The 57671-nt window shown below is 33.0% G+C and carries 47 protein-coding genes and 1 other RNA gene; 27 read left to right on the plus strand and 21 right to left on the minus strand.

Going from position 1 to position 57671, the window contains the following annotated elements; translation table 11 throughout:
• The first annotated feature begins 137 nt into the window (after positions 1 to 137).
• Positions 138 to 1241 (plus strand): fatty acid desaturase family protein, encoded by a 1104-nt coding sequence (locus NU08_RS02475; protein WP_129745703.1) that lies wholly within the window; start codon positions 138 to 140, stop codon positions 1239 to 1241.
• A 57-nt stretch (positions 1242 to 1298) separates the two neighbouring features.
• Here the strand turns inward: NU08_RS02475 and NU08_RS02480 are convergent, their stop codons facing one another.
• Entirely contained in the window at positions 1299 to 1820 is a 522-nt protein-coding gene (locus NU08_RS02480; protein ID WP_129745704.1) for a hypothetical protein, read from the minus strand.
• A gap of 204 nt (positions 1821 to 2024) precedes the next feature.
• On the opposite strand from NU08_RS02480, the gene NU08_RS02485 reads away from it, so the two are divergent.
• Positions 2025 to 2672: a M15 family metallopeptidase gene (locus NU08_RS02485; RefSeq protein WP_129745705.1), complete on the plus strand. Its 648-nt coding sequence runs from the start codon at positions 2025 to 2027 to the stop codon at positions 2670 to 2672.
• Here the strand turns inward: NU08_RS02485 and NU08_RS02490 are convergent, their stop codons facing one another.
• From NU08_RS02490 to tsaD, 9 genes are all read right to left on the minus strand, one after another.
• A complete protein-coding gene (locus NU08_RS02490) occupies positions 2673 to 3239 on the minus strand; it encodes a hypothetical protein (protein ID WP_129745706.1) in 567 nt (188 codons plus the stop codon). It abuts the gene before it with no gap.
• A 4-nt stretch (positions 3240 to 3243) separates the two neighbouring features.
• Complete coding sequence (locus NU08_RS02495) at positions 3244 to 4425, minus strand: THUMP-like domain-containing protein (protein WP_129745707.1); 1182 nt, start codon at positions 4423 to 4425, stop codon at positions 3244 to 3246.
• 2 nt (positions 4426 to 4427) lie between these two features.
• Entirely contained in the window at positions 4428 to 5519 is a 1092-nt protein-coding gene (locus NU08_RS02500) for an AI-2E family transporter (protein WP_129745708.1), read from the minus strand.
• A gap of 105 nt (positions 5520 to 5624) precedes the next feature.
• On the minus strand, positions 5625 to 6587 hold the full coding sequence (locus NU08_RS02505; RefSeq protein ID WP_129745709.1) for a zinc metalloprotease: 963 nt from the start codon (positions 6585 to 6587) through the stop codon (positions 5625 to 5627).
• Positions 6588 to 6899: 312 nt separating this feature from the next.
• Positions 6900 to 7793 (minus strand): hypothetical protein, encoded by an 894-nt coding sequence (locus NU08_RS02510; RefSeq protein WP_129745710.1) that lies wholly within the window; start codon positions 7791 to 7793, stop codon positions 6900 to 6902.
• An 88-nt stretch (positions 7794 to 7881) separates the two neighbouring features.
• Positions 7882 to 8379: a TrmH family RNA methyltransferase gene (locus tag NU08_RS02515; RefSeq protein ID WP_129745711.1), complete on the minus strand. Its 498-nt coding sequence runs from the start codon at positions 8377 to 8379 to the stop codon at positions 7882 to 7884.
• Positions 8380 to 8389: 10 nt separating this feature from the next.
• On the minus strand, positions 8390 to 9028 hold the full coding sequence (locus NU08_RS02520) for a DUF4159 domain-containing protein (protein WP_129745712.1): 639 nt from the start codon (positions 9026 to 9028) through the stop codon (positions 8390 to 8392).
• 114 nt (positions 9029 to 9142) lie between these two features.
• Positions 9143 to 9847 carry a 16S rRNA (uracil(1498)-N(3))-methyltransferase gene (locus tag NU08_RS02525; protein ID WP_129745713.1) on the minus strand — a complete coding sequence of 235 codons (705 nt, stop codon included), beginning with the start codon at positions 9845 to 9847 and terminating at the stop codon, positions 9143 to 9145.
• Positions 9848 to 9850: 3 nt separating this feature from the next.
• Complete coding sequence (gene tsaD, locus NU08_RS02530; RefSeq protein ID WP_129745714.1) at positions 9851 to 10873, minus strand: tRNA (adenosine(37)-N6)-threonylcarbamoyltransferase complex transferase subunit TsaD; 1023 nt, start codon at positions 10871 to 10873, stop codon at positions 9851 to 9853.
• 206 nt (positions 10874 to 11079) lie between these two features.
• On the opposite strand from tsaD, the gene NU08_RS02535 reads away from it, so the two are divergent.
• The 5 genes from NU08_RS02535 (at position 11080) to NU08_RS02555 (ending at position 19367) form a co-directional block, all read left to right on the plus strand.
• Entirely contained in the window at positions 11080 to 15603 is a 4524-nt protein-coding gene (locus tag NU08_RS02535) for a translocation/assembly module TamB domain-containing protein (protein WP_242502473.1), read from the plus strand.
• 309 nt (positions 15604 to 15912) lie between these two features.
• Positions 15913 to 16899 carry a 6-phosphofructokinase gene (gene pfkA, locus NU08_RS02540; RefSeq protein WP_008468812.1) on the plus strand — a complete coding sequence of 329 codons (987 nt, stop codon included), beginning with the start codon at positions 15913 to 15915 and terminating at the stop codon, positions 16897 to 16899.
• Between the two features lie 95 nt (positions 16900 to 16994).
• Positions 16995 to 17999 carry a type I glyceraldehyde-3-phosphate dehydrogenase gene (gap, locus tag NU08_RS02545; protein ID WP_008468814.1) on the plus strand — a complete coding sequence of 335 codons (1005 nt, stop codon included), beginning with the start codon at positions 16995 to 16997 and terminating at the stop codon, positions 17997 to 17999.
• 131 nt (positions 18000 to 18130) lie between these two features.
• On the plus strand, positions 18131 to 18982 hold the full coding sequence (locus NU08_RS02550) for an N-acetylglucosamine kinase-like protein (protein ID WP_008468817.1): 852 nt from the start codon (positions 18131 to 18133) through the stop codon (positions 18980 to 18982).
• Positions 18983 to 18992: 10 nt separating this feature from the next.
• Entirely contained in the window at positions 18993 to 19367 is a 375-nt protein-coding gene (locus NU08_RS02555; RefSeq protein WP_053470300.1) for a methylglyoxal synthase, read from the plus strand.
• On the opposite strand, the gene NU08_RS02560 is transcribed toward NU08_RS02555, so the two are convergent.
• Both NU08_RS02560 and NU08_RS02565 read right to left on the minus strand, forming a co-directional pair.
• The gene (locus NU08_RS02560; protein WP_129745716.1) at positions 19348 to 19728 is read right to left on the minus strand and encodes a RidA family protein; all 381 of its coding nucleotides are present in this window, start codon (positions 19726 to 19728) and stop codon (positions 19348 to 19350) included. The two genes, NU08_RS02555 and NU08_RS02560, sit on opposite strands and share 20 nt — an antisense overlap.
• Before the next feature lie 28 nt (positions 19729 to 19756).
• Positions 19757 to 22459, minus strand: coding sequence for a putative LPS assembly protein LptD (locus NU08_RS02565; RefSeq protein WP_165352392.1), 2703 nt, complete (start codon positions 22457 to 22459; stop codon positions 19757 to 19759).
• A gap of 82 nt (positions 22460 to 22541) precedes the next feature.
• Here NU08_RS02565 and NU08_RS02570 point away from each other — a divergent pair, with 82 nt between their 5' ends.
• The 7 genes from NU08_RS02570 to NU08_RS02600 all read left to right on the plus strand — a co-directional run bounded on the left by NU08_RS02570 (position 22542) and on the right by NU08_RS02600 (position 29362).
• Positions 22542 to 23666, plus strand: coding sequence for an N-acetylmuramoyl-L-alanine amidase (locus tag NU08_RS02570; protein ID WP_129745718.1), 1125 nt, complete (start codon positions 22542 to 22544; stop codon positions 23664 to 23666).
• 50 nt (positions 23667 to 23716) lie between these two features.
• Positions 23717 to 24682 carry an MlaD family protein gene (locus NU08_RS02575; protein ID WP_129745719.1) on the plus strand — a complete coding sequence of 322 codons (966 nt, stop codon included), beginning with the start codon at positions 23717 to 23719 and terminating at the stop codon, positions 24680 to 24682.
• A 6-nt stretch (positions 24683 to 24688) separates the two neighbouring features.
• On the plus strand, positions 24689 to 26026 hold the full coding sequence (locus NU08_RS02580) for a (Fe-S)-binding protein (protein WP_129745720.1): 1338 nt from the start codon (positions 24689 to 24691) through the stop codon (positions 26024 to 26026).
• A 143-nt stretch (positions 26027 to 26169) separates the two neighbouring features.
• Positions 26170 to 26961 carry a (Fe-S)-binding protein gene (locus NU08_RS02585; protein WP_129745721.1) on the plus strand — a complete coding sequence of 264 codons (792 nt, stop codon included), beginning with the start codon at positions 26170 to 26172 and terminating at the stop codon, positions 26959 to 26961.
• Positions 26962 to 27047: 86 nt separating this feature from the next.
• A complete protein-coding gene (locus NU08_RS02590; protein ID WP_111365999.1) occupies positions 27048 to 27530 on the plus strand; it encodes an ABC transporter ATPase in 483 nt (160 codons plus the stop codon).
• 245 nt (positions 27531 to 27775) lie between these two features.
• Positions 27776 to 28921, plus strand: coding sequence for an N-acetyl-alpha-D-glucosaminyl L-malate synthase BshA (gene bshA, locus NU08_RS02595; RefSeq protein ID WP_129745722.1), 1146 nt, complete (start codon positions 27776 to 27778; stop codon positions 28919 to 28921).
• A 15-nt stretch (positions 28922 to 28936) separates the two neighbouring features.
• Positions 28937 to 29362 (plus strand): protease complex subunit PrcB family protein, encoded by a 426-nt coding sequence (locus NU08_RS02600; protein WP_129745723.1) that lies wholly within the window; start codon positions 28937 to 28939, stop codon positions 29360 to 29362.
• A gap of 183 nt (positions 29363 to 29545) precedes the next feature.
• Here the strand turns inward: NU08_RS02600 and NU08_RS02605 are convergent, their stop codons facing one another.
• A complete protein-coding gene (locus NU08_RS02605; RefSeq protein WP_129745724.1) occupies positions 29546 to 30043 on the minus strand; it encodes a hypothetical protein in 498 nt (165 codons plus the stop codon).
• Between the two features lie 139 nt (positions 30044 to 30182).
• On the minus strand, positions 30183 to 31004 hold the full coding sequence (locus NU08_RS02610; RefSeq protein ID WP_129745725.1) for a UDP-2,3-diacylglucosamine diphosphatase: 822 nt from the start codon (positions 31002 to 31004) through the stop codon (positions 30183 to 30185).
• Between the two features lie 189 nt (positions 31005 to 31193).
• Between NU08_RS02610 and aroC the strand changes: the two genes are divergently transcribed.
• The 3 genes from aroC to NU08_RS02625 all read left to right on the plus strand — a co-directional run bounded on the left by aroC (position 31194) and on the right by NU08_RS02625 (position 35875).
• Positions 31194 to 32252, plus strand: a complete 1059-nt coding sequence (aroC, locus tag NU08_RS02615) for a chorismate synthase (protein WP_129745726.1) — start codon at positions 31194 to 31196, stop codon at positions 32250 to 32252.
• Positions 32253 to 32304: 52 nt separating this feature from the next.
• Entirely contained in the window at positions 32305 to 33567 is a 1263-nt protein-coding gene (locus NU08_RS02620) for a dicarboxylate/amino acid:cation symporter (RefSeq protein ID WP_129745727.1), read from the plus strand.
• Positions 33568 to 33691: 124 nt separating this feature from the next.
• Entirely contained in the window at positions 33692 to 35875 is a 2184-nt protein-coding gene (locus NU08_RS02625) for a response regulator (RefSeq protein WP_129745728.1), read from the plus strand.
• On the opposite strand, the gene NU08_RS02630 is transcribed toward NU08_RS02625, so the two are convergent.
• A complete protein-coding gene (locus NU08_RS02630; RefSeq protein WP_129745729.1) occupies positions 35872 to 37119 on the minus strand; it encodes a DEAD/DEAH box helicase in 1248 nt (415 codons plus the stop codon). The two genes, NU08_RS02625 and NU08_RS02630, sit on opposite strands and share 4 nt — an antisense overlap.
• 134 nt (positions 37120 to 37253) lie before the next feature.
• Positions 37254 to 38291 carry a formimidoylglutamase gene (locus NU08_RS02635; RefSeq protein WP_129745730.1) on the minus strand — a complete coding sequence of 346 codons (1038 nt, stop codon included), beginning with the start codon at positions 38289 to 38291 and terminating at the stop codon, positions 37254 to 37256.
• Between the two features lie 98 nt (positions 38292 to 38389).
• On the opposite strand from NU08_RS02635, the gene NU08_RS02640 reads away from it, so the two are divergent.
• Entirely contained in the window at positions 38390 to 39268 is an 879-nt protein-coding gene (locus NU08_RS02640; protein ID WP_111365982.1) for a hypothetical protein, read from the plus strand.
• Between the two features lie 156 nt (positions 39269 to 39424).
• On the opposite strand, the gene hutI is transcribed toward NU08_RS02640, so the two are convergent.
• Positions 39425 to 40663, minus strand: a complete 1239-nt coding sequence (gene hutI, locus NU08_RS02645; protein ID WP_129745731.1) for an imidazolonepropionase — start codon at positions 40661 to 40663, stop codon at positions 39425 to 39427.
• 93 nt (positions 40664 to 40756) lie between these two features.
• The gene (locus NU08_RS02650) at positions 40757 to 41809 is read right to left on the minus strand and encodes a glutaminyl-peptide cyclotransferase (protein WP_129745732.1); all 1053 of its coding nucleotides are present in this window, start codon (positions 41807 to 41809) and stop codon (positions 40757 to 40759) included.
• A gap of 88 nt (positions 41810 to 41897) precedes the next feature.
• Between NU08_RS02650 and ffs the strand changes: the two genes are divergently transcribed.
• The 5 genes from ffs to NU08_RS02675 all read left to right on the plus strand — a co-directional run bounded on the left by ffs (position 41898) and on the right by NU08_RS02675 (position 44668).
• Positions 41898 to 41995: signal recognition particle sRNA small type (gene ffs / locus NU08_RS02655), an RNA gene on the plus strand.
• A gap of 178 nt (positions 41996 to 42173) precedes the next feature.
• Positions 42174 to 42977, plus strand: a complete 804-nt coding sequence (locus tag NU08_RS02660; protein ID WP_129745733.1) for an SDR family oxidoreductase — start codon at positions 42174 to 42176, stop codon at positions 42975 to 42977.
• A gap of 4 nt (positions 42978 to 42981) precedes the next feature.
• Positions 42982 to 43173 (plus strand): hypothetical protein, encoded by a 192-nt coding sequence (locus tag NU08_RS02665; RefSeq protein ID WP_129745734.1) that lies wholly within the window; start codon positions 42982 to 42984, stop codon positions 43171 to 43173.
• Between the two features lie 249 nt (positions 43174 to 43422).
• The gene (gene fsa, locus NU08_RS02670) at positions 43423 to 44079 is read left to right on the plus strand and encodes a fructose-6-phosphate aldolase (RefSeq protein WP_012026532.1); all 657 of its coding nucleotides are present in this window, start codon (positions 43423 to 43425) and stop codon (positions 44077 to 44079) included.
• Positions 44080 to 44170: 91 nt separating this feature from the next.
• Positions 44171 to 44668, plus strand: coding sequence for a hypothetical protein (locus NU08_RS02675; RefSeq protein ID WP_129745735.1), 498 nt, complete (start codon positions 44171 to 44173; stop codon positions 44666 to 44668).
• A 120-nt stretch (positions 44669 to 44788) separates the two neighbouring features.
• Here the strand turns inward: NU08_RS02675 and NU08_RS02680 are convergent, their stop codons facing one another.
• The 3 genes from NU08_RS02680 to NU08_RS02690 form a co-directional block, all read right to left on the minus strand.
• Positions 44789 to 46258 (minus strand): MFS transporter, encoded by a 1470-nt coding sequence (locus NU08_RS02680; protein WP_129745736.1) that lies wholly within the window; start codon positions 46256 to 46258, stop codon positions 44789 to 44791.
• 175 nt (positions 46259 to 46433) lie between these two features.
• Positions 46434 to 47135 carry a LytR/AlgR family response regulator transcription factor gene (locus tag NU08_RS02685; RefSeq protein ID WP_129745737.1) on the minus strand — a complete coding sequence of 234 codons (702 nt, stop codon included), beginning with the start codon at positions 47133 to 47135 and terminating at the stop codon, positions 46434 to 46436.
• The gene (locus NU08_RS02690; protein ID WP_129745738.1) at positions 47125 to 48177 is read right to left on the minus strand and encodes a sensor histidine kinase; all 1053 of its coding nucleotides are present in this window, start codon (positions 48175 to 48177) and stop codon (positions 47125 to 47127) included. The genes NU08_RS02685 and NU08_RS02690 overlap by 11 nt, the downstream gene beginning before the upstream one ends.
• A 278-nt stretch (positions 48178 to 48455) precedes the next feature.
• Here NU08_RS02690 and NU08_RS02695 point away from each other — a divergent pair, with 278 nt between their 5' ends.
• The 4 genes from NU08_RS02695 (at position 48456) to NU08_RS02710 (ending at position 57354) form a co-directional block, all read left to right on the plus strand.
• A complete protein-coding gene (locus NU08_RS02695) occupies positions 48456 to 51503 on the plus strand; it encodes a SusC/RagA family TonB-linked outer membrane protein (RefSeq protein WP_129745739.1) in 3048 nt (1015 codons plus the stop codon).
• Between the two features lie 10 nt (positions 51504 to 51513).
• The gene (locus NU08_RS02700) at positions 51514 to 53091 is read left to right on the plus strand and encodes a RagB/SusD family nutrient uptake outer membrane protein (protein WP_129745740.1); all 1578 of its coding nucleotides are present in this window, start codon (positions 51514 to 51516) and stop codon (positions 53089 to 53091) included.
• A 102-nt stretch (positions 53092 to 53193) separates the two neighbouring features.
• Positions 53194 to 55131, plus strand: a complete 1938-nt coding sequence (gene nagB / locus NU08_RS02705; protein ID WP_129745741.1) for a glucosamine-6-phosphate deaminase — start codon at positions 53194 to 53196, stop codon at positions 55129 to 55131.
• 156 nt (positions 55132 to 55287) lie between these two features.
• On the plus strand, positions 55288 to 57354 hold the full coding sequence (locus NU08_RS02710) for a beta-N-acetylhexosaminidase (protein WP_129745742.1): 2067 nt from the start codon (positions 55288 to 55290) through the stop codon (positions 57352 to 57354).
• The last annotated feature ends 317 nt before the right edge of the window (positions 57355 to 57671 follow it).

The following is a 57671-nucleotide window of genomic DNA, read 5'->3' on the forward strand; positions in this document are numbered from 1 at the left end:
AATGTCACAGCATTAATTTAAACCACTCTTTTTGAGTGGTTTTTTTGTTTAAAATACTCCTTTTTTATTTGAATCTACGCTTACAGTTTAAGTTTTTTTTTACTAAATTTGATTAACAATTTCTAGCAGTAACCAATATGGAAAAATTAAAACGACCGGTTTATGTTAAACCAGGAGCAGATGATTTTTTTAAAAAGATGCGTTTAGAAGTGAATGAAACGGTCTTAAAAAACTCGTCTTTGTATGTATTAAATGTTGTGAAGTCTTTAGGGCTTCTGGCAGTATTTTTTTTGTTCTACGCCTGTATTTTAATTTTTGGCAACCAGACGCCTTTATTATTTCTTTTTTATATTCTGTGTGGTGTTACAATGATCGTTTTATTTATAAATGCATTTCATGATGCTGCACATGGAGCTCTGTTCAAAAAGCCAAAGCATAATGAATGGTTTTTGTATGTTTTAGAACTTTTTGGAAGCAATCATTGGCTTTGGATGCGGCGTCATATAAGTCTGCATCATGCTTATCCAAACGTGCCAGATTGGGATGTAGATATCAAGCAGAGTGATATTATCAGAATATTTCCAAATAGCCCGCTCTTTAATTATCATAAATATCAGCACATTTACATGTGGTTTATTTATCCTCTTTATAGCCTAAACTGGCTTTATATTAGAGATTTTAAAGATTTCTTTGGCACAAAAGATAATTACGTAAAGAAAGTTGTAGATAAAATACCAAGACAGGAAGTTTACAGACTGTTTGCCGCTAAGATTATCAATCTTATTTATTTGCTTTTTATCCCGATGATGTTGTTAAGTCAGCCTTGGTATATGGTTCTTTTTGCGTGGCTGTCAATGCATTTATGCGGTAGTGCACTTGGGGTAGTGGCATTGGTTTCTACGCACGTTGATGAAGATGCTCATTTTCCGCATACCGATGAAGATGGAAATCTTTCAGATACTTGGGTAATGCACCAAATGATTGTGACTAAAGATTTCAGTACAGAAAGCAAACTGGCCAATTTTCTTTACGGAGGATTTACACACCACGTAGCGCACCATCTTTTTCCTGCCGTCGGACATACTTACTATCCTTATATTACGCCAATTATAAGACGATATGCAGAAGAATATAATCTTCCATATACTTCATATCCGTTTTATCATGCTGTTCGGTCTCATTTTAGAATGCTAAAAGACAAAGGTGTAAAAGAGAATATTTTAGTTACAGGAGAAATATAACTCTCAGAATATTTAATAAAAAAGCGGTTCTTAAAACCGCTTTTTTTTATGCTTGCATTATTTTTTATTTTGGATATTCTCCTTTTTAATATTTAAATCTTTTAAGAAGTTGCCTTTTATTTCAATGTCAAAATTGTCTTCTTTAAAAACCGTCAGTTTTGACTCAGAGAATTTGTAAACATTGATTTTATTGTTTTTAACGTCAATGTACAAATCATAAGAATAAGTGCTGCAGTCATGCTGTTTACAGCCCCAAGCGTGCAGAATATTATCTTGTTTTTCAAAAGGGGTTTCGGTATTCCAGTTTTTCACCATCAGGTCATAATCAGTTCCTAATAATTTTTTTAATCTCGGAGCTAAACTGCTTTTCGTTAAAAACTGTATTCCAACAACACTTTTATCTACTAAATTATATAAAGAATCGTTCGGGTTTAAAGTAGTGCTGTCTGTCTTTAAAGCCTCAGTTTTTATAGAGGTGGAATCTGTCGTAGGAATTTCTTTTATGATTTCTTTTTTGCATGAAAACAAGATTAAACTGCTTACAATAGTTGTTGAAATGTATTTGGTTCTATAATTCATAATGACTGATTTTAGAATTAATAATTTAATTTGCAAGGTTGTAATGATCTAATTTTCATAAAGATATTAAAAATAATGTTTGTTTTGAAAGTAATTTATGACGGATTTTGAATTGAAAAAATAAACTTCAAAATTTAAGATATTATCATAAGAACCCATTTTTAAGATTTTTTGTTTAACTTCAATTTTTAAAATTGTCTTACAATGAATCATACTTTCAAAATTTTAGTCTTTTTTCTTTTAGGAATTAGCTTTTTACAAGCCCAGAATGAAACTTACACTTCTCCAGCAGAAGTTAAAATTTCTGATACTACATTTGTAAATCTGAGGGACTACAGCAACGATTTTGTTTATGATATGAAATATGCAACCGAAGACAATTTCTTGAAAACAAAAGTGTACGACTGTGCTGAATGTATGCTTCGTTTAAAAACAGTAAAAGCGTTAATTGCCGCTAATAATGATTTTATGAAGAAAGGTTATAAAATCAAATTATATGATTGTTACAGACCTTTAGATATACAAAAAAAAATGTGGGAGATTGTATCCAATCCAATTTATGTTGCGGATCCAAAAAAAGGCTCCATCCATAATAGAGGAGGAGCCGTAGATATTTCTTTGGTTGATATAACTGGAAAAGAAGTGGATATGGGAACTTCTTTTGATTTTTTTGGAATTATGGCGAGTCACAATTTTAAACAGCTTTCAAAAGAAATTCTTTCTAATAGAGCTTATTTAAAAAAGACCATGATTAAAAATGGTTTTAACTCTTTTGATTCTGAGTGGTGGCATTATAATTTAAAAACAGGTTTAAAAGATAATGTTTCCAACCAGAAATGGAAATGCGATTAATTATTCAACGCACCTAATATTTTCCATAAAATAGACATTCGGATTTGTTACCTTTCCAGTTAATTCAGATTTAAGTTCGCGTTTTACAATATAATCTTCAGTATTGGTAAGGTATTTAATTCGCATTATAGAAATTGGAGATTTTTTCAGTTCCTCATAATTATCTTTCATAAACATAAAAATCCCAGTATTGATACGGTTATCAAACCCTTTTTCATCACGAACAAGTGTACCACAATTTTCTTGATCGATATGCATTAAGGTGACAATCTTTCCATTCTCCAATTGTAAAAATATTTTTGAGTTTTTGTCAAAACAGTTTGCTTTAATGAAATCTTTGCTTTTTTGGATGGATTGAAGGTTTAGAGTTGGTAAACCATCAGTTTGAGCCAAAGAGAAGAAGATATAATTGAAGCTTCCGCCAAAATATTTCTCACTCATCAAATATTCATTTGTTATTTTATAAGATCCGATAGAATCATTTACATTTACACTATATTCACAAGGTTTTTGGGCAAATGCGGTAATCGTTAATAAGAAAAGAGTTAATGTAATTAATTGTTTCATTGCGTTAGATTATTTTGGTGCAAATTAAAACTATTTTGTTATCTTTTACATCTGTCGTAAAAAAACAATACAAATTTCCTCCATTTTTTATTTTCCATTTCTTTCGGATGTTTTCTACGGTCTCAGGAAAATTGCGTGTGGTAATATTAGCTTGCTTATTGGCTAATTCATTTTTCATCTCATTTTTATTGTATGAAATGACTTTTTGAACCTCAAATTTTCTTCCCGGAAAATCAATTAAATTTTCTGAAGTATATAAATGCGAATGCTTATGCAGTTTATTAATCTGAAAAGTCGCGCTAACTTCGTCAAAACCTCCAGATTTCATGATGGAGGCATTGGGTTCGTAAAGATATTGCTGAGGTAAACCGTAAGAAAACGATATTGTTTCGCGGCCTAAAACAAATTCAAAAGTTTCTATTTTTTCTTTTAAAATGTTAGCGGTTTTTAAAGTTATTTCACCAGAATAACCTTTGTGAATTTCAAAAAGCAGTTCTTTAACTTCGTTTTCTAGAGCGATAATGTGAATGTTCTTTACATTTTTTAATTCTGATAATCCTGCTGAAATATCTAATAAAGGAGCAGTTTTAATTAAAATGGAATCTGATTTTTCAAAATAGAAATCAAGCAATTCAGGAACATTTGGAAGACAGTCTTTTAGCATAAAAACTTTGCCTTTGCTGTCATTTCTTCGCGAAGGATCAATATAAATCCAATCGTATTTTAGTTTAGATTCATGTAAAATATTGATTGAATCGGTTGGGTAACAAAAGCAATTTTTTATTTCTAATTGTTGAAAATTATGTTTGACAATCGAAGATAATTCTTCATTAATTTCACAATGCGCAACAACTTTAAATTTCTTTGAAAAATAATAATCATCAACACCAAAACCTCCTGTAAGATCAATTAAAGTTTTGCCAGAAATTAAAGAAGCTTTGTAAGCAGCAGTTTTTTCTGAAGAGGTTTGTTCTACAGAAATTTTACTTGGATAAATGATATTCTCGGCACCAAACCAAGTCGGAAGTTTTTCCTTTGCTTTTGTTCGCGCTTCAATTTGATTTAAAATTAAAATCCAGTCCACTTCTGGAAATGGATTTTTCTGCAGCGCCAATTTTGTTATATCTGCACCAGTATTTTGAATTATATATTCTTGAATTTCTGGATGCAAAATAGGATTGTTCAAAACTAAATTCTTTCTGTTAATACGGAGACGATTTTATTGTCAGGGAAAAATTCTTTTAATATTACTTTAATCATTGTAAATGCTGGAATTGCGATTATCATTCCGACAATTCCAAACGTAATACCACTGATTAATATAACTAAGAATATTTCTAACGGATGCGAATTTACGCTTTTTGACGAAATTATTGGCTGGCTAATATTGTTGTCAATTGCCTGTACCAATAAAAAGCCTATAACAACATAAATAGTTTTTGGTAAAATTTCAGATTGAAAATCTTGTCCAATCATACTGATCATAGTTAAAATTGCAGCCAAAGTTGTTCCGATAATTGGTCCTAAGTAAGGAATTATGTTTAGAATGGCACATAAAAAGGCAATTACAAAAGCATTTTTATTTCCGAAGATTAGCAATACGACAAGATAAAGAATAAATACGACAATTAATTGTAGCAAGAGACCAATAAAATATCGGGTTAATAAGTGATTAATTTTTGTGATTGAATTCAAAATTTTATCTTCATTCGAATCAGGAAGGATTCTTCTTGCCTGATCTTTAAAAATTTCCTGATCTTTTATGAAAAAGAAAGTGATGAAAAAAACCGATACCAATCCCATTCCCATATCAGCCATAAAATTGATAATCGAATTTATAAAACCAGTGAAGTAGCTGAAATCTAAGAATGATGTAAGCTTAGAATCTTTTATAATTTTATTTAAGTCAATATGCTGAATATTAAAGTATTCTTCAAGATGGGTTTCTGTTTCCATAAATTTAGTTTGGAGATGTGCCGTGTCAAGAAGTGCCAAATTATTTGCTTGAGAAATAATTAAAGGGACAAACAATAATATGAAGCCCACAATTAAAAAAATGAAAAAGATAATTGTAGTTGTGGCCGCCAAAGAATTGCTGAATTTTAATTTGTTTTTTAAAAACAAGACCATCGGATTTGCAATTAAACACAATATTAGCGAAATGCACAAGTAGACAATTACTGTTTGGATTTCATATAAAAAATATAAAACGATGCCAATTATTAATATGGTTGCTAAAGCTCTTAATATTCCGTTTGAAATAGTTTTTGATGTGATCATGCTTAAAATTTAGACTATAAATATAGGAAAAAGCATTCTAAAATTTAGTGATAAACAAAAAAAGGCGAGATGATTTCATCTCGCCTTTAATTATTTTTTTTTTTATTATGGTTGTGCAAAAGAAGCTCTAGCGCCTCCAGTTGTAAAAATAGCAGCAATTCTATTTTTCTGACCTGTTGAGAACATGTACATAGCAGCATCATCCACATAATCCATGTAGTTCATTGTCATTTCTACAGGTGTTCCAGAGCAAGTGCTATAGTGTGGGTAAGCAGGAACACCGTAGTTTGCTGTGTTATGAGTTGGAGTATCAGCAACAAGGTCGCTTCCGCAAGTTGCATCTCCCCAAATGTGGCGTAAGTTCATCCAGTGGCCTACTTCATGTGTAGCTGTTCTTCCTAAGTTAAATGGCGCATTTGCAGAACCAGATAAACCAAAGTATTTAGGATCGATCACTACTCCGTCAGTAGCAGAAGCGCCACCAGGGAATTGTGCATAACCTAAAATTCCGCCACCAATTACGCATGACCACATGTTTAGTTTTGTAGTTGGAGAAGTAGGTGCAATTCCGCCTTGAGCTGTTTTTTTCATAGCGTCATTTGTTCCCCAAGAAGTTTTTGTCGTAGATTTTCTAATAACTTGATCTAAAACAAAAGAGATTCCGATGTTTGCTTTAACTCCTGCGAATAATGCTGGCACATTATTGTAATCTGAGTTTAACGCGTTAAAATCTTTGTTTAGCACATCAATCTGTGATTGAATTTGTGCATTTGAAATATTTTCAGCTGTAGTTCTATAAAGAACATTCACTACAACTGGAATTTCGATTTTACCATTTACCAAACGGCCAGTAAAATTTGAACCTGCGTGTTGTGCAGTAAAAGTTTCGATTTCATTCATTCTAATTGCCAATGTTGGATCGGCTTTCAATTGAGCTTCTAAAACTTCTTGTGTTGCACAACCTCTTCTTGAAGCAACGCTCGCATCTGCATTAGCAGAATCAGATTGTTCATTTTGACAAGCAAACAGCATTAATGCTGCAAATGTGGTAATAATAACTTTTTTCATAATAAATTGGGTTTTTTGTTATAAAAATGTTGATTAGTTGAATAATGCGGCAATTTTATAACAAAAAAATGTTATGTAAAAATATTACAAAGAAAATTTTGTCAGAAATTTTACAAACCCTTACAAATACTGATTCTTACAAAAAATGAATAAAAAATATTAATAAGTTTTTTCTTTCTTTGTTATTTTTTTAATGTAGTTTGTCGTGATTATCTGTAGTTTAACGATAAATTCAGACAATTAAATTGGTGGGAAAATCGAAATAAATCTTTAGAAGAGAATTTTTAGAATGACTTTTCGATTTACAGATATTTAAAATCTACTCTGCCAAAGCAACCATTCCTCTTCTTTCCAAAACATTTGAGGTTTAGAAAATTGGACTAAAATCGGTTCTAAAAATTTATTTAGATTTTTATATTTTTCAATTAATTCTCCGTTAAACTCAATATTATAAATTTGTTTATCATCATAGGCTTCTTGTAAATCAAATGTTTCAGGAAGATTTATTATGATGTAATCTTCCCCAACTTGATAATTCAGGATATTTTGTTTGTTAGCATCATTTATTGTATTAAATCCGAGTTTATGATATAACTCTTTGCAGAGCGCTTGAATAATGTTAGGACCATCTATCCCATTTTTTAGATTAACTAAAAAAGAACTGTTTCGCCAAGTTAAATGTAAACTATTCAGGATTTTAGAACGTTGTAATTCTTTTACACTTAAAGATGTACTTTTAGGATATAAATAATCATTTACTGCCAAAGAGTATCCAGCACTTACATAGTAATAAGTTAGTGAATAGAAAGAATGGCTTATAAAATGATAAATTTCTTCCCATGAGATGTTTTCTTCAAACTCAAAGTAAATTATATTAGGAGTTTTATTTGGGAATTCTTTCTTAATATTTCGAATTAAAAAATTTACAGAATTTTTTTGTAATTGATTTTTGTTAGAATCGGTAAAAGATAACGTACAAACGTTATCAAAATCATGTTTATCTATTATGCTGTTAAAAAGTTCGTGCCACTTACCATTAATATTTTTTAAATCGTGAGTTAAATATCTATAAGAGGAATAACTAGGATTAACAAAATCTACAAAATCATTTATTAGTTCTTTGATAATATCTTTCTTGGGATCCTGATAAAAATAAAAAACAATGCTTTTTCTTAGACCGTAAAATTTATTATCAATCAACTTCATTTTAAAATGATTAAAAATTAAACAACAAAATTACATAACGTATTTTTGGAGTAAAATATTTATAGTTAAAAATTAAAAAAAAGATTTTTTATAACGAAGTAATCTCATAAAGCGCTATGCTTGCAGCTTGCACAACATTCATACTGCTATTTTTACCAAACATATTGATATGCACAATTTGGTGAGAAATTTTTAGAAGTTCGTCTGATATTCCGTTAATTTCGCTCCCAATTAAAAGTGCAATTTTTTTGTCGAAAGGAATTGTAACTTCTTTTAAAGGTTTGCTGTTTGAAGTAATTTCTAAGGCAATAATTTCAAAATTATTTTCAGTCAAATAGGAGTGAAGATCTGTATAGTCTTCAATGATAGAATGAGGCACATGTAGATGTGTGCTGCGAGAAGTTTTATTGATTTTACGAGGTGTCAGCGGAATATCTTTTCCGAAAAAGATAATATTTTCAACTCCGAAAGCTTCAGAAATTCGGAACAAAGAACCAATATTCTGCTGAAAGTAAATATGATCGCATACCAAAGTAATGGGAAATGTTTTTCTTTCAAATTGATTTTCTTCGTGAGTTAGCTGCACTTTCTAAAATTTAATTGGTAAAAATATAATTGATAATGTTCGCACCCATTTTAAGCGCTTTGTCTCTTACGTTTGCAGGATCGTTGTGCACTTCTGGATCTTCCCAGCCGTCACCCAAATCACATTCGTAAGTGTAAAGTAATACTAGTTTATTTTCTATAAAAATTCCAAAAGCCTGCGGACGCGTTCCGTCATGCTCGTGAATTTTTGGCAATCCGTTTGGAAAAGTAAACGGTTTCTGAAAAATTGGATGATTTGCCGGAATTTCGACTAAATTATTATTTGGAAATATCTTTTTGATTTCTTTTCGAATAAACTGATCCATTCCGTAATTATCATCGATATGCAGAAAACCTCCAGCCGTTAGATAATTTCTCAAATTGGTTACATCACTATCGCTAAAAACAACATTTCCGTGCCCCGTCATGTGCACAAACGGATACGAAAACAAATCTGGATTGCTTGGTTCTACAGTCGAAGGTTTGCTTTTGATACGTGTATTAATATTAGCATTGCAAAAACTGATCAAATTAGGCAAAGAAGTTGGGTTAGCATACCAATCGCCGCCGCCACTGTATTTAAGCAAAGCAATTTCTTGTGAAAAAGAAGAGATTGAAAAAAGTAATAATAAAAAGAATATTTTTTTCATTTGATTTTTTAATTATAAGGCTTTACCGTACTATTTGTCATTTCGACGAAGGAGAAATCTTCACAAGTAGCTCGACAATGATTAGTAGGTTTCAATGATAAAGTTGTCTAGTAACTATTCATTAAAAAAAACAACACTATGACAAGCCACAACAGCAGCTGTTTCTGTTCTCAAGCGCGTGTTTCCTAAAGTTACAGGTTTGTAATTGTTTTCTAATGCCAAAGCAATTTCCTTTTCGGAGAAATCACCTTCGGGACCAATTAAAATGGTAACATCTTCATTTGGCTTTAAAACCTCTTTTAATGATTTTTTATCGGTTTCTTCGCAATGCGCTATCAATTGCAAGCCTTTTTGCTGCTGTTTGATAAAATCTTTAAACGAAATGGCTTCATTCAATTTTGGAAGAAACGTTTCGTTGCATTGTTTCATTGCCGAAAGAATGATTTTTTCAAAACGATCTCGATTAATGACTTTTCGCTCAGAACGATCGCAGAAAATAGGCGTAATTTCTTGAATGCCAATTTCGGTAGCTTTTTCCAAAAACCATTCAAAGCGATCATTCATTTTAGTTGGAGCCACGGCCAAATGCAAGTGAAATTTTGGTTTCTCGGCATTTTTTATCGAAAGAACTTCAACGGTGCATTTATTGTCTGAAGCCAATGTAATTTGCGTTTCAAACAATAATCCCGAGCCATTTGTAACGTGCAGAATATCTCCGTCTTTTTTTCTAAGAACTTTTATAATATGACGGCTTTCTTCTTTATCAAAAGAAAAGCTTTCTGTTGTTTCGTTTATATTCGGATTAAAAAATAACTGCATGATTTAAAATTCGATTCTTGCTTTAGAAACCACAGCAGAAGTTTCAAAACGATTAGATAAGTATTTTTGATAACCTACAATTCCAATCATTGCAGCATTGTCTGTTGTGTATTCAAATTTCGGAATAAAAGTTTTCCAGCCGTATTTGCTTTCGGTTTCTTTTAAAGTATTTCTAATTCCTGAATTTGCTGAAACTCCACCGCCAATGGCAATTTGCGTAATTCCGGTTTCTTTTACAGCCAGTTTAATTTTATCCATCAGAATCTCGATAATGGTATGCTGAATAGAAGCGCAAATGTCATTCAAGTTTTCTTCAATAAAATTCGGATTCTGCTGTTTGTTTTTTTGAATGAAATATAAAATAGCGGTTTTTAATCCAGAGAAACTAAAATCTAATCCCGGAACTTTCGGTTTTGTAAAAGGAAATGCTTTTGGATTTCCTTCCTTCGCATATTTATCAATCAAAGGTCCGCCAGGGTAAGGAAGTCCAAGAATTTTGGCGCTTTTATCAAATGCTTCTCCCACAGCATCGTCTGTAGTTTCTCCGATAATTTCCATATCAAAAAAACTATTCACTTTTACAATCTGAGTATGTCCTCCGCTAATCGTTAAAGCTAAAAAAGGAAATTCAGGTTTGTCGTAGCCTTCTTCATCAATAAAATGAGCCAATATATGAGCATGCATGTGATTTACAGCAATTAATGGAACATTTAAGGCCAATGATAATGATTTGCTGAAAGAAGTTCCCACCAATAAAGAGCCCATTAATCCTGGACCTTGTGTAAATGCGATTGCGCTTAACTGTTCTTTTTGTACATTTGCTTTACGAAGTGCAGCATCTATCACAGGGACAATATTCTGCTGGTGCGCTCGGGAAGCCAATTCGGGAACAACACCTCCGTATTGATTATGAATTAATTGATTGGCTACAACATTTGACAATACTTTGTCGTTATGTAAAACCGCGGCAGCAGTATCATCGCATGAACTTTCGATGGCTAGAATAAAAACCTCTGGATTTTGCATATAAAGGCACAAATTTTGAATTATATTTGACAAATCAAATGATTATATCTCTTTGATTTAAGCAGTGCCCCAAAATTAAAGAATTTTTATCAAAAACAGCCGTTCTTTGTCTGTTCAAAATAAATTAAAAGAAAACTAAAATTAAAGAAGCTATCAAAAAAGTAAAGAAAATAATATCTAGAACCCTAATTGGGTTGATTTTACTTTTGTTAGCATTGGCTATCATACTCTCTCTTCCTGTGGTTCAGACACAGATTGCTAATTATGTTACCAACAGATTAAATGAAGATTACAAGGTTAATATTAACGTTGAAAAAACGGCAATCAATATTTTTGGTGGAGTAAAATTGAAGAAAGTGACAATCCTAGATCATCATAAAAAAACGATGATTTATTCGGATATCATCACTACTGATATTGCCAGTTTTAGTAGGCTCTTAGACGGAGATTTAATTTTTGGCGATTTACGTTTGACAGGTTTGATTTTTAATTTGAAAACCTACAAAGGTGAAGATGAAAATAATATCAATAAATTTATCCAAGCTTTTGAGGTAGAGAATACGCCTAAGAAAAAATCAACCAAGCATTTTCTTCTGACGGCTAAAAACGCTTATATCGAAAAAGGAAGATTTTCTGTTGTTGATGAAAATAAAACTACTCCTAAATTCCTAGATTTTACAAAATTAAACGCTTACATCAGCGAGTTCAAATTGTACGGACCAGATGTAAATACAAACATTCACCGATTTTCATTTATGGATCATCGCGGTTTGTATGTTTCTAATTTCGCAGGGAAATTCAGTTATACCAAAAAACAGATTAAAGTTGAAAATCTGGCCATTAAAACCAAAAGATCTTCTATTTATGGTGTAGCCATTTTAAATTATAAACCATCAGATTTTCTTGATTTTACAGATAAAGTTCGATTTGATGTTTTGATTGATTCTTCTTCTATTGCAACCAATGATATTCGCCATTTTTATGATGGTTTGGGTAAAAATCAGCATTTTAAACTGAAAACCAAATTAGACGGTCCTTTGAACAATATGACGCTTACAGGATTGAGACTAAGCGATACAAACGGATCAAAAATTAATGGAACAATCAATTTTAGAAATCTGTTGGGCAGTAAAGAACAGAAGTTTTCTATGGATGGAAAGTTTAGCAAACTGCTTTCTAGTTATGATGATTTGGTGATTTTGCTTCCTGGAGTTTTAGGAAAAAGGCTTCCGAAAGAAATGAAGCGAATTGGTAAATTTAATATTGTTGGGAAAGCTAAAGTTTCGACTGTAGCATTAGAAACCGCTTTTAAAATCGCTACAGATGTAGGAAACGGCCAAGTAGATCTTCATTTAAATAATATGGATTTTATTGATAAGGCTTCTTATTCGGGAAATATTATTTTAGATAATTTTGATGTTGGCTCGGTTTTAAATAGAAAAGATATTGGAAAAACGACTTTGAATCTTGATGTTGATGGAGTTGGTTTTACTGAGAAATATTTGAATACGGTTATTAAAGGAGACATCTCGAAACTGGATTATAATAAATACACTTATAATAATATAGTAGTAAACGGAAATTTTAAGCTTCCTTATTATAAAGGTCAAATTGCCATAAACGATCCGAATTTGAATTTAAATTTTGATGGTTTGTTGGATTTGAGTAAAAGAGAGAATCGCTATGATTTTCATATTAATGTAGAAAACTCGGATTTAAGAAAACTTAAGTTTGTAAGCGATTCTATTTCGCGCTTTAGAGGAGATGTTGTCGTTCAACTATCTGGGAATTCTATTGAAAATCTTCAAGGAGATATTTTTATAAATGATGCAGAATATCAGAACCCAAAAGCTACTTATGTTTTTGACCAAGTAAATCTGAACTCAAGTTTTGATGCTGACCGTTTAAGAACCATTACAGTAAGTTCTAATGATGTTGTAGACGGAAAAATTGTCGGTAAATTTAGATTTGATCAATTAGATAAATTGGTCATGAATTCGGTTGGTAGCTTATATACCAATTATAAACCTTATAAAGTTAGAAAAGGGCAATTTCTGAATTTCAATTTCCGTGTTTATGATAAAGTGGTTGAAATGCTTTATCCAGAAATAAACATTGATTCGTCAACGGTTGTACGAGGAAAAATAGATTCAGATTTGCAGGAATTTAAATTCCGTTTCAGATCTAAAAAAATTACGGCTGACAAAAATACATTTGACAACATACGTATTAATATCGATAATAAAAACCCACTTTACAATGCTTATGTCGAGTTAGATAGTATTAAGACACCTTATTATAAAATACGTGATTTTAACTTGATTAATGTTACGGCAAATGATACGCTTTTTGTTCGCTCTGAGTTTAAAGGCGGAGATAAAGGCGAAGATTATTTTAATCTGGATTTGTATCATACAATTGATAAAAACAAAAATAATATTGTCGGAATCAAAAAATCTGAAATGAAGTTTAAAGACTATATCTGGTATTTAAACGAAGACGCAGAAAAAGATAATCAGATTGTTATTGATCAATATTTTAAAAATTTCAATTTTGATAATATTGTTTTATCTCATGAAAACCAGAAAATTGATTTAAACGGAGTTATAAAAGGAAAAGATTATAAAGATCTCGTACTGACCTTTGAGGATGTTGATATTAATAAAATTACCCCGGCAAATTCCAAATTTGTATTTAATGGTAATTTGAATGGAAACGTCAATTATAAACAGAATAAGAATGTTTACCAGCCCACGGCATCCATAAAAATTGATCATCTTGTCATGAATAGTACTGAATTGGGCACGCTTAATTTTGATATTTCTGGAGATGAATATTTTAGAAAGTTTACAGTTAACTCATCGATTCAGAATGGTTTTACCGAATCGTTTAGAGCAAACGGAACTTTTGCTGTAGAGAATAAAGAAACGATTATGGATATGAGCCTGAAATTAGAAGGCTTCAATCTGGCTACTTTAGGAACTATCGGTGGAGATGTTCTGTCAAATGTGCGCGGTTCTGTTTCTGGAAATGCAGCTGTTGTCGGGAATTTGAAGAAACCTGAAATCAACGGACGTTTGTATGTCGAAAAAGCTGGAATGACAATTCCGTACTTAAATACCGATTACGAATTAAGTGATCGAACGGTTATCGATTTGACTAATGAAAAATTCCTGTTTAGAAATAATCAGTTAACTGATACTAAATACGGTACAAAAGGTCTGTTGAACGGAAGTATCGAACATCATAATTTTGGTGACTGGAAATTAGATTTAAATATTACTTCTAAACGTTTGGTAGCTTTAGATACAAAGGATAGTGATGATGCCGCTTATTTCGGAACAGCGTTCATAAATGGTACTGCTAGTATAAAAGGTCCTGTTGACGGTTTATTTATTAAGGTAGATGCAAAGTCCGAAAAAGGAACAGAAGTTAAGATTCCAATTAATAATACGCAAAGTGTTGGAGAAAGCAGCTGGATTCATTTTGTAACGCCAAAAGAAAAGTACAATCTAGAGAACGGAATTGTTGAGAAAACAAGAGACTATAATGGACTTGAGTTGGAGTTTGATTTTGATATTACGCCAGATGCTGAAGTAGAAGTTATTCTAGATCGAAATTCGGGCCATGGTATGAAAGGAAAAGGATACGGATCGCTTTTGTTTAAAATTAATACTTTAGGTAAGTTTAATATGTGGGGAGATTTTCAGGCATACGAAGGAACTTATAATTTTAAATACGGCGGACTTATCGATAAAAAGTTTACGGTCAAAAAAGGTGGTTCGATTATTTGGGAAGGAAACCCAATGCGTGCCCAGCTGAATTTGGAAGCAGTTTATAAAACGCAAGCCAATCCAGCAGTTCTTTTGGATAATACTTCGTCATTCAACAAAAAAGTTCCCGTAGAGGTGGTTATTGGATTAAGAGGGGATTTGGCAAGTCCAGAACCTAACTTCGATATTCAGTTTCCATCGGTAAGTAACGTTTTAAAATCGGAGATACAATATAAACTGGATGATAAAGATATTCGCCAAACACAAGCTCTTTATTTGTTATCGACTGGTTCGTTTATGAGTACCGACGGATTTAGCCAGGGAGATTTCTCTGGAACATTGACAGAAACCGCTTCAAGTTTATTAGGAGGCATTATTAAGTCAGATAATGATAAAGTAAATATCGACTTAAACTACATTGCTGCAGATAGAAGAACAGGGCAGGAGGTTGACGGTCAGTTTGTGGCTAATATATCGTCTCAAATTAATGAAAGAATTACCATCAACGGAAAACTAGGAGTTCCAGTTGGAGGTGTAAATGAATCTGCGATTGTTGGAGATATTGAAATTTTGTATCGTGTAAATGAAGATGGTACAATGAACCTTCGTTTGTTCAATAAAGAAAATGATATTAATTATATAGGACAAGGAATTGGTTATACGCAAGGTGTGGGTATCTCTTATGAGGTAGATTTTGATACTTTTAGTGAGCTTGTAAATAAGCTGTTTAAAAACCATAAAATAGAAAAAGCTGTAAAAAGTTCTTCTCATGATGATCTTCAAGACTCATATCTTCCTGAGTATATGAATTTCTCAAGTAAGAAAGATTCAGAAAAAAACAAGAAAAAAGCAAAAGAGGAGGAAGAGAAAAAGAAAAAGGAGGAAGAAAAGAAGAAAAAAGAACAGGAACATACACCAAGCAATAATCAAGGATTAATTCCTGACAACGATTATTAACACTTTGTTAAAAATAACCTTTTATAAAACCATTATTCTCATAATGGTTTTTTTTGTGCTAAATTTAGGCACTCTTTTAAAATTTTCCATGTGAGCGGGAAATTCTGATTTTTATAACACTTCATTAGGGTATTGTTAATTTTGACGATTTAATTAAAAAAATAGCGTTTTATTATTTTTAATGAAATTTTTTCCTAGAAAAAACTTATTAACGAAAACGTTTGAATTTAACAGATTTTATTAATTTATGATAATCGTAACCCGAAAAGTGCTGAATGTTTGCTAATTTTACACTTTAATACTTAAATAATGCCAAAAACAATAAAAAAAGTAGGTGTTCTTACCTCAGGAGGAGATTCACCTGGAATGAATGCTGCAATACGATCAGTTGTTCGAACTTGCGCATATCATAATATAGAATGCATAGGAATTTATAGAGGGTACCAGGGAATGATTGAGGGTGACTTCAAAGAGATGGGACCTCGTAGCGTAAATAATATTGTAAACAAAGGTGGAACGATCTTAAAATCGGCTCGTTCAGTTGAGTTTAGAACCCCTGAAGGAAGAAAGAAAGCACACGAGAATCTTGTTAAGGCTGGTGTCGATGCTTTGGTTGTTATTGGTGGTGACGGAAGTTTTACCGGAGGATTAATTTTTAATTCAGAATTTGGTTTCCCGGTAATGGGAATTCCGGGTACAATTGATAATGATATTTATGGTACAAGTTTTACTTTAGGGTATGACACAGCTTTAAATACTGTTGTAGACTGTATCGATAAAATTAGAGATACAGCGAGTTCTCATAACCGTCTTTTCTTTGTAGAGGTTATGGGTAGAGATGCTGGTCATATTGCTCTTAATGCAGGTATTGGTGCAGGGGCAGAAGAAATCCTTATTCCTGAGGAAGATCTAGGTTTAGATCGCCTTTTAGATTCACTTCAAAAAAGTAAAGCATCAGGAAAATCATCAAGTATAGTGGTTATTGCTGAGGGAGATAAAATTGGTAAAAATGTATTCGAATTAAAAGATTATGTTGAAGCCAACCTTCCTGAATACGACGTAAGAGTTTCTGTTTTAGGACATATGCAGCGTGGTGGTTCTCCGTCTTGTTTTGACCGTGTTTTAGCAAGCCGTTTAGGAGTAAAAGCAGTAGAATCTTTAATTGAAGGAAAATCTAATTACATGGTTGGACTTCGTGAAGATAAAGTGGTTCTAACTCCACTTGAGCAAGCTATCAAAGGAAAATCAGAAATTGATAGAGAATTATTAAGAGTGTCAGACATAATGTCTACATAATCAATATAAAAAGTTTAAAAAAGAAAAGAAGTTTATTGTGAGGAAATTAGACTTTGAAATAGTGTAATAAAAACAAAAGCAAAAAATTTAGTAAAATGTCAAAAGTAAAATTAGGAATAAACGGATTTGGACGTATCGGAAGAATCGTTTTTAGGGAGTCTTTCAATAGAGATAATGTAGAAGTTGTTGCAATCAACGACTTGTTAGACGTAGATCACTTAGCTTATTTATTAAAATATGATTCAGTTCACGGTCGTTTCAACGGAACTGTAGAAGTTAAAGAAGGAAAATTATATGTAAACGGAAGAAATATCCGTATCTCTGCTGAAAGAAATCCAGCTGACTTAAAATGGAACGAAGTTGATGTAGATGTTGTTGCTGAATGTACTGGTATCTTCACTACTATCGAAACTGCAAGTGAGCACTTAAAAGGTGGAGCTAAAAAAGTAATCATTTCTGCTCCTTCTGCTGATGCTCCAATGTTTGTAATGGGAGTGAACCATGAAACTGCAAAAGCTTCTGATTTAGTTGTTTCTAACGCTTCTTGTACTACAAACTGTTTAGCTCCTTTAGCTAAAGTTATCCACGATAATTTCGAAATTGTTGAAGGTTTAATGACAACTGTTCACGCAACTACTTCAACTCAAATGACAGCTGATGGACCTTCTAGAAAAGACTGGAGAGGTGGACGTGCTGCTGCAATCAACATCATTCCTTCTTCAACAGGTGCTGCTAAAGCGGTTGGAAAAGTTATCCCATCTTTGAATGGAAAATTAACTGGAATGTCTTTCCGTGTTCCTACTGCTGACGTTTCTGTAGTAGATTTAACTGTAAAAGTTGCTAAAGAAACTACTTACGAAGAAATCTTAGCTGTATTGAAAAAAGCTTCTGAAAATGAAATGAAAGGTATCTTAGGATATACTGAAGATGCAGTTGTATCTCAAGATTTCATCTCAGATAAAAGAACTTCAATCGTTGATGCTGGTGCAGGAATCGGATTAAATTCTACTTTCTTCAAATTAGTATCTTGGTATGACAATGAGTACGGATACTCAAGCAAATTAATTGATTTATCTGTACATATTGCAGGTTTAAAATAATAATATATATTTTTGCAAAATCCCGTTACTTTACAATAACGGGATTTTCTTATTTTGTTACCTCTATAATTAATGTAAAAAATACACTTTTAAATTAAAAATAGAAAAACCTAATTCCAAAAACTAAACAAATGAAATTAATAGTTGACAGTGGATCTACTAAAGCCGATTGGATTGCGATAGATGATAATGGAAAAGTATTATTCACAACACAAACTTTAGGATTAAATCCTGAAATTCTAGACGAGCCAGAAATCATTGAAAGATTAAATGACCGTTTTGATATCTTACAAAATAAAAAAAATGCTACGCATTTATTCTTTTATGGTGCCGGTTGTGGTACAGATAGAATGAAAGAGTGGTTGAAAAGAATTTTTCAAGAATATTTTTCTAACGCAATTGTAGATGTTCAAGAAGATACCTATGCTGCAGTTTATGCAACAACTCCAAAAGGAGAAGAAGCTATTGTTTGCATCTTAGGAACAGGATCAAACTGCAGTTATTTTGATGGAAAAACATTGCATCAAAAAGTACAATCATTAGGATACATTGTTATGGATGATTGTAGTGGTAATGTTTTTGGAAAAGAATTAATTAGAAAATACTATTTTAATAAAATGCCTAAAGAATTGGCTGTTGAACTTGAAAAAGAGTACGACGTTGATCCAGATTTTATTAAAAATAAATTATATAAAGAACCAAACCCAAACGCTTATTTAGCAACTTACGCTAAATTCTTGATTAAGCATAAAGATACAGAGTTCTGCAGAAAAATCATTTTCAAAGGAATGAAATCTTTCGTTAAAAATTACATCAAGCAATTTGATAATTGCAAAGAAGTTCCAGTGCATTTTGTTGGATCTATTGCGTTTTATTTGAAAGATGAATTACAAGAGACATTTAACAAATATGAACTTCAATTAGGGAATGTTTTAAGAAGACCTATTGATGGATTAATTGCTTACCATGTCGCTAATCAATAGTTCTGGTTTTATGGAAATTGCCATTATTGCTCATGATGGAAAAAAAGCAGATTTGATTGATTTCTTAATCAAAAATGAAGCTGTTTTGCACAATGAAAAAATAAGGCTAATTGGTACTGGTACTACGGGAGGAAAAGCAGAAGCTGCTGGATTTAAAACTCAGAGAATGCTTTCTGGTCCGCTCGGCGGAGATGCGCAAATTGCAGGAAGAGTAGCGGAAGGAATTACGCAGATGGTTTTCTTTTTTAAAGATCCTCTGTCAAGTCATCCGCATGAAGCAGATATCAATATGCTAATTCGCGTTTGCGATGTGCATAATGTGCCGCTGGCAACCAATGAAGCAACGGCACAATTATTATTAGATGCTATTGCACTGCAATTATAGAAATTTCTACATTAACATTTTTTGGCAGACAAGCCACTTGAACCGTTTCACGAGCTGGAGCGGTTTTTTCGTTAAAATAAGAACCGTAAACGGTATTTATTGCTCCAAAGTTGTTCATGTCCATGATGAAAATAGTTGACTTTACAACATTTTCAAAAGTCATGTTAGCTGCTTCAAGTATAGCAGCAATGTTTTTCATAACTTGAGTAGTTTCATCATTAATATTGTCTGTAATCAATTCTCCTGACTCAGGATTGATTGCAATCTGTCCAGAAGCATAAAGTGTGTTTCCAGATAAAACAGCTTGATTATAAGGCCCGATTGGAGCCGGAGCTTTCTCGGTAAAAATGATTTTTTTCATAATGAAATTATTTTGATTCGAAAGTAGTTTATCTATTTGAAACGCTACGTTTGTTCCATTTGATATCGCTAAGCATACCAGATTTAATTCCGATGAAGAAGTTCCAGTTAGAATTTGTTCCTAAAGGTTGCCAGTTAAAGGCCATTCTCCAGCTTAATAAGTCTCTTTCAAAACGAAATTGTGTAAAGGTAACTCCTTTTTGTACAAAATCGTAACCAGTCGAAACTCCGGCTTTCCATTTAGGAGTAAGGTCTGTATTAATAGAAACCATGATAGAGTTTCCAGAAATAGTGCTCTCTCTTTTTATATTTGAATATGTTAGCGAATATGCAAGTGTCATGTCCCACGGAACTTTAGAATTAAAGAATTCTGTAATAACATCCTCCTTCTCAGGTTCATTCGCAAATTGGCTGTTACGGCTGTCATTTAAGTCTGTATTCGTACCAAACAAATCATCGCTACGTCCACCGTTCCGTTGGCTCTGTGTATTTTTGTCTTTTTCTTTTCCAGTTCCTTTATTTGAGAATGAATAGTTTACAGTTACGTTTGCGCTTGTCATTCTGAATAAACTTCCTCCATTGTCAATATTGAATTTGTCAATTTTGTTCCCTCCATTATCAATCGCATAAGGATCTAATGTTGCACCAAAATTCATATTCATTTTATTGTCAAAAAACTGAGTTCCACCACTAACTAATACAGGTTGCCATCCAAATGTTGTTTTTCCGTCAGCATTGAAATTATAGCTTGTACTGAAGTTTAAGTTATTCAACAGCATTATTTTTTTAGGCTCTGTTTTTGTGCTGTCACGGTCTCTTACTTTGGCTTCAAATGTGTTGCTCAAAGCAAAACCAACGATGTTAGAATTTTCTTTTCCTGGGGCACCGTATAATCCATTTTCGAATCTGGTATACTCAGATGTAATTCTTCCAGAAGCATCAACAGCATAAGTGTCATAGTATTTCTCAAAACTTGGCGTATAAGCATACGTTATGCTAGGACGCATGACGTGTCGAATAGATTGAATTCTTTTATCGTCTCCAAAATTAAAAGTACCATAAATAGTAGTTCCTAAATTGGTGCTGAAATTATAAGTTCTGAATGCATCAAAACCATTAACAGTTTTGTTAACCGTTTGTCCAGCGGCAGGATCGTAAACTTTCTGTATGGTTTTGTTAACCCATGTTTCCTGATAAGTTGTAGAAGCTCCAGCACTAAAATATTTAAAAATCTTAAAATTGGTGCTCAACGGAATGGTCTGTTGTAAACCTAATTGAGCATCATCAAACATCTGAGGTTTGAAAAACAGTGAATCTTTTGTTTTGAAATAGTTTTTACCGCTTACATTATATTGTAAGTTGATGTTCTTTATTAACCCTTTTTTTACACCATTCTTACCAACAAACGGATATACACGGTCAATACTTCCTTGTAAAGACGGAAGCGTCATAATAATGTCTTCTGTTTGGGTGTTCTGACTGTGAGTTGCAGATAATGAAATACGGGAGCCAGGAATAGTGTTAAAAGTTTTATTATAGGAAATAGAAGAGCTTAATGTGTTGTTTAAGTTTGAGCCAATATTAGCTTGGTTGATAGACTGTTTAAAGTACTTACTGCTACCCATGTTGACAGAAGCAGAAAAGGTTGAATTCGGATTTGATTTTGTGTCTTTAGAATGCGACCACTGAATATTGTAAATGCTTTGTTTTGAGTAATCAGGATAACCTCGTTCACTGTTGATTAGATTCTCAAAACGGATATTGACATTTCCTCTAAATTTATATCGCTTTGCATATGCCGATTCGAATCGCATGGCGTAACTACCGTTGGTGTAATAATCTCCAAGTACGGTTAAGTCATAATTGTCGCTAAGAGCAAAATAATAACCTCCATTTTGCAATGAAAAACCTCTTGTGTTAGAATCGTTATAACTTGGAATGATAATACCTGATACGCTTTTTTCTTTACTTAAAGGGAAAAAACCGTAAGGCAATGCAAGTGGAGTAGGAACATCAGCAATTACTAATTGTGTTAAGCCTGCAACGATTTTTTTACCTGGAACAAACTTAATTCTGCTGGTTTGAAAGTAGTATTCAGGATTGTCAATGTCTTGAGCCGTTGTAATACGTGCTCCTTTTAAAAAGTATACAGAATCGTTTTCTTTTTTAGTAACAGAGGCTTTAATGTTTAATTCACCTTGTTTTGTTCTTGAATTGTAAATTAAAGCTTTTTTTGTTTTAAAATTAAAACGAATAGAATCAGGCTGTACTTCACTTGATCCCTGTTTGAAATTAGGGTATTGGGTTAAAACGCCAGCAGAATCTTTAATTCTTCCTGCATAAACTTCATCTTTTTCATAATTAAGTACAATGATACCTGATTTTAATTCTACATCTTTGTAGTATAATTCTGCTTCATTGTATAAAGTGATCAGCTTTTTTTTCTGATCAATTTTAGCATAATCTTTGGCTTTATATCTAACTTTTCCGTCCAAAAAAGTCTTTTTTGGTTTAACAGTATCTAGTTTGATGGTATCTGTAATCGCAGTGTTTTCTTTATCTGTTTGTTTTACAGCAGGTAAAGGCTTTTTTTTATTTTTTATTTCTTGCGAGTATAAATTACCACAACCTATAGTTAGGAAAAATGATATTAAAACGATATTAAATAAGTTTGTATGCAAAGGTTTAAATGCTATTTTTGTAAAATTATGGCTTGTTTTTTGACACGTCAAACTTACATATAATTTTTTGGCAAAAATAATCAATTCTAAAAATTATAACAGCTGCGTTTTATTAAAATTAACTTTTAGATTTATGAATAGAATTAACAAATTTAAGGTAATATTTACTTTATTTCTAACTATATCGTCCTTTTGTGCTCAAAGTCAGTCAAATGTGTTTAAGGTAACACTTGACGCTGGACATGGAGATCATGACTTTGGGGCTGTTTACAGCGGACGAATCGAGAAAAATATTGCTTTAGCTATTGTTTTGAAAGTGGGGAAGATCTTAGAGCTAAATCCAAATGTTAATGTAATTTATACTCGTAAAACAGATGTTTTTGTTGATTTGGTCGAAAGAGCAAATATTGCAAACAGAGCAAATTCGAATATTTTCGTCTCAATTCACTGCAACGCCAATAAAAATACAGCGGCCGACGGAACTGAAACTTATGTAATGGGTTTAAGTAAAGTTGCATCAAACCTTGAAGCTGCGAAAAAAGAGAACTCCGTAATTACATTAGAGAAAGACTACAAACGTAAATATGAAGGTTACGACCCTAATTCGCCAGAATCTATGATTGGTATGACCTTGATGCAAGAAGAATATTTAGATAATAGTATTACGCTGGCAACTAAAATTGAAGAAAACTTTGAAAAACTAGGAAAAAAACTTCGTCATGGAGGTGTAAAACAAGCGCCTTTTATGGTGCTTCATAAAGCCTATATGCCTAGAGTTTTGGTTGAAACAGGATTTGTTTCTAATCCGACAGAAGGAAATATTTTAAATTCAGAAGAAGGGCAGGACGATATTGCGAGAGCAATTGCAGAAGCTATTTTAAGTTATAAAAGAGAATACTTTGGTTCAGGAACTGAGTCAGAGGACAGTCGGCCCATAAGAGATACTTCAACTAAGGCAAAACCAAAAACAAATACTCCAGTTGCTGCTGTTAAAAATGCGCCAAAAGGAACTTTTTTTAAAGTGCAGCTTATTGCAAGCATCAAAAAAACACCTTTAGAACCTAAAAATTTCAAAGGGCTTAAAAATGTTACGATGGTATACGAAAATAATATTTATAAATATTTCTACGAGGAAACTTCAAGTTACGAAACGGCGCAAAAATATTTGCAAGAAGCTAAAAGTAAAGGATATGGCGCTGCATTTTTGGTGGCAACTAAAGATGGCGAAAAAATCAGTATTCAGGACGCAATTAAATAATAAGAGCAAGTTCGAATATTTATATTAATTTTGTACAAACACTTAGAATTTTGAAACTAACAAGAGAAATTAAAACGGCTATTTTAGTCATCGCATCCATTCTACTATTTATCTGGGGATATAGTTTTTTAAAGGGAAGAGACCTTTTTACTAATTATACAATATTATATGCTGAGTATGATAATGTTGAAGATTTATCGCCTTCAGCGCCAGTAACGCTTAACGGACTTGCGATTGGTAAAGTAAATAAAATTACAATTGATGAAGTTACAGGTAAATTATTGGTTGAGCTTCAGCTTAAAACAGATTTTCCAATTTCTAAAACGAGTACAGCATCAATTTATACTCCGAGTTTAATTGGAGGGAAACAAATTAAAATTATTCCAAATTTTGCTGATAAAGAATTGGCAGAAGACGGACAGAAATTAGTTTCGTCTGTTGAATTAGGATTAACAGAATCATTAGGCGGAAAAATTGAGCCAATTCAGCAGAAGCTTGATAAAATGCTTGTGAATATTGATAATTTGGTTACAGGATTAAACAATACTTTAGATAAAAATACTCAAGAAAATCTAAAGAAAACAATTGCTGAACTAAGTCAGACAATGACACAGTTTCATAAAGCTTCAGGAAGTCTAAACAATATTTTGGATACCAATAAAGGACAGATTAACGGAATGGTTACAAACTTTAATAAGATGTCTGGTAATTTCAATAAAATTTCAGATTCATTAAATAAAGCAGATTTAGGTAAAACCGTGCGTAATTTGAACCAGACCTTAGCTAAAGTAGATGTTTTAATGAGCAATCTGAACTCTGGAAAAGGTACAGCAGGAAAAATACTTAACGATGAGGCTTTGTATAACAACCTGACTAAAACTTCGAAAGAACTTGAATTGTTATTGCAAGATCTTCGCCTTTATCCAACTCGTTACGTAAACGTTTCTCTTTTCGGAAAGAAAAATAAACCATACGTAGCACCAACTGAAGAAACAAACTCAACCGATAAAAAATAATGATAAATGAGTTATTTAGATAATATTTTATTCGCAGTACTTCTTATAGCAGGTTTCGGTTTTTTTGCAGCGAGCGTAAAAAAAATCATCCGAAATATTAATCTGGGAGTCGATGTAGATCGAAAAGATAATCCTAAAGCTCGTTGGAAAAACATGGCATTGATTGCTCTTGGGCAGTCAAAAATGGTGAGACGCCCTGTTGCTGGAATCCTTCATATTATTGTATATGTAGGTTTCATTATTATTAATATCGAATTACTCGAAATCATCATTGATGGGTTATTTGGAACGCATAGAATTTTTGCGCCTTACTTAGGTGTAGTTTATGATGTTCTAATTGGTTCATTCGAAATTTTAGCTATTCTGGTAATCTTTGCTGTTACTGTTTTTTGGCTTAGAAGAAACTTTATTCGATTAAAACGTTTTATTCATTCAGATTTAACTGGTTTTCCTAAAAGTGATGCTAATTACATTCTGTATTTTGAAACGGTTTTAATGATTTTGTTTTTATTGATGAATGCTTCTGATTATCATTTGCAAAATGTGCCTGGGGGATATTCTCATTTTCATAAAGCAGGAAGTTACCCAATAAGCCAATTTATAGCGCCGATTTTTAATGGAACTTCTAATGAAACAGTTGGATTGTTATTTGAGGTTTTCTGGTGGCTGCACATTGCAGGTATTTTAGTTTTCATGAACTATTTATACTTTTCAAAACATTTGCACATTCTTTTGGCATTCCCGAATACGTATTTTGCAAACTTAAAACCAGAAGGGCAGTTTGATAATTTAGCTTCAGTTACGAAAGAAGTAAAATTAATGATGGATCCAAATGCAGATCCGTTTGCGGCAGCTCCAGCTGATGAAAATGCACATCCGGCTAAATTTGGCGCAAGTGATGTTCAGGATTTAAATTGGGTTCAGCTGTTGAATGCCTATACTTGTACAGAATGCGGACGTTGTACTTCTTCTTGTCCAGCAAATCAAACAGGTAAAAAATTGTCTCCTCGTAAAATTATGATGGACACAAGAGATCGTTTGACAGAAGTTGGTAAAAATATCGATGCTAATAAAGGTGTTTTTGTTCCAGACAACAAAACTTTACTAAACGATTATATCACACCAGAAGAATTGTGGGCTTGTACGTCTTGTAATGCTTGTGTTGAAGAATGTCCAGTAAATATCAGTCCGTTGTCTATTATTATGGATATGCGCCGTTATTTGGTTATGGAGCAAAGTGCTGCTCCAATGTCATTAAACGCGATGATGACTAATATTGAAAACAATGGTGCGCCTTGGCAATACAGCCAGCAAGACCGTTTAAATTGGAAAAACGAGAATTAAGATTTAAGGTTTAATCGGTTAGGTGTTTAACCGTTTAACCGTTTAATCGATTTTAAAATAATATTTCGGTTTTATAGAATTGTCATTTTGCTTTTAGCGATTAAACAATTTTACGATTAACCGATTAAACAAAAGTGAGAGAAATGTCAGAAAATTTAGTAGTACCAACAATGGCAGAAATGCTTGCCGAAGGAAAACAGCCAGAAGTTTTGTTTTGGGTAGGTTGCGCAGGAAGTTTTGATGATAGAGCAAAAAAAATTACCAAAGCGTTTGTGCGAATTTTAAATCGTACCAATGTTTCTTTTGCAGTTTTAGGTACAGAAGAGAGTTGTACTGGTGATCCTGCAAAGAGAGCTGGAAATGAATTTTTGTTTCAAATGCAAGCCATGATGAATATCGAGGTTCTGAATGCTTATGAAGCAAAAAAAATTGTTACAGCTTGTCCGCATTGTTTTAATACTTTAAAAAATGAATATCCAGAATTAGGTGGAAACTATGAAGTTATTCATCATACTGAATTTTTGAAGTCATTAATTGATGATGGAAGATTAACTGTAGAAGGCGGACAGTTTAAAGGGAAAAAAATTACTTTCCATGATCCTTGTTATTTAGGAAGAGCAAATAAAGTTTACGAAGCGCCAAGAGATTTAATTCAGAAATTAGACGTTGAATTAGTCGAAATGAAGCGTTCTAAAGCAAACGGATTATGCTGTGGAGCTGGAGGAGCACAAATGTTTAAAGATGCTGAACCTGGAAACAAAGAAGTGAATGTTCTTCGTACAGAAGATGCTTTAGAAACTCAGCCAGATATTATTGCGGCTGGTTGCCCATTCTGTAACACGATGTTGACAGACGGAATTAAAAATAAAGAAAAAGAAGGTCAAGTTAAAGTTCTTGATGTTGCAGAATTAATTGCGAATGCGCAGGATTTGTAATCTGAGGTTCTAAGTTACTAAGATGCTAAGGTTCTAAGATTGAATCTTAAAAATCTAAAATCGACAATCTAAAATTTAAAATTAAAATGTATATACCTTTTGAAAATTTACCAGGTGAATCTAGAGTTTGGATTTACCAGTCTAACAGAAAATTTTCTGAGGAAGAGTTTTCTGAAATAGAAACTGATTTAAAAGCTTTTGTAGAACAATGGGCTGCGCATGGCACAAGTCTTGAGGCTTCTTATTTGTTGAAGTATAACAGATTTATAATATTAGCTGTGAATCAAGATGTTCAAGCTGCAACAGGATGTTCTATAGATAGTTCAGTTGAGTTTATCCAAAGTTTAGAAAAGAAATATGACGTTGATTTATTAGATAAAATGAATGTCACTTTTAAACTTGGAGAGCATATTGCACACAAACCATTAATTGATTTCAAGAAAATGGTTAAAGATAAAGCGGTAACGGCAAATACAATTGTATTTAATAATTTGGTTACCAATATCGAAGAATTTAACGAAGCTTGGGAAGTTCCTGCTGCTGACAGCTGGCACAGTAGATTTTTCTAAGAGTGTTTAAAGTATATTTAAAAGGCATGAAATTATAGATTTTGTGCCTTTTTTTATGGTTTCAGGTTTCAAGTTTCAAGTTTGAAACCTAACAGGTTTTTAAAACCTGTTAGGTTTGGTTCAAATATTGTGATTTTTAAAAATATTTATCAACCAGAGTTAATCTAATTTTGTCAAAAATCTAACAATTTAAACGGTTAATTAAACGCTATTTTTGAGTATTTTCGTAGAATTAAATTTAATCCATGAAAATAGCAATCGTCTGTTATCCTACTTTTGGAGGTAGTGGTGTAGTAGCCACCGAGTTAGGTCTCGAATTAGCCAGAAGAGGACACGAAATACATTTTATTACATATAGTCAGCCAGTTAGATTGGCACTTTTGAATCCGAATGTTCATTACCACGAAGTAAATGTTCCGGAATATCCTTTATTTCATTATCAGCCTTACGAATTGGCTTTATCGAGCAAGTTGGTCGATATGGTGAAATTGTACAAAATAGAGCTTCTGCATGTGCATTATGCGATTCCGCACGCCTATGCAGGCTACATGGCAAAACAGATGCTGAAAAATGAAGGTATAAATCTTCCGATGATTACAACACTTCACGGAACTGATATTACGCTGGTTGGAAATCATCCGTTTTACAAACCAGCGGTGACTTTTAGTATCAATAAATCCGATTATGTGACTTCGGTTTCTCAGAGTTTGAAAGATGATACTTTGAAATTATTCAAAATCAAGAATAAGATTAAAGTAATTCCGAACTTCATTGAGTTGGATAAAGTGAAGAAAGACCCAAATGCCCCTTGCCATCGTTATGTAATGGCCAATGAAAATGAGCGTATTATTACCCATATCAGTAATTTTAGAAAAGTAAAACGTATTCCAGACATCATTAAGATTTTCTACAATGTTCAGAAAGAAATTCCAGCTAAACTAATGATGGTTGGTGATGGACCTGAAAAAGAAAAAGCAGAAATGTTATGTCAGGAATTAGGGATTTTAGACAAAGTGATTTTCTTTGGGAATAGCCACGAGATTGATAAAATCTTATGCATGACCGACTTATTCTTGCTTCCTTCAGAAACTGAAAGTTTTGGTTTGGCAGCTTTAGAAGCAATGGCTTGTGGCGTTCCAGTAATTTCAAGTAACTCTGGAGGTTTGCCTGAAGTTAATTTTGATGGTTTTTCTGGATATTTAAGTAATGTAGGAAATGTTGAGGAAATGGCGCAAAATGCTTTGAAAATACTGAAAGATGATGCTGTTTTAAATCAGTTTAAGGCTAATGCATTAGAAGTGGCAAGAAAATTTGATATTAAAAACATATTGCCTAAATATGAGGCTCTATACCAAAAAGCCGTTGATGATTACAAATTGGAAAAACACTAATTTAAAAGGATAAAAATGAAAAAAGTAATTTCTGTTTTAGCGGTTTTTGTTTTGGTTTCATGCGGAGTGAAGAAGGTTGAAAATTCAAACGCATCGCTGTATGAGGTTTTGACAACGCAGTCTGACGGTGGTGGGAATATTAAATTTTTCGAAATTTTGACGGAACCAAATGAAATCAAAATGCTTGAAAATGATCCGAATTTGGCTCATAAAATGAAAGATCCGGATGTTCAAGATTATAATTATGTAATTCTGAATATGGGTGAAAAAAATACAAGCGGTTATACCATCGATGTTGAAAAGGTGGAAGAAACAGATAAAAATATCATCATAACTGTAAAAGAAAACAATCCTCCAAAAGATGCAATGACCCTGCAGGTGATTTCATATCCTTATACGGTTGTAAAAATCCATTCTAAGAAAGAAATTATTATTAAATAAAATTTATAAAGGGAAGGCTTTAACTCCGCTCAGTCTGATATTGATTGTTTTTTGGAAGCGATTCCAAAGTTTGTCAGACTGAGTGGAGTCGAAACCCTTTTTTAATTTTTTTTTGAAAGCCATAAAAAAAGCCTGTCGCTTTAAACGACAGGCTTCTTCTTACAATTATTTTTTAATTTTATTTTAGAATCTAAATTTGACACCTAAACCAACGTCAAATCCGAAATTGTCATCATCATAATAACCTGAACCAATTTCTGGTCTTGCGTCTAATGATAAAGTAAGCGGCACTTCTTTAAATCTATATTCAATACCGATATCACCAGCAGCAAAAACATAAGTTCCACTATCATTATATCTGTAATTATTGTTGTAGTAATCGTGATCCCAAGCAGCTAGTCCTCCTCCGACACCAGCATACCAGTTAAATCCTCCTTCAATGTTCCAAACCCATTGATAAAGAGCAACTCCTTTAATTGCATCTACATCTCTGCTGTTTCTCCATCCCAAATCGAATTCAAGTCTGTTTTTTTGACTTAATCCTAATTGATATGATATTTCTCCCCCAAATCCGTTATTGTCTCCCAGACGTAATCCTAAAGCGTGTTTCGAAATTTCTTGTGATTGAGCCGTAAATGCTAAACCAAGAAGCATAATGGCAGATAATAGTATCTTTTTCATAAAAATGGTAAATTAAATTTTTTCAAATGTATTATTACAGTCAAATACAAAACGTATAATATTTTTGAAAATTGTTACATAATTTACATTTTTCTAAATTTTGACAGTTAAAATTCTTAAAAAGCTCTTTGTAAGGCTTTTATTTTAGTATTATTGATGAAATTAGCTGGGAAGTAAGAATGTCTTCCATTTCTAGGAGATTTTCTTCTTCTGCAAAATTGCTGGCCTTGTAAGAAAACAGTTTCCATCGCTTTTTATGATATTCTAAAGCAGTTAAATTTTCTACCCAGTCTCCAGAATTAAGATATAAAGTAGAACCGTGTTTGTTTTCTTTAGTCATGATTTTTGGTTCATGAATGTGACCGCAGATCACATAATCGTAATTTTTTTCGATAGCAAGATCAGTTGCAGTAGTTTCAAAATCTGAAATGAATTTTACTGCTTTTTTAACGCTTGCCTTTATTTTTTTGGAAAAAGAATAAGGTTCGCGGCCTAACTTTGATAAACACCAATTTACAAATCGGTTCATTAAGATTAAATAATCATAACCCAATCCGCCCAGTTTTGCAATCCATTTTGAATGCTGAACTGAGGCATCGAACACATCTCCGTGAAAAATCCAGGCTTTTTTATCATCTAATTCTAAAACCAATTTATCAACCAGAGCAAAATTTCCCATATTCATATCGCTGAATTTCCTAAGAATCTCATCGTGATTTCCAGTAATATAATACACTTTTGTTCCTTTAGAAGCCATCCCGATAATACGCTGAATAACGCGTAAGTGTGCTTTTGGAAAATAAGACTTACGAAACTGCCAAGCATCAATTATATCGCCGTTTAAAACTAAAGTTTTTGGTTTAATGCTTGAAAGATAGTTGTTTAGTTCTTTAGCGTGACTTCCGTAAGTTCCTAAATGGACATCAGAAAGAATGACCAATTCGACATTTCTTTTTTTCAATTTTTTCTTGATTTGAAGTTTTACAAATGAAAGAAAGTCTGTGAAATCTGACTTTATTAAAAGGTTATTAAAAAGAGGATAATTTTACCAAATTGTGATTTTTATCCCATTTAATGTTTCGTTAATAATACCAGTTTTAAATTTTTTAATTTAATTCATAAAACTTACATTTGCTCAAAACAAAACACAATGGCAGGAAACAGCTTCGGCACACTATATAAAGTAACTACATTTGGAGAATCTCACGGTGAAGCTTTAGGCGGAATTATCGACGGATGCCCTCCAGGAATACAATTAGATTTTGAAGCAATTGAAGTAGATATGGCTCGCAGAAAGCCTGGACAATCAGCAATTGTAACACAGAGAAAAGAGCCAGACGCGGTTCAGTTTCTATCAGGAATATTTGAAGGAAAAACAACTGGAACTCCAATTGGTTTCATTATTCCAAATACCAATCAAAAATCAGACGATTACTCTCATATAAAAGATAATTACAGACCAAGCCACGCTGATTATGTTTATGATAAGAAATATGGTTTTCGCGATTATCGCGGTGGCGGAAGAAGTTCTGCAAGAGAAACAGCAAGTAGAGTAGTAGCAGGTGCAATTGCAAAACAAATGTTGCCTGAAATCAAAATCAATGCTTATGTTTCTTCTGTTGGTCCAATTCATTTAGATACACCTTATCAGGAATTGGATTTTTCTAAAATTGAAAGCAATCCAGTGCGTTGTCCAGATGAAAAATCTGCAGCGATTATGGAAGAATATATTCGTGATATTCGTAAGCAGGGAGATACTGTTGGCGGTGTTGTAACTTGTGTAATTCAGAATGTTCCAGTTGGCTTGGGAGAACCAGTATTTGATAAGCTTCATGCAGAGTTAGGAAAAGCAATGCTTTCTATTAATGCAGTAAAGGGTTTTGAATACGGAAGCGGTTTTTCAGGTTCTGAAATGAAAGGAAGCGAACATAACGATTTATATAACGCAGACGGAACAACAAAAACAAATCTTTCTGGTGGAATCCAAGGAGGTATCAGCAACGGAATGGATATTTATTTCAGAGTTGCTTTTAAACCTGTTGCAACTATCATGCAGACTCAGGATTCTTTAGATAATAAAGGTAACATTACACCAATGACAGGAAAAGGACGTCATGATCCGTGTGTAGTGCCTCGCGCAGTGCCAATCGTAGAAGCGATGGCAGCAATTGTTTTGGCAGATTTTTATTTAATCAACAAAACATATTAATAAAAGGTAAGACAGTGAGGGTCTTATATTTTAATAATCAAAAAATAATTTAATGCAAGAAGTTACAGAAACTAAAAAAACATCATTTCTTTCGGGATTAACAGGGCAGATTATAATTGCAATGGTTCTAGGAGCCATTTTAGGAATTATATTGCACAATACCATTTCGCCAGAAGCAGCACAGGCGTTTAGCGGGAAAATAAAAATGTTAGCCACTATCTTTATTCGTTTGGTGCAAATGATTATTTCTCCATTAGTTTTTTCTACTCTAGTAGTTGGGATTGCAAAATTGGGAGATATTAAAACTGTGGGAAGAATTGGAGGAAAAGCTATTGGATGGTTTTTTACAGCTTCGTTTATTTCTCTTTTAATTGGATTGTTTTATGTAAATATTCTACAGCCAGGAGTTGGTTTAAAACTCGAACATGTTGATATGGCAGCGGCTTCTGAAGTTACAGGAAAAACACAAAACCTGTCTTTTGATAATTTTGTTGAGCATATCGTGCCAAAAAGTATTATCGAAGCAATGGCGACTAATGAGATTTTGCAGATTGTAGTTTTCTCTATTTTCTTCGGACTGGCAGCAGCTTCTCTAGGAGATACAGTAAAGCCAATTATTGGTGCTTTCGATAAACTTTCTCATATTGTTCTGAAAATGGTAAACTACGTAATGAAATTTGCGCCAATTGGAGTTTTTGGTGCTATTGCAGGTGTGTTTGCTATACGTGATGCAGAAGAGTTGGTAATTACTTACTTTAAATTTTTCGGATCGTTTTTAATTGGTATCAGTACTTTGTGGGTTATTTTGATTGCCATAGGATATATTTTCCTTAAAGGAAGAATGACCGAACTGTTAAGACGTATTACAGGACCTTTGGCAATTGCTTTTGGAACAACAAGTAGTGAAGCTGTATTTCCAAAATTGACTGAAGAATTAGAAGGTTTTGGTGTAAAAGATAAAATTGTTTCTTTTATGCTTCCTCTTGGATATTCGTTTAACCTTGACGGAAGTATGATGTACATGACATTTGCGAGTATTTTTATTGCTCAATTCTACAATGTGCATTTAGATTTAGGAACACAAATGGCAATGCTTTTAGTTTTAATGCTTACGAGCAAAGGTATTGCTGGAGTACCAAGAGCAAGTTTGGTTGTAGTTGCTGCAACGTGCGGTATGTTTGATATTCCAATTGAAGGAATTGCATTAATTCTTCCTATTGATCATTTCTGCGATATGTTTAGAAGTGCAACTAATGTATTAGGAAATGCGTTAGCAACTTCTGTTGTTGGACAATGGGAGAGTGATAAAGAATAAATAGAAAAACTGAGAATTTAATTTTTTTCTTAGTTATTGAAATAGTATTTGACAAGCTGTATTTTTTTATGAAATACAGCTTTTTTTTATTTTAAAGTGTATATTTGATCAAACTAGCCGATTAATGCCCCACAGACGGATTTTTTTACTACTATTTTTGATTCTGAATTGCTTTGCCATTTCAGCAATTGCGCAATCTAATTGTAATCTCGATCCTAAAATTGAAAAGAATGTGAAGAAAGCGCTTTTAAATTTTAGAGAATCCAACTTCGAAAAATCACTCATCTATTCCAGAGTCGCTCTAAATGCTGCAACGGCAATAAAAGATTATTGCCTTACTGCTCGTTCTTATAATATTATAGCTGCCAATTATAACGAATTGGAAGAGTATGATAAAGCCATTTTTTTCTATAAAAAAGGTTTGTATTATGCTAATAAAACTACTAACGATTCCTTAAAATGTAACCTTTATAATAATTTGGGAAACATGTATTGTTTTGGAAAAGAACAATTTGATGAAGGAATTCGTAGTTATAAAAAGGCAGTAGCTTATGCTTTGAAAATAAATGATTTAAAAGAGGTTTATTTTACAAACGTAAATATTGCATGGGCTTATTTTGATATTGGAAATTACAATCAGGGATATCTCTTTTTGAAGTATGTAAACAGTACTAAAGTAAAGTATAATGACCAATCAACAGAGGTTATTGTGGCCATGTTAAATGGTATTTACTCTAGCTATAAAAATGATAATAAAGCAGCCAATGCTTATTTTTTGAGTGCTATTGAATCAGGCAAAAAATGTCAGGAGAAAATAGATTTGTCACGTGCTTATTTAGAATATTCACATTTTTTAAATAAAACCAACAGGCATAAAGAAGCGTACGATGCACTTGTTAAACATTATGATATTTCAGATAATTTATATGATGTTAAGAAAATTAAAAAGGCCTCTCAAGCTGGTTTAAGTCTAGAATTGGACGAATATAAGAGACAGATTGATAAAGTTGAGGGAGAAAAAGTAGAGCAATCTCAAAGTTTAAGGAAATCAAAAATCATTGTAATTCTTTTTATTTTGATTTCTCTTATCCTTTTAATTTTGATTATTACGTTAATAAAGAATATTAGATACAAGAAAAAACATAATTTAGAGCTTCTTAAAGCAAAAGAAATTGCAGAGGAAGCCTCTTTGCTCAAAACTCAGTTTATATCAACTATAAGCCACGAATTACGTACGCCACTTTATGGAGTTGTTGGAATTACCAATATGCTGCTCGAAGAGCATAAAGAAATCTCAAGAAGTCAGCATTTAAGTTCGCTTAAATTTTCTGCCAGATATTTACTGTCTCTTGTAAATGATATTCTGCAGATTAATAAAATTGAAGAGAATAAAATTGTACTTGAAAACCTGACTTTCAATATTTCTGACGAAATTACGGTAATCAAAAATTCGCTTTCTTTTCTTTCGCAGAAGAACAATAATAGAATTTCTACCAATATCGACTCAAATATTCCTGAATATTTAATTGGAGATAAACTGCGTCTAGCTCAGATTTTAATGAATTTGGTAAGTAATGCATTAAAATTTACTAAAGACGGACAAGTTGAAATTAATGTAAAGTTAAATAAAGTAGAAGGAAAACTGTATTATTTAGATTTCTTAATTAAAGATGACGGAATCGGAATTGCAGTTGCAGATCAGAATAAGATTTTTGAAAAATTTGTGCAAGTTGGTAGACGAGATGAGGATTATCAAGGTACTGGTTTAGGGCTTAGCATTGTAAAAAGATTGCTTGGACTTTTTGGAAGCACCATTACTTTGGATAGTGATATTGGAAAAGGAACTGCATTTTCGTTTACAATTGCCTTTGAGCACGATTTAGCAAAAACGAAAAGCATCATCGATGAAATTGAAGTTGACTTGACTTCAAGCGAAGTTTATAAAATTTTAGTTGTTGAAGACAACTTGATTAATCAGCTTGTGACGAAAAAGATTATCGAAAAGAATAATTATTCTTGTAAAGTAGTTGATGATGGTTTTGCAGCGCTTAAAATTTTAGAAGACGAAACGTTTGATTTGATTTTAATGGATATCAATATGCCTTTAATGAATGGATTTGAAACGACGAAAAGAATACGTCTTCAAGGTATTGAAACTCCAATTGTTGCCTTGACTGCTTTTGATAAAGATGAAATTACAGATGAAGCTATTTCTTCTGGAATGAATGATATAATCATTAAACCTTTTGAACCGGTTAAATTATTCAAGATAATCAATTTTCTTATAAACGAAAAAAACGCTGTTTAGTACCAGCGTTTTTTATTTTTCTTAGCGTTTGTTGATTTTCTCGATTTATGAGCGCCACCGCTTCTGTTCGAGTTTTTAGGTTTTTCTCCAGCTTCTGGGCTTCCAGAATGCCATTGATACGGATGATCGGCAACTGTTTTTACGTCAACTTTAATCAGTTTTTGGATGTCTTTCCAATAAGGAAGTTCATCTTTTCCGCAGAAAGAAATTGCTATTCCGCCATTTCCAGCACGACCTGTACGACCAATACGGTGAACATAAGTTTCAGGAATATTCGGTAAATCAAAATTGATTACATATGGCAATTGTTCAATATCAATTCCACGTGCAGCAATATCGGTTGCAACTAGAACACCAACTTCTTTGTTTTTAAAAGCGTCAAGAACTCTTTGCCTTGCATTTTGAGATTTGTCTCCGTGAATGGCTTCAGCAGGAATATCTTTTTTGCGAAGTGCTTTTACAACATTGTCAGCTCCATGTTTTGTTCTAGAAAACACAAGCACGTTTGATAAATTTTCTTCTTTAATTAAAGTGTATAATAAGTTTCTTTTTTCTGTCTTATCAACAAAATAGACGCGTTGCTCAACATTTTCAGCTGTCGATGAGACTGGTGAAACTTCAACTTTTGCGGGATCTTGAAGAAACATTTCTGCAAGCTCGCGAATCGCAATTGGCATTGTCGCAGAGAAAAGTAAGGTTTGTCTGTTTTTTGGAGTTAGTTTAACGATTTTTTTTACATCGTTTATAAAACCCATATCCAGCATTTGATCGGCTTCATCCAGCACTAAAGTGTGCAAGTGATTTAAATCAAGAAAACCTTGCTTATGTAAGTCAAGCAAACGTCCGGGAGTGGCAATTAAAACATCGACTCCGTTTTTTAAAGCATCTACTTGAGGGTTTTGAGAAACTCCTCCAAAAATAGTCAACTGTGTTAAATTGGTATATTTGGCATAAGTGTCAAAACTTTGTCCAATTTGAACAGCAAGTTCTCTTGTAGGCGTTACTACAAGCGCACGAATTTGTTTGGCTTTTTTTGACGAACCTACAATGCGATGCAATTGATGTATGATTGGAATGGCAAATGCTGCGGTTTTTCCTGTGCCTGTTTGAGCACAGCCAATTAAATCGCGACCTTCTAAAACAATAGGGATTGCTTTTTCCTGAATAGGAGTCGGATTTAAATAGCCTTCTTCAAATACGGCTTTTTGTATACTTTTTGAAAGTGATAGATCTTCGAATAACATATCTTGGTGATTAACTATTTTAGTTTTAATTCTAAAATGACGTGCAAAGATAGGTTTATTCAGTCAATCGTTTGTTTGAATTGGCTTTTATTTGGCAAAACCAATTTGTTTTGTATTTAGAATGCGCTTTTAAATCAGTCTTTTTCGATGCTTGCCTTGACGAAATCGGTTACTAAATAGCCAATTAATTTCCCTATTAAATTGTTGTTTGGAGAATTGTCTAAATCTGGTGCGCCTTCGCAAATATGCAAATAAGTGGCGTTTTTATGTTCGCCGAAAAAAGAAACAAATTGTCTCAATTCTTCCACAGAAAAACCGCTTATGGTCATGGCGCTGCTGGCAATGTTTGGAATGGCGTCAAGGTCAACTTCGATTCCGAAAGCATCATTTTTAATAAAATCCAAAGCCGTGATCATCTCACGATTAAAATCTTTTTCTTTTCTAATATTGACACTGTCGTAAGTATTATAGCGAACGCGATCTTCCAGTTTTTTTATAATGTCTAGAACGCTTTTTGAAGTATAATTTTCATGAAGTCCAAAAATGAAATATTTCTTTAAAAAACCTTCTTCATAAGCGTACGAAAATCCATTTCCGCTATGACGGCCTTCTAAAATTCTAAAATCAGAGTGTGCATCAAAATTAATAGCATTTACAGGCTTTCCTTTTGCAAGAGCTGCGCCTTTAATATTTCCGTAGGCATTATTGTGCCCACCACCAATAATAATTGGTGTCTTTCCAGCTTTAATGATAGTGAAAATGATATGTGATACTTCTTTGTCTATTTTTTCAACCAGCTGACTTAATTTTGAACGATCGTCTATATCATTAAAATCAAGGTTTTCTACTTCGCGCATTTCATTTGCAACATTAATTTGTCCTAAAACAATAATATTGCTTCCTTTACAAAAACGATTATGCTGAATGTTTGCAATGCTTTTTATTGCAGATTGCCATGCCGATGCAGCTCCAGGTCTTCCATAATTGGCACGCACACCAATATCTTCAGGAATTCCTAAAAGTACATACTTTGCTTCGCTTTCTTTGAGAAAATTAACTTTGTCAGCTCCTGGCGGAATAACAATCATTTTTTCTCCGAACTTTAATTCACCACTTCTATGATTTGTGACTTTTGCTAAATCATTTATAGTGAAAGGGATTAATTTTTCCATGAAAAAAATTTATTTTCCAAAAATAATATAATTGTAGAAACTTACGTTATTACCTTATATTAATTCTTAAATTTGTTATTAAAGAAAATTATTTAAATATGGAAAACCCAAAGAACAACAATTCAAGTCTAAAGGCGGTAATCGCAGTTTTAGCAGTCCTACTGATCGGTAGTTTAGTGTATATTTTTAAATTATCTTCTGATACAGAAGTAGTTAAAACTGAGCTTACAACAACTTTGACAGAGAAAGAGTCTGTAATGAAAGATTTACAGGAGTTAAAAGCAACTTATGACGCTGCAATTGCTGAAAATACTTCAATGTCTGATGAATTAATCCAAGAAAGAGATAAAGTAGTAGCTTTAATGGATGATTTGAACAAGTCTAAAGGAGATGTTTCTAAATACAGATCTCAAGTTCAGGCAATGCAAAGCAAAATGAAAACTTTAGTTGCTGAAAACGATGAGTTGAAAAAACAAAATGGTGTTTTAACTACTCAAAGAGATAGTACTATTGTAGTTTTAGGAGAATCTAAAAAATATAATGAAGTATTAGTTGGTCAAAACGAAGAATTAGCTAAAACTGTAGAAAAAGGTTCTAAATTATCTGTATTAAATACTAAAACATCAGCTTACAAATTGAAAAGCTCGGGTAAGCAAATCGAAACAGATAAAGCTAGCCGTGCAGACATTTTAAAAGTTAGTTTTACAATTGCTGAAAATCAAATCGCTAAATCTGGAGACAAAACGTATTATGTTCAAGTTATTGATTCTAAAAACAATGTTTTAGGAGAAAAGAAAACAGAAAGTTTTGGGGATAATACTTTAACTTATAGTTTTAAAACTACAGTAAAATATGAAAATAAAACTGTACAAGTTAGTGAAGATCTTCCAGGAAAAGATTTTGCAAAAGGAACTTACTTTATCAATGTTTTTGATAATGATGAATTGGTTTCTAAAACTAGTTTCAGCTTAAGATAATTTTGCCGAAGTGATAAAATGCCACTAAGATATTAAAGGTCTGTGATTTTCACAGACCTTTTTTTATTTATGACTTGAATGGTTTTATTTGTTGTTTGAAAAACAATATGTTTCCCGTGGTTGAAACCACGGGCTATATTTAAATCGTTGAAATAATTATTCTAAAATTTTACCTTCAACAAAAACAGATTCAATTAAATTGCTTCCAAAAGCGTATGGAATTTGGTAGTAAGATGAAATAGGTTTTGTTAGGATTAAGTTGGCTTTTTTGCCTTTTGTAATGCTTCCGTGAGTTTCTGAAAGTCCCATTGCGTAGGCTCCGTTTATGGTTGCGGCATTTATAGCTTCTTCTGGTGTCATTTTCATTTTGATGCAAGCTGTTGCCACAACAAAATTCATATTTCCTGATGGAGTAGAACCAGGATTAAAATCTGTTGCCAACGCTAAAGGAAGTCCAGCTTTTATCATTTCGCGTGCTGGAGTATAAGGAATGCTTAAAAAGTAAGAACATGAAGGTAAAGCGACAGGCATTGTTTCTGTTCCTTTTAAAGCTTCAATATCTTCTGGATTCATAATTTCTAAATGATCGACAGAAAGTGCATTAAATTTAACTCCAGCCTGAATGCCGCCAATAGAATTGAATTGGTTTACGTGAATTTTTGGTTTTAAGCCAAATGCTAAACCTGCTTCCATAATTTTTTCAGTTTCTTCTACAGAAAAATAACCGCTCTCGCAGAAAACATCTACATAGTCAGCAAGTTTGTTTTTGGAGATTTCTGGCAGCATTTCGTTAATAATTTCATCCAGATATCCCGCTTTATCTTCTTTGTAATGTAGAGGGAACGCATGTGCGCCTAGAAATGTAGCTTTAATTGCGATTGGATAGTTTTCTGCTAGTTTTTTAATTACACGAAGCATTTTTAATTCGCCATCAACAGTCAATCCATAACCTGATTTTATTTCTACAGCTCCAGTTCCTAAATGCATTACTTCTTCGAGACGAATTTTAGATTGTTCGTAAATTTCTTCTTCAGAAGTTTCGTTTAGTTTTTTAGCCGAATTTAGAATTCCTCCGCCACGATTAGCAATTTCTTCATAAGAAAGTCCATTAATTCGGTCTACAAATTCCTGTTCGCGATTTCCTGCATAAACAATGTGAGTGTGGCTGTCACACCAAGACGGAAGCACAACTTTTCCTGTTGCATCTATTGTTTTGTCGGCATTTATTTTTGGAAGATTATCCATTGAACCGAAATCTTCAATGAGATTGTCTTTTAAAACTAAAAAAGCATTTTTAATTGTTGGAAGATTAGCCATTTCAGAACCTGAAACTTTAGCAATAGAAGTTTCTCGAATCTGTAGTAATTCTTGTATGTTTGTGATTAAAGTGATCATTAATATGAATTGTTATAAAACACAAATTTCACAAATTTCCACGTATAAATGTGTGAAAACTTGTGAAATTCGTAAAATTGTTTTGTTTTAGATTTATTCCGAAACAGTAATTTCAAACATTTTGCTCCAGTTTTTACCAGTCACAAAAATGGTTTTAGTTTTAGGATTGTATGCAATACCATTTAATACATCATCAGTTGTGATATCATTCATGGTTTTTCTTAAATCGGAAAGATTTAAAATTCCTTCGACAGCTCCGTTTTCAGGATTTACAACTGCAATAGCGTCTTTAAACCATACGTTTGTGTAAATTTTTCCGTTAATCCATTCTAGTTCGTTAACAGCTTTGATTTTTGAAGTTCCAGAATAAACATTAATGTAATCAATCATTTTTTGAGTATTTGGATCTACTTTCCAGATTTTTTCGGTTCCGTCAGTTTGATAGATATATTTTCCGTCATTCGTCATTCCCCAACCTTCAATATCTTTTTCGTAATCAAAAGTCTTTTCCAGTTTTAATGTTTTAGCATCGTAGATAAATCCTTTTTTGTTTTTATATGTTAACTGAAATAATTTGCCATTTATAAACGTAATTCCTTCTCCAAAATATTGTTTATCAAGATCAATTTGTTTGAAAACTTTACCCGTTTTATAATCGTATTTTTTTATAAATGAAGCGCCTTCTTGTCCAGTGCTTTCATATAAAGTATCGTTGTAAAATTCAAACCCTTCCGTAAAAGCTGTTGTATCATGTGGAAAAGTGTTTACAATTTTATAGTTTAATAATTTAGGTTCGATATCAGATACAACTTCAATTCTTTTAGTAGCATCAGAAAAATCTCCTCCAAAATAAACAGTAGCTTTTAGGTATTGGTAGCCTAATTTTTGATCTTTTAATTCAAATTTAAATTTTTCGGCACCTTTTGTACCTCCAACTCTTTTATCATTTATAAAGTAAGCAATGCTGTCGATTTCTTTCGAATTTGGGTTTAAAACTCCGATTGAAAGCGATTCTTTTTGTGTAAAATGGGCTGGAAAAGCAGAATCATCGATAGTAAATAAAGAATTTTCACCTTTATTTTTTTCTTTACATCCAATTAATGTGATTCCTAATAAAATGACAGCTAGGAAGTTATATTTTTTCATAGTTTAAAATTTCAATATGCCAATATACGACGTTATTTTTATAGCAACAAAGGTCTTGCAAAAATATAAAAAGGTTGTATATTTGCACCGGCAAGTCCTACACGACCAGCTCCTGCAGACTCCCCCAGGATGGGAACATAGCAAGGGTACGTGGTTGAGCGGTGCGATGTAGGTCGCTTGCCATTTTTTTTAGAATTTAATTAGTTTGTAATCTTCCTTATCAGGAGGATTTTTTTATTTTTGACCCAATCTGAAGTTAGATGTTGTTGGTTAAAAGTTAAATATTGAGCATTTTATGTACTGTTCAAAATATTACCATTCTCCAAAACTCATAACTCAAAATTCATAACTTATAACTAAAAAAATGAGCAAAGTCGTTTTAATTACCGGAGGATCATCAGGAATTGGAAAATCTATTGGTGAATTTTTACACCAGAAAGGTTTCGTTGTTTACGGAACGAGCAGAAATCCTGAGAAAGTTTTAAATTCAGTTTTTCCTTTGGTTGCATTAGATGTTCGAAATTCTGATTCTATTAAAACTGCTGTAAACCGAATTATTGAAACTTCTGGAAGATTAGACATTGTCATCAATAATGCTGGAGTAGGAATCACAGGACCATTAGAAGAAATTCCGATAGAAGAAATTCGAAATAATTTTGAAACGAACTTTTTCGGTCCAATTGAAGTTATGAAAGCTGCACTTCCGCAAATGCGTAAGCAGAATTCGGGACTTATTATTAATATTACTTCAATTGCTGGTTATATGGGACTTCCGTATAGAAGTGTTTATTCGGCATCAAAAGGAGCTTTAGAGTTGATTACTGAAGCTTTAAGAATGGAAGTAAAAGCTTTTGGAATTGAAATTACAAATGTTGCGCCTGGAGATTTTGCAACTAATATTGCAGCTGGACGCTATCATGCGCCAGTTATAAAAGATTCGGCTTACGAAAAGGTGTATGGAGAAGTTCTAGCAACTATGAATGATCATGTTGATGCAGGAAGCAATCCAAATGAAATGGCAGAAGCGGTTTATAAAATCATTCAAACCAAAAAACCTAATGTGCATTATAAAGTGGGGGCTTTTATGCAGAAGTTTTCGATTGTATTAAAACGTGCTCTTCCGGATAAAATGTACGAGAAGATGCTTATGAATCATTATAAATTATAAAATTATGGAAAAGATTGCCGAATATTTACCAGCTGTTTTTGGCGTGTTAGTTTTACTGATTATTTGGTTTGTAATTCGTAGGATATTAGGAGCGGTAAGCGATAAGATAAATAATTCAGAAAGTTACAAAGAAGATACTTTAAGAGTTTTGGAAGAAATCCGGGATGAATTGAAAGAACTAAACAGAAATAAATAATTTACGGTTTGTAAATATTTTGTGAATTTTTGTATAATTTACAAATTGATCTCGTTTTTGAAATTGTTATTGGTATTGATTTCGTAATTTTGCAGCTGCGTTTGCGTGAGGGATAGGAGTAAACTACCGAAGTAGTACGGATAGCCCGACCGGATTTGAAAAAGGCGCTTGTAAGCGGTTTGATTGGTGCGCCTTTTGCAAATCTGGTCACGCCCAGAATAAATCAACACAATTTAAATAATATAAATTATGAAATTTTTTATTGACACAGCTAATTTAGCTCAAATTAAAGAAGCACAAGCTTTAGGTGTTTTGGATGGTGTAACAACTAATCCGTCATTAATGGCAAAAGAAGGAATCACTGGAAAAAACAATATCTTAAAGCATTATGTTGATATTTGCAATCTTGTTGAAGGTGATGTAAGTGCTGAAGTTAATGCTCTTGACTTTGAAGGTATGGTTAAAGAGGGCGAGGAGCTAGCTGAATTACATGAGCAAATCGTTGTAAAACTTCCTATGACTAAGGAAGGTGTTATGGCAGCTAAATATTTTTCTGATAAAGGAATTAAAACTAACGTAACGCTTGTTTTCTCTGTGGGACAAGCTATTTTGGCAGCAAAAGCTGGAGCAACCTATGTTTCTCCGTTTGTTGGCCGTTTGGATGATATTTCTACTGACGGATTAAACTTAATCCAAGAAATTAGAGAGGTTTATGATAACTATGGTTACGAAACTCAAATTTTAGCAGCTTCTGTGCGTCACACAATGCATATTGTAAACTGTGCAAAAATTGGTGCTGATGTTATGACTGGACCTCTTTCTGCAATTTACGGTTTATTGAAACACCCATTAACAGATATCGGTTTAGCTCAATTCGTAGCTGACTTCGAAAAAGGAAATAAATAATCCTTAGATATTTACAAAATTAAAATCGTCTTTTTTCTAACGAGAAAGGGCGATTTTTTTTACTTTTATATTGAATCTTAAATAGTTAAATATGAAAGTTATCTTATTTATGTTGTCTTTTTTTGTTGCGAGTTTCTCAATAAACGCCCAAGCCGCTAAAGTTATTACTTCGGTAAATGAGGCTGGAGATGTTGCAACTTATGAGTTGGATTGTTCGGTAAAATTTCAAACCCTTGCTAAAGGTCTTCGGTATAATATTACGAGACATGAGTTTAAAGGCCCGGAATTGAAAAACTCGTACCGCCTTTTGCTGGTAATGGATGGGTTTTATTCGAAAACATTAAATAGTGAAATGACAATCTCGGCAGTTTTAAGCGATGGCACGAAAATAGAAGCTAGAAAAACGATAGAAGATGATGGTTTCTTTGATGGAGCTTGCACCTTAAAAATAAAAGATCCGAAAGCGCTTTTAAATGCCGATATTGATAAGATAATAGTACATGCGGACAAAGATGTCGTTTATCCTTTATCGGCTCAGAATAAAGCTATTTTTAAGAAGAATTTGAGTAATATTATTAATGCTAAGTAAAAGCGGCTAAGTTTCTGAGATACTGAGATTCTAAGTTTTTACTTTTTTTTGAAATAAAAAAATCCAAATTCCAGTTTTACTTGGAATTTGGATTTTTTATATATTGGAATTTTTTAATTTTTAGTGTCCTCCGCCAGCGCTTTCGATGTGGCTGATTCCTTGTTTTTTCAAGATTTTAGGGCAATAGAAACCATAGAAACCTAAATAAGCAAAACCGATAAGCGGTACAATATATGAGAAATGTGTATATGTGATGCCAAAAATTCCGTTTGGATTTGTAGCGTCTAAATCACAGATACTTCCTTGTAATAATGGAATTACTCCACCACCAAGAATCATCATGATTAAGAAAGATGATGCTTTTCCTGTGTTTTTTCCTAATCCTGCAATCGCTAAATCGAAGATTGAAGGCCACATGATAGATAAGAACAATCCTCCAGAAATAAAGAAGAATTTAGCAATTTCTGGGTCTGGCCAAGCCAATCCTAAAACCATCATCGTCAATCCTGAAATTCCGAAAAGCATTAATGTTTTTCCAGCGTTTTTACCACCAACAAAACTTACAGCAATAAATAGTAAAATCCAGATTGGGTAGATGTAGAATGAAGAAACGTCGTGAGCAGCAAAGATATTTGCTCCGATAATTACTCCAAATGCAGCAGCAGGCACAATAAATTTAAGAGCCGTATTTACCAAGTTAGAAGTGTTGAAAACATTTACTCCACCATTCCAACGGCCGATCATTAAACTTCCCCAGTAGAGTGCGATAAATGGTGCAACTGCGTCTTCTAAGATGTTTCCAAATTCGTGTGTGTGTAGTAAAGCGGGCAAGTTACTGATGATAGTTACCTCAGTTCCAACATAAATAAAAATCCCTAACATTCCCAAGTATAATTGCGGATAGTCAAGGATGTTAAAAGTGCTGTGTTTGTCTTTGATGATTGCTTCTTCCTCTTTTACAGGATCTTCAATTTTAGAAAAGTTCATGAAAACGGCAACAGCAATAAATGCAAGACCTAAAATGATGAATGGCAGTTTAATATCTTCTAATGAAAGCGCTGTTTTTTTGTTGTCTCCCATTCCGAATAAAGCGATACCTAACAAGATAGCTCCGATTGTTGTTCCAAAAGAGTTGATTCCTCCTGCAAGCGTTAGACGGTGCGCTCCAGTTTCCGGACTTCCCATTTTAATGGCTAACGGGTTTGCTACAATTTGCTGGATTGAGAATCCTAAACCTACTGTAAATAAAGCTGTTAAGAAGAAGGGGAAGCTTTGGATTGTAGCCGCTGGAACAAATAAAAACGAACCTACGGCAGATAAAACTAAACCTGCAGATAGTGTTCTTTTGTAACCGTATTTTTGTAAAACGTCTACTTTTAAAGAAACGATAAAGAATATAATTGATCCAACAAAATAAGCTGCATAGAAAGCCCAAGCTACTAATTGAGATTGTACTTGCGATAACGTAAATACTTTTTTGAATACTGGAATCAGGATGTCATTGGCTGACCCAACAAAACCCCAAAAGAAGAAGACGATTATCAAAGAGATAAATTGCCCCCATTTGGTTTGCACATTTTCTGAACTCATAATAATAAGGTTAATTTTTTATTTTATTGTTTTTTGAAGACCGTAAATATATTTGTTAGGATTATCAAAAAAAAATAAAAAGGTATAAATAATGTTAAATTTAAACCAACGACTATGTTTTTTCAACAAAGTGTTAATTTTAACCCACTTAGAAAATGTAATTCGTAATTATATTTTATTCCAATATCTTGTTTTTAACCTCTTTGCTGTAGTTTCTGCCTATCGGAATGTTGTAAGATTGAATTTGAACGCGGTTTCCTTCTATAGATTTTACCTTATTTAGAGCAATTACATAAGATTTATGTATTCTAAGAAAGCGATCTTGAGGTAATTCTTCTGAGAGCGATGTAAGAGATTTATGTGTAATATAGGTTTTGTCTGGCGTAACAACTTTTATATATTCTTTCATTCCTTCAACAAATAGAATTTCTTCAATATTAATTTTCATCATTTTTTTATCGACTTTAATAAAAATATGAGAATCGCCTTTTGCGGTTTCAACTTTAATATTGTTTTTGAGATTGTATTCGGTGGTTATTTTATTGATGCATTTTATAAATCTTGGCAGTGGAATCGGCTTGACCAAATAATCTAGAACATCCAAATCATAACTTTCGGCGGCAAATTCTCTAAAAGCAGTGGTAATGATAACTTTAGTTTTATTTTCAATAAGACTGATAAGTTCAAAACCAGTCATCATGGGCATGTTAATATCTAAAAAGACGGCATCGACAACAGTGCTATTAATAAAATCGAGCGCTTCCAGAGAGTTAGTGAATGTTGCTATAACTTCAAAGTCTGTAAAATTGGTAAAATAATTTTCCAAGACTTTAATAGCTAAAGGCTCATCATCAATTAACACGCATTTAATTTTCATTCTGGGTTGGTATTTGTAATCTGATTATGTAGAAATTTAATTTGGTTTGGTGTTTAAGGCTAAAATTGTTTTTGTAAATCAGTTTCAGTCTCTTTTTTGTATTGACTAAACCAATTCCTCTCTTTGGATTATGATTTTGTGAAATTACAAAATTATTTAAGATTTCAAAATCGAGTATTTTGTTATCGATAACTCTGCAATTGATTTTTATTTTTAAGTTTTTGTTATTCAAGCCACCATGCTTGAATGCATTTTCTACCAATGAAATAAAAATTAGAGGAGGTACAACAACGTCATCTATGTTTGATTCTAAATTTATGGTCACTTCAACATTCTCAAAACGGAGTTTTTCAATTTCGATATAATTCTGAATATAATCGATTTCCTTTATTAACGGAACGAATTTAGTTCCCTTTACATCATATAAAACATATTCCATTAAATTGGAAAGTTTTATGATTACATCAGGAACTTTTTTGGATGATTCTAATGATAGTGCGTATAAGTTGTTTAATGTATTAAAGAAAAAATGTGGCTGAATTTGATTTTCGAGGTATTTAAGTTTAATCTTAAATTGGTTTTCTCTTAGCGATCTGTTTCTTTCTCTTTCTCGTAACCATGTCAGCGTCAGATAAACTGATGATGCCATTGCTAGTACATACAACTCTCCAATACAAACGGCAACTATATGATTAATTTCAAAAGGATGATATTCTCTGTTGGCTTCTGGCCATATATTTTCAGATATTATATAATAGGTCAGGGCAGTTTTAGCCAAATAAATCCCAAACAAACTTAGAAGCAATAAAAATGTATACATAATATATTTTTGCTTCAATACATACTTCGGAACCAAGACAAATAAATTCAGATACACTAAAGGAATAACCAGAGAAAATTCAATTAGGTTTGATTTGAAAGAATAAGGGTAATCATTAAAGTAAGCACCCCATCTTAAAAAGTTTAAAGTAAAGTATACTCCCCAAAACCAAACATGATTTTGCAGTTTAATATCAAATTTAACTTTTCGTATTTCTTTCAACTGGCTTTAGGTTCTTTACGAGATTTTGGGTTTTTCTTAACAATAATGAAATATTGTGCAACTTTAAACAATTAACTGCAAAAAGCCAATTTTTTTGAATAAAATTTCGCAAAAAAAGGATATTGGTGCTTAATTTTTGTATTAGAACGTTTTCGTAAAGCGTATTATTGAATGATTTATGTCGTTCGTTTAAATTTTATTGCTGTTGGTTTAATTTATTTTTTTTAACAATGCCTTAAGAATAATTTTACTTCATAACTAACAAAATAAAAATAAACATGAAAAAAATTTTCTTAATCTTTATGATTGTTTTTACGGCGCAAGTTTCGCTTGCACAAGTAAAAAGTGTCAAAGGTGTGATTACAGATTCTGATGGTATGCCATTACCAGGGGCTTCTGTTGCTGTACAAGGAGGTCAAAAGGGAACAACTACCGATTTTGACGGATTGTATACTATTGAAGTTCAAAAAGGTCAGAGTTTAGTATTTACTTATGTAGGACTAGAAACTCAGACAATAGTTGTAGGAGATGCATCTACAATTAATGTGAAGATGGTTCAAGGAGCATCAAATGCATTAAACGAAGTTGTTGTAACTTCTTTAGGTCTTAAGAAAACAAGAAAATCTTTGACATATGCAGCTCAAGAACTTAAAGGAGAGGAGTTGACTCGTGTAAAAGATGCCAACGTTATTAATACAATTGCAGGTAAAGTTGCGGGTGTTGCGGTGACAAAAAGTTCTGGAGGTACTGGAGGATCTACAAAAGTTGTAATTCGTGGTAACTCTTCTATCATGAATAGCCAGCCTCTTTATGTTATTGATGGTATTCCTTTGTATAATGGAAGTTCAAACCAGCCAAACGATTCTTTTGGTAGTACAGCTGGTGGTAACCGTGATGGTGGAGATACTGTTTCTTTAATTAATCCAGACGATTACGAAGGTATGACTGTACTTAAAGGTGCGGCTGCTTCTGTGTTGTATGGATCTCAAGGAGCAAATGGTGTAATCTTACTTTCTTCTAAAAAAGTGAAAGAAAACACTGGAAATTTAGCAATTTCTTCTGTTACAACTTTCGAATCTGTTCATTCATTGCCAAAATTTCAATATGAATATGGAACGCCTGGCGCTCAGTATTCTTGGGGAGGAAAAGTGCAATCAAATGATTTTGTGAAAGATTTCTTTAATACAGGTGTTACACAAATTACTTCTGCAGCATTTACAACAGGAACAGATATTTCTAGTACAAGCATCTCTTATGCTAATACGACAGCTTCTGGGGTTATTGAAGGGAATGGGTTAAAGAAAAACAACTTTGGAATTCGTCAAACAGGTAAATTTTTCAATAATAGATTAACCGTTTCGGCAGATGCAAAATACACAAGCCAAACTATTAATAACAGACCTGTAAACGGGCTTTATTCAAATCCTTTAACAGGAGTATATTTGTTTCAAAGAGGAAATGATTTTAATTATTATAAGGATAATTACGAAACATTTATACCTAATCTAAATCTTTATGGCCAAAATTTTTATACTCCGTTAAATACAGATATTTATGTTCAAAACCCATATTGGTTAATTAACAGAAACAAATCTGTAGATAAAGACAATTTCTTTAACGGAAACCTTGCTGTAGATTTTAAAGCTAACAATTGGTTAAGCATTGGAGCAAGATATAGCTACAACAGAATCGAAAATGATTTTGACAAAAGAATCTATGCTACAACAAACACTTCCTTATCTAATGTAAATGGTAGATATATTAATGTAGCTACATTAAGTACACAACGTTACGCAGATTTAATTGCAAAAATCAATACTAATTTCAGCGAAAACTTCAGTTTTAATGCTATAGTAGGTACAAGTGTCAATAATACATTAGCTAATCATGCTACGACATTAGACTCTGGTATTACTGGTGGACTTGCTAATGCTAATTTATTTACTTTAGGTAATTTTGTGCGAGCAAATGGTGTAGATGACTTAAGTGTTCAGACTACTGGTTCTTCAAGAGAAGTTCAGTCAATATTTGCTTCTGCTACTTTCGGATACAAAAATATGCTGTACTTAGATGTTACTGGACGCAACGATTGGTCTTCTACTTTAGTAAATACAGATACTCCGTCATATTTCTACCCATCTGTGGGAGTTACAGCTATTATTAGCGAAATGGCGACTTTACCTGAATGGATTAACTTTGGAAAAGTAAGAGGAACTTATGCACAAGTTGGTAATGACGTTTCTGCTTTTGTAACTTCTCCAAAATCAACTGTTCAAGGTGGGCAAATTTTTCCTCCTACAGTAGGACCAAGACCAGGAGAATCATTAAAACCAGAATTAAAATCAGAATTTGAATTTGGTACTGAGTGGAGAATGTTCAACAACAGATTAGGTTTTGAAATTTCATACTACAACTCAGAAACGAAAAATCAATACATTCAAGTTCCAGCTCCTGCAACAAACCCGTACGGTTATACAAATTACGGAATTAATGCTGGTAGTATTGCAAACCAAGGTATAGAGCTTGTTGTTAGCGGAAAAATTATTGAGGGACAAAAGTTTTCATGGGAAACTATGGTAAATTATTCTCACAATAAAAATAAAGTAAAAGAAATTCCAGAAGAATTAGGAGGTACTATTCCTTTAACTCCAGTAAACAACATCAATTATAGATATGCCTTAACTGAAGGAAGACCATTTGGTGTTATCGAAGGAAAAGGTATTGTTAGAAATGACAAGGGAGAAATGGTTTTAAATGCTGAGAAGAAACCAGTTGTTGAAGCTGATTTCCATGAAGTTGGTAATGCAAACCCAGATTTCATGTTAGGTTGGTCAAACACATTTAAATTTGGTTCTTTTACAGCTAACTTCTTGATTGATGGACGTTTTGGAGGAGATGTAATGAGTATTACGGAATCTATGAATGATTTTTATGGAGTATCAAAAAGATCTGGAGATGCAAGAAATGCAGGTGGTGTTGCTGTGAATGCAGTTATGCCTGATGGAACAAAGGTAACTTCGATACCTGCACAAGATTATTACAATGCAGTTGGAGGTCTTAATGGGGCAACTGCTGAATATGTATATGATGCTACAAACGTAAGTTTAAGAGAAGTTTCACTTGGTTATACTTTCAATAAAAAAGCTATTCCATTTGTTAATACAGCAACTTTATCATTAATAGCAAGAAATTTATTTTTCTTTTATAAAGATGCTCCATTCGATCCAAACATTGCTTTAAGTACAGGTCAAGGTTTACAAGGAGTTGATATTTATGGTCTGCCATCAACAAGAAGTATCGGTCTTAATTTAAATGTAACTTTCTAATTAAAACATCATGAAAACAAATAATATAAAAAAATCACTAATCTGTTTAGGTCTTTTGACTTTAGTTGGTTGTACAGATAATTTTGATGAGATCAATAGTAATCCCGATGGTTTTACACAAGAGGAAGTAACGCAAGATTTTAATCATATCAGAGGACCTTTTAAAGGTATGTTTGAAAATGTAATGGTAAATACTCCAGGTTGGAAGTATCAAGTTGCGATTGATTTATCTGGTAATACTTGGGGAGGTTATACGACAGCACCCGGTTTTGATGGAGCTAATAACCTTTCATATGCGCTTTCTGATAACTGGAACCTTTGGGGATGGGAAGCTATTTATGCGCAAGTTATGGCAAACTATTTGAAAGTTGAAAGAGAGGCAAAAGGTAAATATGATCAATTTTATGCGCTTGCTACGATTATAAAAGTACAAACTTTGCATAAAGCAGCAGACACTTGGGGACCAATTGTGTATTCAAAACTAGGTACTACAGATGCTGCAATTGGGTACGATTCTCAGGAAGAAGCTTATGCTTTAATGTTTAAAGATTTAGATTTTGCTGTTGCAGAATTAACAAAAAGAGTTGATGCTGGAGAAAAAACCTCTTTTGCTGGTACAGATCGTTCAACATACGATGGAGATTATACTAAATGGGTTAGATATGCAAACTCTTTGCGTTTGAGATTAGCAATGCGTGTTGTAAAAGTTAATCCTACCTTGGCTAAGACAGAAGCAGAAAAAGCTATTAGCCAAAAATTTGGAGTTATGACGTCTGCAGGCGATAGTTTTATTGTTGTTAAAGATGTGGCACAGCATCCGTTGAGAGTTGCTGCGTACGATTATAACGATAGCCGTATGTCTGCTGATATGGAGTCAATTATGGGAGGATATAATGATCCTAGAATGAAAGTTTATTTTGAAGAATCTGAACAATTTCCAGGAGAATACAAAGGAATCCGCACAGGTGGTAATCTTGGAGATAAATCAAAACATTTAAAGTTTTCAAATTTTGGTAAAGTTGTAGCTAAAGATAAGCAAGTTGTTTGGATGAACGCTGCTGAAGTATATTTCTTAAGAGCAGAAGGAGCTTTAAGAGGCTGGAATATGGGTGGGGACGCTGCAACATTCTATAAAGCAGGTATTACAGCTTCTTTCGATCAGCTTTCTACTGGTGGTGCTGCAGATTATATTGCTGACAATGTAAAAGTTGCTAAAGATTATGTAGATCCAGTTGCTCCATTCAACAGTGGTTTAGCTGTAAATAAAGTTACAGTTGCTTGGGATGAAACTGCAAGCAATGAAGTGAAATTGCAAAAAATCATTACTCAAAAATGGATTGCTAATTTCCCTGACGGTATGGAAGCTTGGGCTGAACACCGCAGAACTGGTTACCCAAAATTATTGCCAATTCTTAACAACCAAAGTGCTGGTGCAATCACTACTGAATATGGTGTACGAAGAATAAACTTTGTATCTACTGAAAAAGACGGAAATCCAGAAGGTCTTAAAACAGGTATTGCAAAACTTAACGGACCTGATAACGGTGGAACAAGAACTTGGTGGGATGTTAACGCTCCAAATTTCTAAAAACGAGAATATTAAGTTTGGTTAGTAGTATGGTATAGATGGTGAAAGCTGTCTATACCATATCTTAAAGCCAAAAGGGTAACTACTACAAAAAAGAAAAAAATGAAAAGTGCTTTAGAAATAAAACCTGATATTAGTTACAAAAGCGCTGGAAAATTTGAAGAAACTCGTTTTGAGAAAATTCATAACGAGATTTTCAAAAGTTCTATTGAAGCTTCTGTAATTGTAGCACAGGAAATTGCGCAGCTTATTAGATCTAAGCAGGAAAAAAATAAATCTTGTGTTTTAGGTTTAGCAACAGGTTCTTCTCCGATCAAAGTTTATGAGGAACTAGTGCGAATGCACAGAGAAGAAGGACTAAGTTTTAGCAATGTAATCACCTTTAATCTGGATGAATATTATCCAATGACTAAGGAGAATAATCAGAGCTATCATTATTTCATGCATGAGCATCTTTTTAATCATATTGATATCAAACCTGAAAATATTAATATTCCTGATGGTACAGTGGCAATTGATGAAATTAATCAATACTGTATTGATTATGAAATGAATATTAAAAACGCTGGTGGCCTTGATTTTCAGTTATTAGGAATTGGACGTACAGGACACGTAGGGTTTAATGAGCCAGGTTCGCATATTAATTCAGGAACAAGAATTATCACTTTGGATCATATCACAAGAGTCGATGCTTCATCTGCTTTTAATGGTATTGATAATGTGCCGAAACGTGCCATAACAATGGGAGTTTCGACTATTCTGAGATCAAAACGTATTGTTTTGATGGCTTGGGGACAGAATAAAGCAGATATTATCAAAAGAACTATTCAAGGCGATATCAGTTCAGAAGTTCCGGCTACATTTTTACAAAATCATCCAAATGCAACTTTTGTTTTAGATCAGTCTGCAGCTTCAGAATTAACTCGTTTTAAAACACCTTGGTTAGTTGGTGAATGCCTTTGGACACCTGAATTAAAAAGTAAAGCGATTGTTTGGCTTTGCCAAAAGACAAAACAGTCTATTTTAAAATTGACAGACCGTGATTATAACAATAACGGAATGTCTGATCTTTTGGCTCAAGAAGGTTCTGCTTATGATATGAACATTAACATGTTTAATATCTTACAGCATACCATTACCGGATGGCCAGGAGGAAAACCAAACACAGATGATTCATTTCGTCCAGAAAGGGCAAATCCGGCAAAAAAGAGAGTAATCCTTTTTAGTCCGCACCCTGATGACGATGTGATTTCTATGGGAGGAACATTTTCAAAATTAATCAAGCAAGGACACGATGTTCATGTGGTGTACCAAACTTCAGGAAATATTGCCGTTTCAGATGATGAAGCGTTAAAATTTGCAGAAGTTGCCAGTGATTTTATCGGAGAAGGTCAAGCAGATATCAACTTCAAATCGGTTATCGAGTTTTTAAATAACAAATCTGAAAACCAAATCGATTCTTTAGAAGTTCGAAAATTAAAAGGGCTTATCAGAAGAAGAGAATCTTACGGAGCGACAAGATACATCGGGTTGAAAGATGAAAATACCCACTTTTTGGATCTTCCTTTTTATGAAACAGGACAAGTTAAAAAGAATCCGTTAGGACCAGAAGATATTGCTATTGTAAAAGATATCATTGCCAAAATAAAACCGCATCAGGTTTTTGCTGCTGGAGATTTGGCAGATCCGCACGGAACTCATGAAGTTTGTCTAAATGCCATTTTTGCCGCATTAAAAGAACTTAAACCAGAACCATACATGAACGATTGTTGGTTGTGGCTTTATAGAGGCGCTTGGCACGAATGGGATATTCATGAAATAGATATGGCCGTTCCGTTAAGTCCATCAGAAGTTTTATTGAAACGTCATGCCATTTTACACCACCAGTCTCAAAAAGATAGAGTGATGTTTCAAGGAAATGACTCTCGTGAATTCTGGGTTAGGGCAGAAGATCGGAACAAAAACACAGCCATATTATACGATGAATTAGGTTTGGCTGAGTATGAAGCGATTGAAGCCTTTAAGCGTTTTGACTACTAAAATTTTTTTCCGATTCATTTTATAATGAATCAAATAGCAAAATTCAGATTGATCTCATTGCGAAAGTGAGGTAAAAGCTGGAATCATTCTGAGTTTTGTTTTTTTATATAAATTTTGGATACTTATTAAAAACTATCCAACCAAAAAAAAAGAAAAATGAAATATCTATTTGTATTATTATTTGCTGGCATATCTGCAGGTGCTCAAGTCCAGAAAGAGCAGCTGAATCTTATGCCTTGGCCTCAGAATGTTGTTATTAATGAAGGTAATTTTAATTTAAGCAAAAATTTTAAAGTAAACATTACTGGAAATCCAAATCCAAGAATTTTTGGAGGAGTAACTCGTTTTTTGCGCCGTTTAGATGGTAGAACAGGTATATTTTTCGAGCAAGGTTTTATTGAAAAATTAAATGAAGTTCCAAATGCGGAATTACAGATTAATTGCACCAAAAGCGGTAAAATTGGTTTGTACGAAGACGAAAGTTATCATTTAGATATCACTTCAAACAAAATCACTTTAAACGCTTCAAGTGATTTAGGAGCTTTGCATGGTTTAGAGACATTATTGCAAATGCTTCAAAACAATTCAAAAACATTTTATTTTCCAGCTTCAAAAATTTCAGATTTCCCAAGATTTACATGGAGAGGTTTAATGATGGATGTTTCAAGACATTTTCAGCCAATTGATGTAGTTAAGAGAAATATTGATGCATTGGCAGCAATGAAAATGAATGTTTTTCATTGGCACTTGGTTGACGATCAAGGCTGGAGAATTGAAATGAAAAAACATCCAAGATTTACGCAAGTAGCTTCGGATGGAATGTATTACACACAAGAGGAAATTAAAAATATCGTAAAATATGCCGATGAGCGCGGTATTTTAATTGTTCCAGAAATAGATGTTCCGGGTCACGGATCTGCAATCTTAACAGCTTATCCAGAAATTGGAAGCAAAGCGATTACGCTGACAGGAGGAACATCCGAAAAAAATATTCAAGGTACAGCAATTGCTACCTATGGAATTGAAAGAAATGCTGGGATTTTTTCGCCAACATTAGATCCTTCAAATCCTAAAACATACCAGCTTTTAAGCGAAGTTTTTGATGAGGTTTGTCCGTTGTTTCCTGGCGCTTATTTCCATATTGGAGGAGATGAAAACGAAGGAAAAGACTGGGATGCAAACCCTAAAATTCAAGAATTCAAAAAGAAACATAATTTAAAAACCAACCACGAACTGCAAACGTATTTCACAATGCAATTGGCTCCGATGTTAAAGAAACACGGAAAACAATTGATGGGTTGGGAAGAAATTTTAACCAAAGATTTATCTAAAGAGGCCATTGTACATTCTTGGAGAGGTCCAAACGAAGGAATGCCAGCAGGACAATCTCTTGTTGATGCCGTTAAAAAAGGATATAAAACAGTTTTATCAAACGGATATTATATCGATTTGATGTATCCAATTGCAAGTCATTACTTAAACGATCCAATGCCAAAAGGAGCTAATTTAACCAGTGACGAAAAAGCAAGAATTCTGGGAGGTGAAGCTACAATGTGGACAGAATTGGTTACCCCAACAACTATTGATTCTAGAATTTGGCCAAGAACTGCTGCAATTGCAGAAAGATTATGGTCGGCAGAAGATGTAGTAGATGTTGAGAATATGCGCAAACGTTTAGAGAATATTTCTTTTAGATTAGAAGAATTGGGCATTACACATATTCGTAATAAAGATGTGATTTTAAGAAACATTGCAAACAATCAAGATATCAAATCATTGGAAGAATTCTCTAATGTAAGCGAACCATTGAAAGGATATACTCGAAATAAAGGGGGAACAGAGTATCAAATGTATTCTCCATTTACCTTGTTTGCAGACGCTTGCGGGCCAGACGCAAAAGATGCTCTTGCATTTGACGCAGCTGTAAATCAATATTTAACAAATAAATCGGCAGACAATAAAGCCAAAGTAGCTGCATTTTTTACAAAATGGATTGCAGTTCATAAAGGATTAACAGAATTAAGCAATAACGCACCGTTGGTGCAGCCAATATTACCATTGTCTAAAAAATTAAATGATGCTTCTCAGGAATTATTATTGGTTTTAGATAATAAATCAACTTTAGCGCCTGCAGATCTGAAAAAATTGATTGAACAATGCAATACAAAAGATCATGCAGATGTAGAACTGTCTGTTTATGAGAGTTTAAAGAAATTAATTTAGAGTTGGATTTGAATTAGTATTTAGTACGTTTTTGAGTTACTAATGTTTTTTTAGAGTGATAATTATCTCTGCCATATTTATGGCAGGGGTAATTACAATGACAACTTTGAATTTTTAGAACAAACACATCAGAAATAATCAGTAAAAATTTTTAAAAAAAATAACCAATAACGGAGTATTAACCTTTTAAAAACCAAATAGAAAGAATACCACAAAACATGACAATAAAAGAGTATAGATTGATGAGTAGTCCCAAATTTATCATTTGTATTTAACATTAATTTTTTAAAAATTATAAATAAATATCAATCACTACT

Source organism: Flavobacterium anhuiense (genome assembly GCF_004151235.1).
GTDB classification, from domain to species: domain Bacteria; phylum Bacteroidota; class Bacteroidia; order Flavobacteriales; family Flavobacteriaceae; genus Flavobacterium; species Flavobacterium anhuiense_A.

Excerpts from the sequence above, each read along its gene's own strand:
- NU08_RS02525 (WP_129745713.1), bottom strand. The coding sequence starts at position 9,847 with ATGCAGTTATTTTTTAATCCGAATATAAACGAAACAACAGAAAGCTTT.
- NU08_RS02520 (WP_129745712.1), bottom strand. The coding sequence starts at position 9,028 with ATGAAAAAAATATTCTTTTTATTATTACTTTTTTCAATCTCTTCTTTT.
- NU08_RS02630 (WP_129745729.1), bottom strand. The coding sequence starts at position 37,119 with ATGTTATTCGAAGATCTATCACTTTCAAAAAGTATACAAAAAGCCGTA.
- hutI (WP_129745731.1), bottom strand. The coding sequence starts at position 40,663 with ATGATCACTTTAATCACAAACATACAAGAATTACTACAGATTCGAGAA.
- NU08_RS02500 (WP_129745708.1), bottom strand. The coding sequence starts at position 5,519 with ATGATCACATCAAAAACTATTTCAAACGGAATATTAAGAGCTTTAGCA.
- NU08_RS02685 (WP_129745737.1), bottom strand. The coding sequence starts at position 47,135 with ATGAAAATTAAATGCGTGTTAATTGATGATGAGCCTTTAGCTATTAAA.
- NU08_RS02585 (WP_129745721.1), top strand. The coding sequence starts at position 26,170 with ATGTCAGAAAATTTAGTAGTACCAACAATGGCAGAAATGCTTGCCGAA.
- NU08_RS02710 (WP_129745742.1), top strand. The coding sequence starts at position 55,288 with ATGAAATATCTATTTGTATTATTATTTGCTGGCATATCTGCAGGTGCT.
- NU08_RS02625 (WP_129745728.1), top strand. The coding sequence starts at position 33,692 with ATGCCCCACAGACGGATTTTTTTACTACTATTTTTGATTCTGAATTGC.
- gap (WP_008468814.1), top strand. The coding sequence starts at position 16,995 with ATGTCAAAAGTAAAATTAGGAATAAACGGATTTGGACGTATCGGAAGA.
- NU08_RS02475 (WP_129745703.1), top strand. The coding sequence starts at position 138 with ATGGAAAAATTAAAACGACCGGTTTATGTTAAACCAGGAGCAGATGAT.
- NU08_RS02480 (WP_129745704.1), bottom strand. The coding sequence starts at position 1,820 with ATGAATTATAGAACCAAATACATTTCAACAACTATTGTAAGCAGTTTA.
- NU08_RS02680 (WP_129745736.1), bottom strand. The coding sequence starts at position 46,258 with ATGAGTTCAGAAAATGTGCAAACCAAATGGGGGCAATTTATCTCTTTG.
- NU08_RS02555 (WP_053470300.1), top strand. The coding sequence starts at position 18,993 with ATGGAAATTGCCATTATTGCTCATGATGGAAAAAAAGCAGATTTGATT.
- NU08_RS02580 (WP_129745720.1), top strand. The coding sequence starts at position 24,689 with ATGAGTTATTTAGATAATATTTTATTCGCAGTACTTCTTATAGCAGGT.
- NU08_RS02605 (WP_129745724.1), bottom strand. The coding sequence starts at position 30,043 with ATGAAAAAGATACTATTATCTGCCATTATGCTTCTTGGTTTAGCATTT.
- NU08_RS02640 (WP_111365982.1), top strand. The coding sequence starts at position 38,390 with ATGGAAAACCCAAAGAACAACAATTCAAGTCTAAAGGCGGTAATCGCA.
- NU08_RS02490 (WP_129745706.1), bottom strand. The coding sequence starts at position 3,239 with ATGAAACAATTAATTACATTAACTCTTTTCTTATTAACGATTACCGCA.
- NU08_RS02665 (WP_129745734.1), top strand. The coding sequence starts at position 42,982 with ATGGAAAAGATTGCCGAATATTTACCAGCTGTTTTTGGCGTGTTAGTT.
- NU08_RS02700 (WP_129745740.1), top strand. The coding sequence starts at position 51,514 with ATGAAAACAAATAATATAAAAAAATCACTAATCTGTTTAGGTCTTTTG.
- NU08_RS02600 (WP_129745723.1), top strand. The coding sequence starts at position 28,937 with ATGAAAAAAGTAATTTCTGTTTTAGCGGTTTTTGTTTTGGTTTCATGC.
- NU08_RS02660 (WP_129745733.1), top strand. The coding sequence starts at position 42,174 with ATGAGCAAAGTCGTTTTAATTACCGGAGGATCATCAGGAATTGGAAAA.
- NU08_RS02635 (WP_129745730.1), bottom strand. The coding sequence starts at position 38,291 with ATGGAAAAATTAATCCCTTTCACTATAAATGATTTAGCAAAAGTCACA.
- NU08_RS02695 (WP_129745739.1), top strand. The coding sequence starts at position 48,456 with ATGAAAAAAATTTTCTTAATCTTTATGATTGTTTTTACGGCGCAAGTT.
- NU08_RS02570 (WP_129745718.1), top strand. The coding sequence starts at position 22,542 with ATGAATAGAATTAACAAATTTAAGGTAATATTTACTTTATTTCTAACT.
- NU08_RS02560 (WP_129745716.1), bottom strand. The coding sequence starts at position 19,728 with ATGAAAAAAATCATTTTTACCGAGAAAGCTCCGGCTCCAATCGGGCCT.
- NU08_RS02590 (WP_111365999.1), top strand. The coding sequence starts at position 27,048 with ATGTATATACCTTTTGAAAATTTACCAGGTGAATCTAGAGTTTGGATT.
- nagB (WP_129745741.1), top strand. The coding sequence starts at position 53,194 with ATGAAAAGTGCTTTAGAAATAAAACCTGATATTAGTTACAAAAGCGCT.
- pfkA (WP_008468812.1), top strand. The coding sequence starts at position 15,913 with ATGCCAAAAACAATAAAAAAAGTAGGTGTTCTTACCTCAGGAGGAGAT.
- aroC (WP_129745726.1), top strand. The coding sequence starts at position 31,194 with ATGGCAGGAAACAGCTTCGGCACACTATATAAAGTAACTACATTTGGA.
- fsa (WP_012026532.1), top strand. The coding sequence starts at position 43,423 with ATGAAATTTTTTATTGACACAGCTAATTTAGCTCAAATTAAAGAAGCA.
- NU08_RS02650 (WP_129745732.1), bottom strand. The coding sequence starts at position 41,809 with ATGAAAAAATATAACTTCCTAGCTGTCATTTTATTAGGAATCACATTA.
- bshA (WP_129745722.1), top strand. The coding sequence starts at position 27,776 with ATGAAAATAGCAATCGTCTGTTATCCTACTTTTGGAGGTAGTGGTGTA.
- NU08_RS02510 (WP_129745710.1), bottom strand. The coding sequence starts at position 7,793 with ATGAAGTTGATTGATAATAAATTTTACGGTCTAAGAAAAAGCATTGTT.
- tsaD (WP_129745714.1), bottom strand. The coding sequence starts at position 10,873 with ATGCAAAATCCAGAGGTTTTTATTCTAGCCATCGAAAGTTCATGCGAT.
- NU08_RS02675 (WP_129745735.1), top strand. The coding sequence starts at position 44,171 with ATGAAAGTTATCTTATTTATGTTGTCTTTTTTTGTTGCGAGTTTCTCA.
- NU08_RS02485 (WP_129745705.1), top strand. The coding sequence starts at position 2,025 with ATGAATCATACTTTCAAAATTTTAGTCTTTTTTCTTTTAGGAATTAGC.
- NU08_RS02550 (WP_008468817.1), top strand. The coding sequence starts at position 18,131 with ATGAAATTAATAGTTGACAGTGGATCTACTAAAGCCGATTGGATTGCG.
- NU08_RS02620 (WP_129745727.1), top strand. The coding sequence starts at position 32,305 with ATGCAAGAAGTTACAGAAACTAAAAAAACATCATTTCTTTCGGGATTA.
- NU08_RS02505 (WP_129745709.1), bottom strand. The coding sequence starts at position 6,587 with ATGAAAAAAGTTATTATTACCACATTTGCAGCATTAATGCTGTTTGCT.